Genomic DNA, 55521 nt, shown 5'->3' with positions numbered 1-55521 from the left:
ATCGGACAGGGATATCTTGTCATGCCGGAAGGCGCGTGGATTGGTATGATAGCTGAACGAACGTTTGGCGCTGTTCCCGGCCGCATCCGAGGCGGTGATGAACGGCTGGAAGTCCTTGACTGAGACGTCCCAGGGGTGGGCGAACAGGCAGTAGTAGAGGAACTTGCCGGGATGTCCGGGCTGGAGATGGGCCGGGAAGAACCGCTCGCCCACCTGGATGCCCGTGCTGGCCGCTTCTTCGCTCAGGGCGTAGACCATCAGCCCGGCCCCGCCTTGGTTCAGATTGTTGACCGGGGATTCCACATAGATTCGCGGCGGAGTCAGGTCCAAGGAGTAGGTCTTGGCCGCCTTGGTCGCGCCCGCCGCGCCGAAGGGATAGAGGGATGCGTCCTGGGCCGTGGCCTCAATGGAGAACTCGCCCTCGGCGAGGGGGGTGGCATCCAGGACGATGTCCTCCTGGACCTGCATGATGCCGCCGGGATAGGTCTTGGCGACCAGGGGGGTGCGTTTGCCGCCTTGGACGGCGTAGACCTCCAGGGACTTCAGACCGCTGCCGTCATCGTCCACCTTGACGGTCAAGACGGATCCCTTGCCCAGTTGGTCCGCGTCGGGCGAGATGGTCACCACCGGGGGCGTAGTGTCGCGGAAAATCATGAATACCCCGGCGCACAGGGCCAAGAGGATGATGATGGTGAGCAGTCCCCCCAGGGGGAGCTTGCCGCCGCTTTTCTTTTTATTCAGGCTGGTCTCGTTGTTCATGGTACTTCCTATGTGATTAAATCTAGACTATTTCTATAATACTCCCAGAGCGGACACAAGGAAAGAAGGACAAAAGCCCGCACCGAAAGCGCGACAGGGGAGTGTCAGGGGAAAAATCCAGGGCGTGGGGGCGGGCCGTTTTCGATGCTTTCGCGAAAAGGCGGATCCCGGCGGGACGGCGTCAGTCGTCCTGCTCCAGCCCCTCCATGAGGTTGATGGTCAGGCGCAGGAAGTCGGCTTCGGTGACGATGCCGACCAGACCGCCGCCTTCAACCACGGGCAGACAGCCGTATTTGTGGTTGAGCAGGAGCCGGGCGGCTTCCTTGAGGGACATGTCGGGCGTCACCGAGACGACGTCCGCGCGCATGATTTCGTGGATGGGGATGCCCGCGTCGATCTCCTTCTGGGTTTCGGGGTCAAGTTCCGCCAGCTTGGAGATGGTCGCGGACAGGATGTCCCGGTGGGTGATGAGCCCGGTGAAGACGTTGTCCACGGTGACGATGGGAATGTGCCGGATGCGCTGCAGGTCCATGAGCTCCCGCGCGCTATGCAGCGAGTCGTTTTCCCTGAGGGAAAAAACCGGCGACGACATGAGATCTCTTACCTTCAGCATAGGCCCTCCTGAATCTATCCTCAGTTTCCGCCAATGCGGGAAATGTGTCAAGATTTCTGCTCCCTTTCCGGGTATTCTTTAGCCCCCGAGTTGACTTGGCGGGTAAAATCTGTTCAGCATCCCGCAGGTGTTTTCGTTCATGGAACGCCGTATTCCCAGGAGAGACGATGGTTGATCCGGTAAGGCTCAGGGAGCGCATGGTGCGCGACCAGATTCAGGCACGCGGCGTGACGGACGAGCGCGTGCTTGCGGCCATGCGCGAACTGCCGCGCCATTTGTTCGTGGAAGAGGCCCTGGCCTACAAGGCCTACAGCGACGGGCCGTTGCCCATCGGCGAAGGGCAGACCATCTCCCAGCCCTACATAGTGGCGCTCATGTCGGAGCTTCTGCAGGTGGAGCCGGGCATGAAGGTGCTCGAAATCGGCACCGGGTCCGGCTACCAGGCGGCGGTTTTGGCCCAGATGGGGGCCGAGGTCTACACCGTGGAGCGCATCAAGAAGCTTTTTCACGCCGCGCGCAAGCGGTTCATGGATATGCGCATGTTTTCGGTCAAGCTCAAGCTGGACGACGGGACCATGGGCTGGCCCGGCGAAGCGCCCTTCGACCGGATCATCGTCACGGCGGGCGGTCCCGAAGTGCCCGCTCCGCTGGTGGACCAACTGGCCGATCCCGGCCGTATGCTCATTCCGGTGGGTGCGTCCCGGCGCAACCAGAGTCTGATCCTGGTGGAGAAGAAGGACGGCCGGGTTACTCGCGAGGACAGGGGCGGCGTGGCCTTTGTCGATCTGGTGGGCAGCCATGGCTGGTAGGGCGGATGGAGACGGACGGATGACCTTCCGGGCGGCCTTCATGGCCAGCCCCGGGCCGCGCACCCCGCGCGAGGCCGCACTGCTCTGGCTCAAGGGACTGTGCATGGGCGGGGCGGACATCATCCCCGGCGTATCCGGCGGGACCATCGCCTTCATCACCGGCATCTATGCCCAATTGGTGGATGCCATCCGATCCTTCGACGTGCTGTTCGTACGCCGGCTGTTGCGCCTGGACCTGACCGGTGCGCTGGCCGAGGTGCATTTGCGCTTTCTGGCCTGTCTGCTCTTCGGCATCCTCACCGCCGTGGTGACCATGGCCGGGGTCATGAACTACATGCTCAACAACCGCCCGGTGGAGATCTGGTCCCTGTTTTTCGGGCTCGTCACGGCTTCCATCTTTGTGGTTGGGCGGGAAATCAAACCCCTGAACGCGATCAACCTGGGCTTCGTCCTGCTGGGGGCGGCGGGCAGCTATCTGCTGGTGGGCATGATTCCCGTGTCCACGCCGGAAACCTCGGCTTTCATCTTTCTGTGCGGGGCCATCGCCATCTGCGCCATGATCCTGCCGGGCATCAGCGGGGCCTTCCTGCTGCTCATGCTCGGTAAGTATGAATACGTGACCCGGACCCTCAAGAATCCGTTCCTGTGGGACAACTTTGTGGTCATTTCGACTTTCGCGGCGGGAGCGGTGGTGGGCATCGTCTTTTTTTCCAGGGTGTTGCATTTTCTGCTCGCCCGGTGGCACGCCGCCACGGTGAGCGTGTTGACCGGGTTCATGATCGGGGCGTTGCGAAAAGTCTGGCCCTGGAAAGAAGTCTTGGAATCCACGGTCATTCGTGGGAAGATGCACGTGCTGCGCGCGCAGAACGTCTTCCCCGACGGATTCAGTTGGGACGTTGTCCTGGCCCTGGGGTTGTTCGCGGCGGGCGTGCTCGCCGTGTGTGTTTTGGAGCGGTTGTCCGACCGCACGCAATGAAATAGGGTCTCCTTTGCGGGAGAAAGCGATAAAGCGAGAAGAAGATATGAGTGAGTGCAGTTCGGGTTCCTGCGGCGGCGGGGGCGACGGCAAGGCAAGCGCCAAGATGAAAATCCAGGATGAGATGATCAAGTCCACCCTGGAAAAGATCAAGTACAAGCTGTTCATCATGAGCGGCAAGGGCGGGGTCGGCAAAAGCTCGGTTTCGGTCAACGTGGCCGCGGCCCTGGCCGCCAAGGGCTACAAGGTCGGCCTGCTGGACGTGGACATCCACGGCCCCTCGGTCCCGACCCTGCTGGGCATCTCCGGCACCCTGGACATCGACCGGGGGTCCCTGATCCTTCCCAAGGAATACAACGAGAATCTCCACGTGGTTTCCATGGAGTCCCTGCTCAAGGATCCGGATCAGGCCGTGCTCTGGCGCGGTCCCATGAAAACCTCGGCCATCCGCCAGTTCATCTCCGACGTGCAGTGGGGCGAACTGGATTTTCTGGTGGTCGACTCCCCTCCGGGCACCGGCGATGAGCCCATGACCGTGCTCAAGACCATCCCGGATGCTCTGTCCGTGGTGGTGACCACGCCTCAGGAGGTTTCTCTGTCCGACGTGCGCAAGTCCATCAATTTCCTTCAGTACGCCAAGGCCCCGATCCTCGGCGTGGTGGAGAACATGAGCGGACTGATCTGCCCGCACTGCCACCAGTCCATCGACCTGTTCAAAAAGGGCGGAGGCAAAGCCCTGGCCGAGAAGTACGGCCTGGACTTCCTCGGCGCCATCCCGCTGGACCCGGCCACAGTGGTGGCGGGGGACCTGGGTACTCCGGTGGTCCTTCTGGAAGACGAATCCTTCGCCAAACGCGCATTCATCGAACTGGCGGACACGATCGCGGCGGCTGCCCAGAATAGCCTAGAGGCGGCCTCGACAACAAATACCTAAGGCGGGAACGATGAATAGAAAAAAAGTCTTCAATCTTCCCAACTGTCTGACCATGGCCCGGATCCTGGCGGCGCCTTTCATCGTGCTGCTGCTCTACTTCGAGATGTGGTTCGGCTTCAAATTTGGTTCCTACTTCGCCTTCGGCCTGTATTTCCTGGCCTGCGTCACGGACTATTTCGACGGCAAGATCGCCCGGGGTCAGAACGCCATCACCAACTTGGGCAAGTTCCTCGACCCCCTGGCCGACAAGCTGCTCATCGGCTCGGCCCTGATCATGCTGGTCAGGCTCGGGCCGGGGTGGGGCGTGCCCGCCTGGGTGGTGATCATCATCATCTGCCGCGAGTTGGCGGTGACGGGCATGCGCGCCGTGGCTGCGGAGCAGGGCGAGGTCATCGCCGCGGACAGGCTGGGCAAGGCCAAGACCCTGAGTCAGGCCCTGGCCGTGGGCATGCTGATCTTCCATTATCCCTTCTTTGGTTGGGATCCCCGGCCCACGGGAATTGTGCTGTTGTACGTCGCGCTCATCCTGACCGTGGTTTCCGGCGGCCACTACCTGTACAATTTCTACAGGAAGTGGATCGGGACTCCGGAAGAGGGCTGACCGGGAAGGCCGGGCCGGTCGCGTCGAAAGGCGGGCCCGATCGGTCGCGCCGGACTAGTCTAGAAAAAATCGAGAACCGCCTGGACCGCATTGCGGTTTGCCTTGCAACATCTCGTTCGGATTAAGGAAATTCAGGGATGACAGGGGGGGGGTAACATGCTAGTTTTGCTATGGCATAACTGTACAAGATCTCGAAAAAAAGGTTACAAGGCGAAGAGAGACAAACATTTCTGAGAGATGCCTATGTCGGATTCCAGCTCGGTCAAACATCTTGTCCGCATAACCAACTGCCTCCAGACCATTCTCGATCTCGAGTCCCAGCTGGAGCAATTGGAAAACGGCCACTCCCTCCTGGACGAATTCGTCGTGCTCAAGTCGTTCCTCGAACGGATCGACGAGGTTGAGTTGAGCGAGTCGGATGTGGAGCGCATCGAGACGGCAACGTCGAATTTCCTCAGGGAGTTGCAGGGACCGCTCTCGCGCCGTAAGCCCCGTGCCAGGGCAGAGCGTCGGCTACAGTAACCATGCGCGGCAAAATGATATTCGCGGTGCTGCTGGTCTGCATCAACCTTTTTCTGTTGACTCGGTTGATCTGGAGCGACCAGGGGGTGTTCGCCTACCTGGAATTGAAGAACCGGTATGAGGTTCTGCGACAGAAGATCGACGCGGTGGACACCCGGAGTCTGGACCTGAGCCAGGAGATTCGCAAGCTCAAGTCGGACAAGGCCTACCAGGAGAAGGTCATTCGAGAGAGAATGAATTTCGTAAAGAAGGACGAGCTGTTATATATATTCCCGGATGAGAAGGGCCAACCTCGCGGAGACGCCGTCGATGTGCAAGAAAATTGAATGGTATCAGGAAGTTCTCTCCCTGGAACCCGGTTCCCGGGTCTTTTTCCCTCTCGCCAAGCTCTTCGTGGAGAACGGACAGCCGGAGGACGCGGTCAAGACGTTGCGTCAGGGGCTGGACAGACACCCCGACTACCTTGAGGCGCGCATGCTCCTGGTGGAGCTGTTGACCGAACTCGACCGCGAGGCCGAGGTCCACGAGCAGTTGGAGCGGGTCATCAACCCGTTGCGGGACTATCCCGCCTTCTGGCGCGGCTGGGCTCGGAGCTTGCCCCCGGAACAGCGCGACCTGGCCGTCTTCCTGATGCTGGTCGCCTCCAACCTTTCCGGCGATGTCATCAAGTGGACCGACGTGGTCTTTGAAGGCATCGGCACCTTGGCCGATCGACTGGTGGGCGCGCCCCTGCCGCCCCCGGTGGACTGCCCGCCGCCCTTCAGGCTGCCAGAGGTAGACCGGCGTTACGATGACGACGACGGCGAGCGCCGCGACTTCCGGCCCGGCACGGGATCTTTCCGGACCAAGACCATGGCCGACCTGCTCGCATCTCAGGGCGATGTGGAAGGGGCACTTGAAATCTATCGGGATTTGTTGCAATCAACCGTGTCCGACGAGCGGCGCGCCGAACTGCGCGACCGAATCGTCCAGTTGGAGCACCGCCGGGACGGCAACGGGCCGGGCGAGGAAGCGGACGCCTTCAGCGTTCATGCCAAGAACCGGCTGATCAGCACCCTCGAAACCCTGGCTTCCAGATTCGAAGCCCGAGTCCAAGGTTAGGCAAACCAGCAATGGACGTCCGCGCCGAGGTGCGGAGCGGTCATGCACGAAAGCGGGAATATGCGATATTTATTTTTGACGATTCTGGCCGTCGCGACATTGCTCGGCGGTTGCGGTATGTGGGATTCCACCGCCGAATACACCAAGGAAACCTGGCAGACCACGCGAGACTTCGTGGATCCGCCGCCGACCATTGATACCGACAGCTATCAATTCACCAATCCCAACCAGGAGAAGCTGGCCAAGCTTATCTCCCCGGTTGACGGTCCGCTGACTTCGCTGATCCGTTTCGTGGACGACACGGACACCATGCCCGGCGTCGACTGGCTCGACCTGCTCATGGCCCGCTTCCCGTGGGTGGATCGGGTTTTGGTCACGGATGAAGAGGGGACCATCATTTTCATGCAGCCCGAATTGCCGGTGAAGCGCATCAGCAAGCCGTTGGTCTTCGAGGGCGTCTGGCGCGAGGTCAGCCTGTTGACCGTGGTGGACTATTCCGACCTCGGCCCGGAGATGTACATCGGGCGGCCCTATTTCGAGGACATCAAGTTCGGCGGCCTGATCGGTGTGGGCTTCGACCCCCGTTCGCTCCTGCGCCTGTGCCCGGATCCCACGGCCCTGATCGTCATCCATCCGGGCCACAACGTCTGGACCCTGGGTGCGGACGTGGACAAGAAGGCCATGCTGGCCGTGGATTGGGAAGACATCCTCAAGAGCGAGGTCCACGGGCAGGTCCAGGTGGGCAACCGATATTACACCTGGCTGACACGGTATGTGGGCAAGGACCAGTATGTGTACGCCACAGAGAGCGTGGACCCCAAAGCTGAGGGAAGCTGGTGGCCGTTTTGAGCGCGCATAACAACCGAGAGGGTAAACAGATGCCGCAGCAGGTAACCGTCACCGAGCACATCCTCCTGCACCAGAAGATGGTGCCGGGAGCAACCGGCCAATTTACGCGGCTTTTCAACGAACTCGTCCTGTCCGCCAAGATCATCGGCCGCGCCGTGAACAAGGCGGGGCTGGTGGACATCCTCGGCTTCACGGGCGACATCAACGTCCAGGGCGAGGAAGTCAAGAAGCTCGACGAATACGCCAATCGCATCCTGATCCATCGGCTGGCCCGGTCGGGCGTGCTCTGCGCCATGGCCAGCGAGGAGAACGCGGACATCATCGAGGTGCCCGAGTCCCTGCCGCGCGGCGAATACATCATCATCTTCGACCCCCTGGACGGCTCTTCGAATATTGACGTCAACGTCAATATCGGGACCATTTTTTCCATTTTCAAACGCAAGAGCGACCCGGCCGCCGCGCTCATGTCCAGCGACGTGCTCCAGAAGGGCTGCGAACAGGTAGCCGCCGGCTATGTGCTCTACGGCTCCTCGACCATGCTGGTCTTCACCTGCGGCGACGGCGTGCATGGCTTCACCCTGGATCCGAGCGTGGGCGAGTTTTTGCTTTCGCATCCCAACATCCGCATCCCGGAACAGGGCAAGATATACTCTGTCAACGAGGGATACGAGCGGTACTGGGACCGCCATACCAAGCAGGTCCTGGCCTATTTCAAATCGCCTCAGAACGCCCTGCGCAAGCCATACTCGGGCCGGTACATCGGTTCTCTGGTGGCCGATTTCCACCGTAATCTCCTCTACGGCGGCATCTTCCTGTATCCCGCCGACCTGCGTGATCCCAAGAAGCCTTCGGGCAAGCTGCGGCTGCTCTGCGAGTGCAACCCCATGGCCTTTCTCGTGGAGCAGGCGGGCGGCCTGGCCATCGACGGCCATAACCGGGTCTTGGACATCGAGCCCGACCATCTGCACCAGCGCATTCCCTTTTTCTGCGGCTCGCGCAACGACGTCCGGGTCGTCCAGGAAATCTATGAATCCGAATCGCGGAGAAAAAAGAACCGCTGATGCGCATCCTCGGCATCGAGACCTCCTGTGACGAAACCGCCGTGGCGCTGGTGGAGGACGGCCGTTTGCTGGGCGAACGGCTGGCCACCCAGGTGGACACCCACGCCCTGTTTGGCGGCGTGGTTCCGGAAATCGCCTCCCGGGAGCATCTGCGGGTTCTGCCCCGGCTCTATCGTCAGCTTATGGACGCGACCGGCCTGCGCGCCGAGGACCTGGACGGCGTGGCGGTGGCGCGTGGCCCGGGGCTGCTCGGCAGTCTGCTGGTGGGCGTGAGCTTCGCCAAGGGGCTTTGCCTGGCCTCCGGAACGGACCTGATCGGGGTCAATCATCTCTGGGCGCACTTGCTCGCGCCGGGGCTGGAAGGGGAGCTTCGTTTCCCGGCCCTGGGGCTGCTTGTTTCGGGCGGGCACACCCATACCTACCTGATCCAGTCGCCGACGGAGTTCGAACTGCTCGGCCGGACGCTGGACGACGCCGCCGGGGAGGCCTTTGACAAGACCGCCAAGATGCTGAATTTTCCCTATCCCGGCGGACGATTTATCGACGATCTGGCACGGGAGGCAGAGCCGGATACGGGCCTGTTCCCCCGGCCCTACATCGACAATCCCACTTTGGATTTCAGTTTCAGCGGACTCAAGACCGCCGTGGCCAATCATGTGGCCGACCATCCTGAGCTGGTTTTTGAAACCATGGCCGATCCGCAGGCCGTGGCCGATCTGCCGGGAGAACGGCGGGCCGCCCTGGCCCGGGTTTGCGCCTCGTTCAACTGGGCCGTGGCCGACACGCTGCGCATCAAGGTGGAACGCGCATTGAAGCGGGTAGGGGCGGTCCGGAGTCTGATCGTGGCTGGAGGGGTGGCCGCCAATACGGGCGTCCGCGAGGCCATGCGCACCGTGGCCGACGGGCATGGGTTGGCATTGACCCTGCCGAGCCTGTCCCTGTGCACGGACAACGGGGCCATGATCGCCCATGCGGGCTGGCTGCTCGCCAAGGCGGGGTGCCGACATGGACTCGATCTTGAGGCCATACCCCGGGGGCGTATCGTTCCGCTGGACTGGGAACGGGCGGCCCCAAAGGGGTGACGGGACATGAAAATTCCGGGCACTCCTTGACAGTAGGGTACATGCGGACCTATTTTAAATAAATTGCGAAAACAATTGCGGCGTGGCGCCGCCCCGGCCTTGCCGGACCATGAGAATACGCTGGCCTCCGGCCGAGCAAAAAAAGGAGAATTTCATGGCGAATCAGATTACCGACGGTACTTTTGAGCAGGACGTTCTGCAGAGCGACATCCCGGTCCTTATCGACTTCTGGGCGCCTTGGTGCGGTCCCTGCCGCGCCATGGGGCCCGTTATCGATGAACTGGCCGAGGAATTCGAGGGTCAGATCAAGATCGTCAAGATGAACGTTGACGAAAACTCCGCTACGCCGGGCAAGTATGGCATTCGCGCCATCCCCACCTTGATCCTGTTCAAGGACGGCGAAGTGCTTGATCAGTCCACCGGTGCGGTTTCCAAGAGCAGCATTAAGGAAATGATCAAGAAAAAGGCGCTGTAATTCATGGAAACTTATGACGCCGTAGTCATAGGGGGCGGCCCGGCAGGAATGACGGCTGCCCTTTATCTTTTACGGGCCGGAGTGAAAACCGCCATGGTCGAGAAACTGTCCCCCGGCGGGCAGGTTCTGATGACCTCGGAGATCGAGAATTATCCCGGTTTTCCCAAGGGGCTCCAGGGGTGGGAATTGGCGGACAAATTCGCCGACCACCTTGAGGATTACGATCTGCACCGGATCAACGACGAGGTCCGCTCCATCAAGGTCGGTGCGCCCTGGCACACCGTCACGGTGGGCGACCAGGAGATTCGGGGCAAGGCCGTGGTTCTGGCCACCGGCTCCCGCTACCGCAAGCTCGGCGTGCCCGGCGAGGACCGCCTGATCGGGCGGGGCGTCTCCTATTGCGCCCTGTGTGACGGCAACTTTTTTCGAGGCCGGAATGTGGCCGTCGTCGGCGGCGGCAACTCCGCCCTCGAAGAGGCCCTGTACCTGTCCCGCCTAGTGAACAAGGTCTATCTGATTCACCGGCGGCAGGACTTCCGTGGCCAGGTCTGCTATCAGGATAAGTGCTTCACCAACCAGAAGATCGAGATCATCCGCAATACCGTGGTGGAGGAGATCCTGGGTGAGAGCGACGTGGAGTCCCTGGCCCTGCGTAATGTCGAGAGCGGCGAACAGTCCAGGCTCGAACTCGACGGCGTCTTCATCTTCATCGGGTTCGAGCCGATCATCGACTTCGTACCCGGGGATATCGAGATGGAGCGCAACGGCGTGATCACCGATGTCGAGATGCGCACCAACGTGCCGGGCATCTTCGCCGCCGGCGACATCCGGGCGAAGATGTGCCGTCAGGTGGCTTCCGCCGTGGGCGACGGGGCGACCGCCGCCACCGCCGCCTTTTCCTATCTTGAGCAACTGGACTAGGAGTCCCCATGCGTCGAATATTGGCCCCCGTCCTTATGGTCGTCCTCTTGTCCCTTTCGGGGTGCATCTGGATCGACAGCTATTTTCTGCCTCCGCCCGAGGATACGGCCCAGGAGCTGTACGAGGCGGGCATGGCGGCCATGGACGAGAAGGACTACGGGGACGCCCAGGAATACTTCTCGAAACTCAAGGATCGTTTCCCGTTCAGCCCGTTCTCTCTCAAGGGCGAGCTGGCGTTGGGCGATGCCTATTTCCTTGACGAGGATTACGTGCACGCCCTGGATGCATACAAGGAGTTCGAGGCGCTGCATCCGAGCAACGAGAACATCCCCTACGTCCTTTACCAGATCGCCAACACGGATGTGTCCATGTTCCGGACCATCGACCGGCGGCAGGAAAACATCAAAGAAGGCCTGGAGTACCTCTACCGGCTGGTGGAAACCTACCCCAAGTCCCAGTACGCCGAAGCGGGCAAGAAGATGATTCTCAAGAGCCGCCGCATTCTGGCGGAGCACGAGATCTTCGTGGCCGACTTCTTTTGGCGCACGGACCAGTTCGGTCCGGCGTGGCACCGCTATCAGTATGTGGTGGAGAATTTTTCGGACATTCCCGACTTGCGCGACTACGCCATAAAACGGGCCGAATATTCCTATTTCGAATACCAGAAGACCCTGTCCGAGGACGAGCGGGCGCGTATCCAGGGGAGTTGGAAGCGCTGGCTCAAGCAGTGGCTCTAGATGCCGCTCAACCCTTCATCCGTCGGCCTGTCCCATGCGTGAATCGGAACTGTCTCTTCCCGATCTGATTGGCGAGTCCCTGGTGGACGATGCCTTGTTCGCGGACGCCTACGGGATTTCCACGGACGGGGAGCGCGCCCTGATGAAGACCTGCATCGCCCGGCTGTACGACTGGTATGGCCCGCGCAAGGACGCGGCCCGCGAAGTTGCGACGCGCTGGCGGGGCGGGTTCGATTCGGTCAGCCGGTTCGCTCCCGTGGATTTCGCCTTGGTCCTGTTTGACGGGACCCTGACTTCCCCGGCCCGGTTGCTGGCCTCCCTGGTGCCCGCCGTGGCCTGCGGCGTGCGACGGATCCTGGCGGTCCGCCTGGACGTCGAAGAGGCGTGGGCGCCTGGCCTGCTTACGGCCATGGAATTGGCCGGACAGGAATTGGTGGCCGATCTTGACCGCAACGGGCTGGCCGAGTTGCTGGATCGCCTGGCCGAGGCTGGTGCGAGTGGGGCGGTAATCGACCTGACCGCCGACCCGGCGGCCTGTCCCGAACGGGCCGGGCTGGCCGTGTACCGGCCGGTCTTCGGGCGTAACGCCGTCCTGTTTCTGGACGATGACGCGACCTTCGACCTCGACGCTCTGGCCTTTATCCATCCCGACACCGCATTCACCGTGTTCGGGGCGGACGTGCCCCTGCCCGACGGCTTCACGCGCGGCGGGGATTCTTTTTCGGCTTTTCTGGATGCGGTTCGCGACGTGGCCTACGCCCCGGCCGACCGTGTCGGCGAGACCCTCGACCGTGCCCGGCTGGTTCTGGGACCCGGCCAGGAAGGGTGTTGGGTCTGGCCCGAACTGCAATCCGATTTTTTCCTTTTCCATCGCACCGCCTGGACCATCGGAGACTGATCGTGAGCAAGAGCAACGCCCCTTCGGCGAAGGTTCTCGGCAACCTCCGCAATATCGGCATCATCGCGCACATTGATGCCGGAAAGACCACATTGACCGAGAGAATTCTTTATTATTCCGGGAAAATACATCGTATCGGGGAGGTCCATGAAGGCACGGCCACCATGGACTATATGCCCGAGGAACAGGAGCGCGGCATCACCATCACCTCGGCCGTGACCTCCTGTCAGTGGGACCCGTGCATGATCAATATCATCGACACGCCGGGCCATGTGGATTTCACCATCGAGGTGGAGCGATCCCTGCGTGTGCTCGACGGAGCCGTGGGCGTGTTCTGCGGGGTCAGCGGCGTGGAGCCTCAGTCCGAAACGGTCTGGCGGCAGTCCGAGTCCTATCATGTGCCCAAACTCGCCTTCGTCAACAAGATGGATCGGCTGGGCGCGGACTTCACGAGGGTACTCGATTCCATGGTCCAAAAATTGCGGACCAACCCCGTGGCTATCCAGTTTCCGGACGGCGAGGGGCAGGAATTTTCCGGCGTGTTCGATCTCGTGACCATGGAACGGCTTCAGTTCGACCAGGCGTCCAGCGGGGCCGAGTATTCGCGGCGGCCCGTGACCGGGGAGGAAGGCGAACGGCTTTCCCCCTGGCGCGAAAAACTCCTTGAGGCCGCGGCCGAGGAGGACGAGGAGATTCTCGACCTCTATCTGTCCGGGGAAGAGGTGCCCGCGGATCGGATTCACGCGGCCCTGCGTAAAGGAACCTTGGCCCGCCGGTTCGTGCCCGTGCTGGTTGGTTCGGCGCTCAAAAACGTCGGCGTGCAGCCGGTCCTGGACGCGGTCTGTCGTTACCTGCCGAGCCCGTTCGACGTGCCGCCCGCCACCGGCGTGGACCCGGCCACGCACCAGAAGAAGCATTTCGAGGTCTCCGCCAAGGAGCCCCTGTCCGCCCTGGTCTTCAAGGTGGCCATGGATTCCGGCCGCAAACTGGCCATGATGCGCATCTATTCGGGCCGCATCGAGGCGGGTGGGACCGTGTATAACGTTACCCAGGACCAGGATGAACGCGTGGCCCGGCTGTTCCGGCTGCATGCGGGCCGCAAGGAGAAGATCGACGCAGCGTTTGCTGGTGACATGGTGGCCGCCGCAGGCATGAGATACGCCCGTACGGGCGACACTCTGTGCGACCGGTCCTCGCCGGTTATCCTTGAGCAGATCGCGGACTACAAGCCGGTCATCTCCCTGGCCATCGAGCCGCGCAACACCGAGGAGGGCGAGAAGCTCGACGAAGCGCTCGAAAAATATCTCCTGGAAGACCCGACCCTGGACCTCAAGCGCGACGAGGACACGGGGCAGATCATTTTATCCGGCATGGGCGAGCTGCACCTGGAAGTCATCCTGGAACGGCTCAAGCGCGAGTACAAGCTCGAGCCCCGGGCGGGCAGACCGCAAGTCGTCTACCAGGAGACCGTCGGAGGCAAGGGAACGGGCAAGGGCCTGTTCAGCCGCGAATTGGGCGAGGTCATGCATTTCGGCGCGGTGGAGCTTTCGGTGGAGCCGCTGGATCGGGATAAGGAGCGGACCATTTCCTTCGAGGTGGACACCGAGGCCTGGCCGGCCGCATGGCTGGAGGCCGTGGAGGACGGCATTACCGATGGGTTGCAGAGCGGCGTGATCCGCGGCTACCCGGTGCAGAACGTCCGCGTTCGGGTGCTCGGGCTGGAGCGCCGGGAAGGTGAATCAAGCCCGGTGGGCTACCGCATGGCTTCGGCCATGGCCCTGAAGGAGGCCTTGGCCCAGGCCGATCCCAAGCTTCTGGAACCGATCATGTGGGTAGAGATTTCCGTGCCAGAAGAGTTCGTTGGCGATGTGGTCGGCCTGCTCGGTGCCAAGGGGGCCAAGATCGAGAACATGATCGACCGGGCCGGGCTCAAGATCGTCCAGGGGCTGGCTCCGCTGGCCAGTTTGTTCGGTTTTTCCACGGACCTGCGTTCGGCCACTCAGGGCCGCGCCGGGTTCATGATGAAGTTTTCACGCTTTGACGTCCTGGAGTAGGTCTTGACCCAGAGAATTACTCACCGGACGCCCCCGGAAAAGCCGCCCAGGCGGTCTGTCCGGGAATGGTGGCCGGGCACCAAGCGGTGGATGCGGTACTGGTACCTGCGTCTCATGCGCCAGAATTCGTCGCCCAAGAACCTGGCCGCGGCCTGCGCCTTGGGCATGTTCATCGGCGCGTTGCCCATCATTCCATTTCAGTCCGTGGTGGTCATCGCCCTGGCCTTTGTCCTGCGGGTCAACAAGCTGGCCGCCTGGCTGGTCACCTGCTATTCCAACGCGGCCACCATGGTCCCGTTCTATTATTTCCTCTTTCAGGTGGGCCAGGTGGTCACGCCTTTTCACAACCTGACCTTCGACCCGGACAAGCTCCGTATGGTGGACATGATCCATGCGGGTTGGCAGGTCTTCGGGGTTATGTTCGCGGGCGGGCTGGCCTTCGGCATCCCGGCCACCATTGCGACCTACTTCCTTTCCCTGTTCGCCATCCGGCGGTATCGCCGGCGGCGGGCCGTGCGTATTCTGCGCAAGCGGGAAGAATAGCCGACGGCGCTCCACGCGCCTGAACTTCATCAGTTTTCACCAATAATTGCCAATAGCCTGAAGAAGGGGTAGTGGTGGGCCGGAATATGTTTTTCCGTTCGCCACCCATAGCCTTGCACGGAGCCGGATGAATGCAGCTACGTCCCATGGGAAAAATGGTTTTGTCTGGAGTGGGCCTGTGCGGCCTGTTCGCCGTCGCCTTTGCCTTCGGGGGATGGCTATATTACGGATTGGCGGCCGGTTGCGCCCTGCTTGTCTGTATGGTTGCGGGCATCGGGCTGAAGCGTACCGAAGCCCGACTCCATGCGGCCCTGGACCGGCTGGTTCGAGGCGACGAGCCCCTTGCCGGGGAAGAAAATCTGCTTGGCGGGGCCATGGGGCCGCTGTCCGAGGCGTTGTCCGCCCAACGCGAGGCGGCGGATTTTTGCGCACGGGCGTTCCGGGCCTTGGCCGGTCCGGCATTGTTGAGCGACGCCGAAGGGCATATCCGCCAGGCCTCCCGGCCTCTGCTCGCGCTCCTGCACAAAACCGAGGATCAAGCGGTCGGCCAAACCGTCAGCCGGGCCTTTTATGACCGGGATGGCGTTTCGGTGACCGAGAAGGCCTTGCGGACCATGAAGCCCGTGGCCGAATCTCTGGACCTCAAGCTGTGGGACGGGCGGGTCGTCCCGGTACAGCTTTTCGTGGATTTTATTCGGGACGACGCGGGCGCAACCCTTGGCGCGGTGGCCTCCCTCCTCGATTTGTCGGAACAGGCGGCCCGCCAACGGGAGATCGAAACGCAACGCGAACGCCTGCGGGAAGCGGGCCAACACATCAGCGGCCTGGCCGAGCATGTGGCCTCGGCCACGGAATTGCTCTCGGCCTCGGCCGACGAGCAAGCCCAGGGCGCGCAGAAACAGCGCCGTCAGACCGCTTCGGTGGCCGCTTCCATGGAGGAGATGACCGGCACGGTGCTGGAAGTGGCTCGCCATGCCACGGTGACCAGCGAGGCCGCCACCGAGGCCAACACCTCGGCGGAGGAGGGCGCGGCCATGGTTGACGACGCGGTGGCGGCCATCAACCAGGTGGCCGAGTCGGCCCGCCAATTGGGCCTGGAGATCGTCGAACTGGACTCCCAGGCCGGAGCCATCGGGCAGATCATCAACGTCATCAACGACATCGCGGACCAAACCAATCTGTTGGCCCTTAATGCGGCCATCGAGGCGGCCCGAGCGGGCGACGCAGGCCGGGGGTTTGCCGTGGTGGCCGACGAGGTGCGCAAGCTGGCCGAAAAAACCATGGACGCCACCAAGGAGGTGGAGGAAGCCGTCGTCGCCATCCAGAAGCGCTCCAAAGATGCCACCAACTCCATGCAGGCCACGGCGGCCAAGGTGGGCGAGAGCACGGCCCTGTCCAACCGCGCGGGCGAATCATTGCAGCGGATCATGGACAATATTAGGGACATGGTACAACGGGTGGCCCAGATTGCCACCGCCGCCGAGGAGCAGTCTTCGGCTGTCGAAGGGATCATGCGCAGTGTGGGGGACATTGCCTCCATCGCCGAGGATGCGGACGAGGCCGCCGGACAGGCCGCCGGAGCGACCCGGGAGATGGCCGAACTGGCCAGGGAACTGCTTGACGTGTCCAGGGAATTCGGTGACGGCGAGACCGGGACGAGCGACAGGCTGCGCAGTTCCGATGGGCAAATGAGAGGCGTCCTGCCCAAGCTGGCTCAGGAATACGTGCGCAAGACTCATGGCCAGGCCCTCTACGAGGCCATGCAGCGGGAGTTGGGCAATCCGGTCTTCCTGCCCGCCGACAGCTATCCGGACCAGGTCTTGCGGCAGATGGCCGAATTCGCGGCCGACGGCGCGGGTATTTCCGTCAGGGAATTTTTCATCGGGCTGGGCCGGTATACGGTGGTCCGTTTCAACGAGCTTTATCCCGGTTATTTCAAGAAGGATTCGCTCAAGGATTTCTATCTGCGCATGAACGACGTCCATGCCCAGTTGACCAAGTCCCAGCCCGGCATCAAGCCGCCCAAATTCACCTATGAGGACAAGGGCGACGTTCTGTTCATGAATTATCGTTCGAGCCGGGGACTGTTCGATTACTTCGAGGGTATCCTGCTCGGCGCGGCGGACTTCAAAGGCGAACGGGTGGAGATCGCGGTGAAGCCCTTTGACGATCAGTCGGCCCGGGCCGAGATCAAATTTCTCGGGGCCAAGTGACCGCCTCTGTTTTGGAAAAGATTATAATAGTCTATTCCTCTAGTTCCAGTTGATATACTATCAGTACGCCGCATGTGGCCAACCCATCCCACACGCGTTCAAAACGGCGTGGGAATCTGACGTGAGGAGAGTGGCGGAATGTCAGGAGACGACCTGAACAGACAGATATTCAAAGAAGAAGCCTACGACCTCCTGATCGAGCTTGAGGGCGCTTTGCTCGAACTTGAGGAAGCGCCCGACGATATGGATCTGGTCAACCAGATATTCCGGGCCCTGCATACCATCAAGGGGTCGGGAGCCATGTTTGGCTTCGAGGAAATCGCCGCCTTCACCCATGAGGTGGAGACGGTTTTCGACATGGTGCGCAATGGCGACGTGCAGGCTACCCCGGTCCTGTGCAGCCTGGCCCTGCGTTCTCGCGACCAGATTCGGGCCATGCTCGAGGCCGAGGACGACGAGCCCGTCGCCCCGGAGATCATGCAGGACATTCTTGACGGTTTGCAGTCTTTTGTCGAAGGGACCAACGCGACGGCTGCCGGCAATGTGTCCGAGCCCGCCGCAGAGGCCGAGTCCGCACCGGAAGAGGTCCCTCCCGCCGGGAACGAGGCGGAATCCGCCCCGCAGGACGAGTCCGGCGCACCCATGCACTGCTATCGCATCACCCTCCGTCCCTTGGGCGGCGAGGTGAACGCGGACGCCGTGGAGGCCTTTTTCGAAGAGTTGGAACGGTTGGGAACCCTCAAGGTCGAGTCCGGTCATCGGGAGACTGGAAGCGGCTGGGAACTCTTGCTGGAGACCGAGGCCGCCCAGAACGACGTCCAGGATGTGTTCTTCTTTTTGGATGCGGATCTCAAAGTCGAAGTCAAGGCCTTGGACGGGGAGCCCGAACCTGCTCCGGAAACGGTTTCGTCCGAGCCCGCTCCGCCCCGGGAGCGGAAGGCCGTCACCCCGGTATCCAGTTTTGTGGAAGAGGACGAGGATGACTCCGTGCGCATCCCCCGGATCGGCGAAATGCTCGTCGAAAGCGGCGACCTGACCTATGCGGACGTCGCTGAGGCGCTGACTTCGCAGAAGAGCGGGGTGGACAAGCCGTTGGGCCAGATCCTGACCGAGTCTGGCAAGGTCCCAGGGGAAAAGGTCAGCAAGGCGGTCAAGCGGCAGGGCGAGGTCCGCGAGAAGGCGGCCGGGAAGAAGCGCCAGGAGGCCCTGAGCAGCATCCGGGTAGCGGCGGACAAGCTTGATTATCTGGTGGATTTGGTAGGTGAATTGGTCATCGTTCAGGCGCAGATCACCCAGGTGGTCAGCGAGAAGCACGATGCCGCCCTGACCCTGCTGGCCGAGGAGCTGGAACGGTTGAGCGATGAACTGCGCGACTCCACGCTCGGTATCCGCATGCTGCCCATAGGTACATCGTTCAGCAAGTTTCGGCGGTTGGTGCGCGATCTTTCCGCTGATCTGGGCAAGCAGATTACCCTGGCCACCAGCGGCGCGGAGACCGAGTTGGACAAGACGGTCATCGAACGGCTGGGCGATCCCCTGGTCCACCTGCTGCGTAACTCCATCGACCATGGCATCGAGCAGCCCCAGGAACGCGTGGCCAAGGGCAAGGCCCCGCAGGGCACCATCCTGCTTTCCGCCGAGCACTCGGGCGGCGAGGTCCTTATCCGTATATCCGACGACGGCAAGGGCATGAGCAGCGAGATGATCCGCGAGAAGGGCATCGAGCGCGGGCTGATTTCCAAGGATGCCGAACTGACCGAAAAGGAATTGCTCAAGCTCATTTTCGAGCCCGGCTTCTCCACGGCCAAGGTGGTGACCAACGTGTCCGGCCGGGGCGTGGGCATGGACGTGGTCAAACGGGCCATAGATTCCCTGCGCGGGACTATCGACATCGACTCCAAGCCGAACACGGGCACAACCATCACCATCCGGCTCCCTCTGACGCTGGCCATCATCGACGGACTTCAGGTCCGGGTGGAGAACGAATACTACGTCATTCCCCTGTCCTTGGTGGAAGAGTGCGTGGAACTGTCCCGCAGCGAAGTGGAGGAGGCCGGGTCCGAGCAACGCATTCTGCACTTGCGCGGCGAGATCGTGCCGTACATCCATATTCGCGAATGGTTCAACATTGAGGGCGAGAATCCGCCCATCGAGCAGATCGTTATCACCGGCGTGGAGGGAAGCCGCGTCGGTATTGTCGTGGACACGGTCATAGGCGAGCACCAGACGGTCATCAAGAGCCTGGGTCGGGTGTATAAGGATGTGGAGGGCATCTCCGGGGCCACTATCAAGGGTGACGGGTCCATTGCGCTCATCCTGGACGTGCCCGGCCTTATCCGCCGCATCGTTGCAGAATCCAGATAGTCCTCAAGAGGTTGTTCATGCGTAAGATTCGAGTTCTTATTGTCGATGATTCCGCCGTTGTTCGGCAAACGCTCGAAGATATTCTGTCTTCCGACCCGCAGATTGAAGTCATGGGTACGGCGGTGGACCCCTATGTGGCCGCAGAGCGGCTTAAGAAGGAAATCCCGGACGTCATCACTCTGGATATCGAGATGCCCCGCATGGACGGCCTGACCTTCCTGCGCAAGATCATGAAGCAGCGTCCCATTCCGGTGGTCATCTGCTCGTCCGTGGCCGGAGAGGGCACCACTACCGCGCTCAAGGCGCTGGAATACGGGGCCGTGGAGATCATTACCAAACCCAAGGTGGGGACCAAGAAGTTTCTCGAAGAGTCGCGAATTCGGCTCATCGACAAGGTCAAGGCGGCGGCCCTGGCCGGGACGAGGCCTGTCCGCGTGGCGGCCCCGCCGATCCAGGTCAAGCCCAAGCTCAGTGCGGACGCGGTCATTCCCAAGGGCAGGCCCATGACCATGTCCCCCACGGAGAAAGTCTGCCTGGTGGGCGCGTCCACGGGCGGCACCGAGGCGCTGCGCGTTTTTCTTGAGGCCCAGCCCGAGAATTGTCCGCCCATCGCCATTGTCCAGCATATGCCCGAGCACTTCACGGCGGCGTTCGCCAACCGGCTCAACGGCCTCTGCCGGATCACCGTCAAGGAGGCTGTGGACGGCGACGTCATGATGCGCGGTTTGGCCCTGATCGCCCCGGGCGACAAACATCTATTGCTCAAGCGCACCGGCAGCAAATATTACGTGGAGGTCAAGGACGGCCCCCTGGTTTCCCGGCACCGCCCCTCGGTGGACGTCCTGTTCCGTTCGGGCGCGCGGTATGGCGGCTCGAACGTCGTGGCCGCCATCATGACCGGCATGGGCGACGATGGGGCCAAGGGCATGAAGGAGCTCAAGGACGCCGGGGCGTATACCATCGCCCAGGACGAGGCGAATTGCGTGGTTTTCGGCATGCCCCAGGAGGCCATCAAGCAGGGCGGCGTGGACAAGGTCCTGTCCCTGGAGAAGATAGCGCCGGAGATTGTTCGGGCCTGCGGCTGAGGCCATTGGGAAGGAATAGTGCGGATGCGCCCCTGCGGGATCGTTCCCGCAGGGGCGTTTTCATTTAGCTGTGGCGGTAGGCAATGACGTCCACGGGTTCGCGGGTGACCATGCCCTCCTTAAGCATGCCGTCGAGCCGGGCGAGCAAGGGATCCAGTTTCTCCGGGTGATCGACGATCTCCACGACCACGGGCAGGTCCTCGGACAGCCGGAGAATCTTGCTGGTGTGGATGAGGGAGTTGGCTCCGAAGCCCATGAGGCCTCGGTAGACCGTGGCCCCTGCAAGGCCCATCCGGCGAGCTTCGCGGACAATGGCGTCGGCCAGGGGCTGGCCGTCGGACTTGTCGTCTTCGCCGATGTAGATTCTGATGCGTTCCGCCTTTTCGAGCAGTTTCATGGCGTTCTCCGGAATGGTTGGTTAGAGCAGGCGGCCCAGGGCGATGCCGGTCAGGACCAAGGCCAGCCCGGCCACGGACTGGCCCACTACGTTGACCAGGGCCATGGCTATCTGCGCGGACTTGACCAAGCTGGCGGTCTCGAACATGTAGGTGGAGAAGGTGGTGAAGGCGCCCATGAATCCAGTCAGGACCAGCAGCCTGATCTCGCTGCCGGGGAGCAGGCGGTTTTCAAAGAATCCCCAGACCGCGCCGAAAAGCAGGCAGCCCGCCATATTCACGGCGAAGGTGCCCGCCGGGAAGCTTCCCCCCGTCATGCGCTGGGCCACGCCGGACAAAAAATAACGCGACAGGGTCCCGCAGGTCCCGCCTAAAGAAAGGTAAAGAATTTTAGTCAGCATTTCGATATCCCTGGTCAATGTATAGCAACACAAGGAGAGAAAGCCAATGGCGTTGGAGTGCGAATTGAAATATCCGGGGGTGGACTTGGCCGATCTGGCAGGCCGGTTGGGCCGGGCCGGGGCCGGGACTTCGGGTCGCTACTTCGAAAGCAATACGGTTTTCGATCGGCCCGACCGGTCGCTGAAGGCGGAGGGCGTTCTGCTCCGGCTGCGGGAGCGGCAGGGGCGGGGCCTGCTCACGGTCAAGCGTCCGCCCGACAACCAGAGGCCGTCGGCCCTCAAGATATTCGAGGAGATCGAGACCGGGGTGGATGACCTCGCGGCCATGGACGAGGCCTTGCGGGCCGTGGGCTTCTTTCCGGCCTTTCGCTATGAGAAGGTCCGCGAGAAGTGGCGTTACATGGGCTGCGTGGTCTGCCTGGACCATCTGCCTTTCGGGGATTTTGTTGAGATCGAGGGAGTGGAGGCTGCGGTCCTGGCGTGTGCCGCCGATCTCGGCCTGGACCCGAACCGGACCAGCAAGGCCACCTATCACGGATTGAATCTTGAATACCGATTGGCGAAGGGACTGGAGCCGAATGAAAATTTCGTGTTCGCTCCCGGGGAACGCGCGGCCCTGCTGGATGAAATCGAGAATCTTTGACCGGCGGCCCTCGACAGGCGGGTAAAAGGAATTTATATTGGGAGCTAGGAAATACAAAGGATTGGTGGAGTCGAACCGCTATGAGTGACCCTTTTACCGGGGACCGATTCGATTCGGAGATCCTTGGGCAACATGAAGCCAAGGAACCGAAGAAGTATAAGGTCCTGTTGCATAATGACGATTATACGACCATGGATTTCGTGGTCGAGATTCTGGTGCGCGTCTTCCGTCGGACTGAGGCGCAGGCGACGGCCATCATGCTCTCCGTGCATAACCAGGGGTACGGGGTGTGCGGCGTGTATACCGCCGAGGTGGCCGAAACCAAGGTGGACCTGGTGCACCGGCTGGCCAAGAGCGCGGGTTTCCCGCTCAAGTGCAGCATGGAAGGTGAATAGTCTATGACGATGTTGAGTAAGGAACTGGAAAGCGCGTTGACCTCCGCGGTCAACGAGGTAAAGCGTCGGAACCACGAGTTCCTGACGCTCGAACACCTGTTGTACGCCATCTCCACCGAGGAGCAGGGCGAGGAGATCCTCGAAGCCTGCGGCGCGGAGATGGAACGGCTCAGGGACCAGCTCGGGCGATTTTTCGTGGAGAATATGGAGTCCCTGCCCGAGGGCACCGAATCCGAGGTCATCCAGACGCTCGGCGTGCGGCGCGTGCTGCAGCGCGCCGTGTGGCAGAAAAAGGCCTCGGGCAAGACCACCGTGGAGGTGGGCGATGTCCTGGCGGCCATGTTCGACGAGGAGGATTCCTACGCGGTCTACTTCCTGCGTACCCACGACGTCTCCCGGCTCGACATCCTGGAGTTCATTTCCCACGGCATGTCCATGGGCGACGAGTGGAACGACCTGGGCGACGACCAGCCGTCCAGGGGCGACTCCCTGGATGACCGTCCCGGCGAGAAGAAGAGCCCGCTCAAGGAATTCACGGTCAATCTGACCGACCGGGCCGCCCACGGGCTCATCGACCCGCTTATCGGCCGGGCCGGGGAACTTGAACGGACCATCCAGGTCCTGTCCCGACGGCGCAAGAACAATCCCATTTTCGTGGGTGATCCCGGCGTGGGCAAGACCGCCATGGCCGAGGGCCTGGCCCTGATGATCGTCGAAGGCAACGTGCCCAAGGATTTTCTCAATGCCGAGGTCTACAGCCTGGACATGGGCTCGCTGCTGGCGGGCACCAAGTACCGGGGCGATTTCGAGGCGCGGCTGAAGGGCGTCCTGACGGAACTGAAGCAGAACCGCGACGCGATCCTGTTTGTGGACGAGATCCATACCATCGTGGGCGCGGGGTCGGTCTCGGGCGGCTCCATGGACGCTTCCAACATCCTCAAGCCCCTGCTGCAGTCGGGCGAGATCCGCTGCATCGGCTCGACCACCTTCGAAGAGTACAAAAACCATTTTGAAAAGGACCGCGCCCTGTCGCGCCGGTTCCAGAAGATCGAGATAGCCGAACCCACCGTGGAGGAGACCATCGCCATCCTCAAGGGGTTGCAGTCCCACTATGAGGAGTTCCACGGGGTTAACTATACCCACTTCGCTCTCAAGGCGGCGGCCGAATTGTCCGAGCGGCATATTACCGACCGCTATCTGCCGGACAAGGCCATCGACGTCATGGACGAAGTCGGCGCGCTGTACAAGCTGTCCGGCCGTCCGCGCAAGGGCGACCGTATCAAGGTGGCCGACGTGGAGAAGGTCGTGGCCCGCATGGCCCGCATTCCGGCTCGCAGGCTGACCACGTCCGACCGTGAGCGCCTGAAGAGCCTGGAGGACGACCTCAAGGCCGTGGTTTTCGGTCAGGACGAAGCCGTGGCGGCCTTGGCCAAGTCCATCAAGCGTTCCCGTGCGGGCATGCGCCAGGCGGGGCGCCCCGTGGGCAGCTTCCTGCTGACTGGCCCCACCGGCGTGGGCAAGACCGAGCTGGCCCGCCAGTTGGCCCAGGTGCTCGGCATCGGCTTTTTGCGCTTCGACATGTCCGAGTACATGGAAAAGCACGCCGTGGCCCGGCTCATAGGCGCGCCTCCGGGCTATGTGGGCTTCGATCAGGGTGGGTTGCTGACCGAGGGCGTGCGCAAGAAGCCGCACTGCGTGGTCCTGTTCGACGAGATCGAAAAGGCCCACCCCGACGTCTTCAATATCCTGCTCCAGGTCATGGACTACGCCACCCTGACCGATAACAACGGGCGCAAGGCGGACTTCAGGCACGTCATCCTGCTGATGACCTCCAACGCGGGGGCCCGGGAGATGGCCAAGGGGGCCATCGGCTTCAAGCGCGACGGGAATTCCGATCGCCAGGGCGAGGCCATGAAGGCCCTGGAACGACTCTTCAGTCCCGAGTTCCGTAACCGGCTGGACTCCATCGTCACCTTTCATTCCCTGGAACAGCCGGTCATGGAGCGGATCGTGGACAAGTTCATCAAGGAACTCAACGACCAGTTGCAGGACCGTCGCGTGGTGGTCGCCTTGACCGACAAGGCCCGGGCACGGCTGGCCGAACTCGGCCACGACGCTTCCATGGGTGCGCGGCCCATGGGCCGGGTCATTCAGACCGAGATCAAGGACGTCATCGCGGACGAACTGCTCTTCGGCTCCCTGGCCAAGGGCGGCGTGGTTACCGTGGACGTGGCCGCGGCCCGGAAACGGTCCGGCAAGAAGCCCGCCAGCGGCGAATCCGGGGAATTCACATTCTCCTTCGATGCCGTCGGGACCAAGCAATAGCGAATATCGGGGCGGCTTCGGCCGCCCCTTTCTTGCCGCCATGACCATCTACCGCCTGTTTGAAGAACCCATATTTCCCGACCCGGAAGAGGCCGATCCGGACGGACTGCTCGCCGTGGGCGGTGATCTCTCCCCTCAGCGGTTGCTCGCGGCCTATGCCAACGGCATCTTTCCCTGGTACGCTGAGAACTCTCCCATCCTGTGGTGGTCCACCAATCCGAGGCTGGCGCTCCTTCCCGAGGAGTTGCACGTGCCGCGCAGTCTGCGTCGCGTGCTCAACAAGGGCATTTTCACCTTTACCTTGGATACCCATTTTGAAGCGGTCATCCGGCGGTGCGCCTGCTGTTCGCGTCCGGAGCAGGAGGGCACCTGGATTGTGGACGACATGATCGAGGCGTACATCCTGTTGCATCGGCTGGGCTACGCGCACAGTGTGGAGGCGTGGCAGGAGGGCGACTTGGTGGGCGGACTATACGGCGTATCACTGGGCTCGATTTTTTACGGCGAGTCCATGTTCCACAACGTGCCGGACGCCTCCAAGGCGGCCTTTGCCGTGTTCGTGCGGCAATTGCGGAAGTGGGGGTTCACCCTCATCGACTGCCAGCAGACTACCCGCCATCTCCTGCGCTTCGGCGCGCGGGAGTTCCAGCGGTTCCGCTTCATGACCATGCTCCGCGAGGGCCTGGACGCGCCCACCCGCGAGGGAGTGTGGCGTTTTGCCGACCAACCGTGAGCCGGCTCAGTTTTCGTCGGCCAGGGGAAGGTGCCGGTTCAGGTCGAAATATCCCTTGAGGGGGAAGTCCAGGGGATAACTCGGGATTTTTTCGAACTCGACGAACCCGGCGTCCTTGCCCGGTTGGATCTCGGTAAACCCTGCCAGTCCGGTCGGAACCGGGAAGGCCAGAGGGTTGGACCGGATGGCTGTAAGCCTTGTGGAGTACTGTTGTTTCAGGTAATTGACGATGAGATCGCGTTCGTCCGCCGTGAAGGACTCCAGGACGACCGCCCGGCTTTCCGGGGAATCGCTCCCCGAGGCGGAGTCGTGCTCCAGCAGGCCGGTGAAGTCCGCCGATTCCTCTTCGCGGGGCCAGCGGGCGCGGAACAGGTGGACCTCGACGTCACGCCTCCCCCTGAAGCTCCTGATGATCATGGACAGGGAGTAGGCCCGCTCAAAGGGCAGGGGACAGGTGGGAGTATTGATGGTGATATCCATAGCTCTGACTCCGAATCTCGGTTGCAGGGTATATCTTGATATGTACGTGTTTTAACGGGCCGATTCAAGCCTGGGTGTAAAAAAGAATGCCGGATTTCGAACTCGTCAGCGAATATACGCTCAAGGGCGACCAGCCCCGGGCCGTGGCCGAACTCATCGCCGGGCTGAACGGCGGCGTGCGCGATCAGGTCCTGCTCGGCGCCACGGGCACAGGCAAGACCTTCACCATGGCCAACGTGGTGGCCCAACTCAACCGCCCGGCCCTGATCCTGGCCCCGAACAAGACTCTGGCCGCTCAGCTCTATACCGAGTTCCGGGGGCTGTTCCCGCACAATGCCGTGGAGTATTTCGTTAGTTATTACGATTACTACCAGCCGGAAGCCTACATGCCGCACTCGGATGTGTACATCGAGAAGGATTCGTCCATCAACGATGACATCGACAAGATGCGCCATTCGGCCACCCACGCGCTGCTGACGCGTCGGGACGTGCTCCTGGTGGCCTCGGTGTCGTGTATCTACGGATTGGGATCGCCCGATTTCTACGCCAAGATGGTCATTCCCGTGGAGGAAGGCCAGACCATGGCCATGGAGTCCCTGCTCGGGAGGCTGGTGGAAATCCATTATGAGCGCAATGACTACGATTTCCACCGCAGCAGTTTTCGAGTGCGCGGCGACGTGGTCGAGATCATTCCGGCCTACAGCCGGGAGAAGGCGTTGCGCATCGAGTTTTTCGGCGACGAGATCGACTCCATTACCGAGACCGACCCGCTGACCGGCGAAGTCAAGGATCGGCTGCGCAAGACGGTTATCTATCCCGGTTCGCACTTCGTGTCCGATCGCGACAACGTGGACCGGGCCATCAACGACATCCGCAACGAGTTGCAGTCCCGGCTGGCCTATTTCAAACGAGCGGGCAAGCTGGTCGAGGCGCAACGCCTGGAGCAACGTACCCAGTACGATCTCGAAACCATCGAGGAGTTGGGCTATTGTAACGGCATCGAGAATTACTCGCGCCACCTGGACGGCCGGGTGGAAGGCCAGCCTCCCTCGACCCTGCTTGACTATTTTCCGGACGACTTCATCCTGTTTGTGGACGAGTCGCACATTGCCCTGCCCCAGGTGGGCGGCATGTACCGGGGCGACCGTTCACGCAAGACCACCTTGGCGGATTTCGGCTTCCGCCTGCCTTCGGCCCTGGACAACCGGCCGCTCAATTACGAGGAATTCCAGGAGCGTATCCATCAGGCGGTCTACGTCTCGGCCACGCCCGGCCCGCTGGAACTGGATTTGGCTCAAGGCGTGGTGGTGGAACAGATTATTCGGCCCACGGGGCTTCTCGATCCGCAGATCGAGGTGCGGAAGACCCAGGGACAGATTGACGATCTGCTGGCGGAATGTAAGAAAAGACAGTCGAAGAACGAACGGGTTTTGGTGACCACGCTGACCAAGCGCATGGCCGAGGACCTGAATGACTATCTGAATCAGATGGGCGTGCAGTCCAGGTATTTGCACTCCGACATCGACACCCTGGAGCGCATGGCCATCATCAAGGCGCTCCGGGAAGGCGAGTTCTTCGTCCTGGTGGGCATTAACCTCCTGCGCGAGGGGTTGGATATCCCCGAGGTCTCTCTGGTGGCCATCCTGGACGGCGACAAGGAGGGTTTTCTCCGTTCCGCACGCTCGCTCATTCAGACCTTCGGGCGGGCCGCCCGCAACGTGGAAGGGCGGGTCATCCTCTATGCGGACAAGATTACCGACTCCATGGCCGCGGCCATGGGCGAGACCGAGCGCCGACGGGAGAAGCAGGAGGCCTACAACCTGGAGCACGGCATTACGCCGACCACCATCCGCAAGAAGATGGACAACTTTTTCGAGGAACTCGGGGGGCACGGAGGGCGCGACGACCACGGAGGGACCGTGGCCATGGCCGCCGAGGACGGGGTGGACTACGGCGCTGATCAGAAAACCCTGAACCGGACCGTCAAACAGCTGGAACGTGAGATGCGTGAGGCTGCCAAGGAACTGGAATTCGAACGGGCGGCGAAACTCAGGGATCGCATCGCCCGCATCCGCGAGCGCATGCTGGAATTGGGGTAAGGGATGAGAGGTGATTTCCATCGACGGATGTTGCGGTTGCGCGCCCGGTTGGGCTCCTTCTGGAGCATCCTGCTCGGCGTGACCTACCTTTGCGTCATCTTTCTGCTCGGCATCGGCTTCTACATGATCTACGAGCATTGGGACCTGGCCAGTGCTTTTTACATGGTGGTTATTACCCTCTCCACCGTGGGCTTCATGGAGGTCAACCAGCTCTCCCCGGAAGGGCGGGTTTTCACAGCCTTCCTGATCATGCTCGGCGTGGGCGGTTTCGTTTACATCGCGGGCGCCTTTGCCCAGGTGCTCATTGACGGGCGACTGCAAATCTTGTGGGGTAAGCATAGGATGATGAAGATGATCAGCAAGTTGAGAAACCATTTCATTGTCTGCGGCCATGGCCGCATCGGCAGCATCGTGGTCCAGGAGATCATGGCCGACGGCCATGATGTGGTGGTCATTGAGAACGATCCGGCCCTCATCGACAAGATGGAGCAGGAGGGCATCCTGTGCATCGAGGGCGACGCCACCAGCGACGCCGTGCTCATCAGCGCGGGGCTGCCCTATGCCAAGTCCCTCATCTCGGCCGTGACCAGCGAGGCGGCCAACGTCTACGTCACCTTGACCGCCCGCCAGCTCAACCCCACGATTACCATCGTGGCCCGGGCCGGGGACAAGTCCCACATCTCCCGCCTGGAATTGGCCGGGGCGGACCGTGTGGTCCTGCCGCATTTCATCGGCGGCCTGCGCATGGCCCAAAGCGTCCTCAGGCCCACGGTGACCAACTTTGTAGAATTGGCCGTGCGCGGCAGTCTCGACCTCCAGATGGAGGAACTGGACGTGTCGCCCGGGTCTGAACTGGTCAACAAGGACCTCATTGAATCCAAAATCAGGGCCAACTACAATTTGATCATCATCGCCATCAAAAAAGAATCCGGGCAGATGGTCTTCAACCCCGGCCCCAAGGAAGTCATCCAGGCCAACGACACCTTGTTGGCCGTCGGCAAGAAGACCGATCTGACTGAAATCAAAGAAATTCTGTAATTATATCCAGGTGGAAAAATTCATGGTTCCTGAGAGCGTTGCCGAGCGCGCTGCATTTCTGCGCGAAAAAATCGACTACCACAATCACCGTTATTACGTCCTGGACGATCCCGAGATCTCGGACCAGGAGTTCGACACCCTGTTCCGCGAACTGGCTGCACTGGAGGCCGCGTACCCGGAGCTGGACGACCCCAACTCGCCCACCCGGCGAGTAGGCGGCGAACCGGCAGAGGGGTTCACTCCATACGAGCACGCGCTACGCCTTTATTCCCTGGACAACGCCATGGACCTGGACGCCTGGTACGCCTTTCACGAGCGCGTGGCCAAGGGCGTGGGGCGGCCCGATGTGGCTTATTGGGCCGATCCCAAGATGGATGGCCTGGCCCTGGAAGTCATTTACGAGAACGGGCGGTACGTGCGCGCGGCCACGCGCGGCGACGGTTTGGTGGGCGAGGACGTGACCGCCAACATGCGCACGGTCATGAACCTGCCCCTGACCTTGCGCGGCGATGACGTGCCCGAACTTCTCGAAGTCCGCGGCGAAGTGGTCATGGCCAACAAGGATTTCGCGGCCCTCAACGCCCGTCAGGAGGAGAAGGGCGAAAAAATATTCGCCAACCCGCGCAACGCGGCCGCCGGAACCATCCGCCAGCTCGATCCCAAAGTGGCGGCCTTGCGGCCTTTGCGCTTCATGGCCTATGGCGTGGGCCGGGTGCAGTGGGCGGGAAGGAGCGCTGACTGGGCCACCCAGCAGGAGCTCATGGAAGGGCTGCACGATCTCGGCTTTGCCATTCCGCCCGACGTCAAGCTGTGTACCTCGGCCAAGGAAGTGGCCGACTATTTCCAGAAGCTGGGGGATATCCGGGCCACGCTGCCCTTCGAGATCGACGGCATGGTCGCCAAGGTCAATGACCGCGAGATGCAGGAGGCGCTGGGATATACTGCCCGCGCCCCGCGCTGGGCCCTGGCCCTCAAGTTCCCCGCTCATCAGACCAAGACCCGGCTCAACGCCATCCGCATTCAGGTGGGCCGCACCGGCGTGCTCACTCCGGTGGCCGAGCTCGAACCCGTGGAGCTGGCCGGGGTGGTCGTGTCCAACGCCACCCTGCACAACAAGGGATACATCGCGGAGCGCGACCTGCGCGTCGGGGACACGGTGCTCATCCAGCGGGCGGGCGACGTCATTCCGCAGGTCCTGTCCGCCGACCTGGAACAGCGCCCGGAAAATGCCGTTTCCTTCGTCTTTCCCATGGTCTGTCCGGTCTGCGAGAGCACGGCCGTGGAGGATGGAGAACGGGTGGTCTGCACCAATCCCGCCTGTCCGGCCAAGACCGTGCAGCGGCTTGTCCATTTCGTGTCCAAGGCGGGCATGGACATGGAGGGCGTGGGCAAGATGTGGGTCCGCAAGCTGGCCGAGGACGGTGTCTTGAATACCGCCGCCGACCTCTTCACCTTGAAGAAGACCGACCTGCTCAAATATGGGGGCATGGGCGACAAATCGGCGGAAAATTTTCTCAAGGCCATCGAGAAGGCCAAGGACGGGGCCCCGCTCTGGCGGCTCATCGCCGGATTGGGCATCCGCCATATCGGCGAGCAGGCCGCCCGCACCCTGGCCGCCCGGTTCAAGGACCTCGACGAACTCTTCGGGGCCTCCCTGGACGACCTCATTGAATTGGAGGGCGTGGGCGAGAAGATGGCCGAGTCCATCCTGGATTTCCGGGTGGACGCCGCCAATCGCGAGATGATCGACCGCTTCCGTGATCTGGGCGTCTGGCCCGAGGGCGGCACGCCGGTCGAGGAGCCGTCCGAGGAGTTCCCTTTGGCGGGGAAGGTGTTCATTTTCACCGGGACCTTGCCCGTCTCCCGCGACGAGGCCCAGGCCATGGTCGAGGCGCGTGGCGGTGTATCGGTCAAGTCCATCTCCAAGAAGGTGGACTACGTGGTGGCGGGCGAAAAGGCCGGGTCCAAGGTAGGCAAGGCCGAGGCCTTGGGCCTGGAAGTCATTGACTTCGATGCCTTCAAGGCATTACTCGGAGGCAAGACCGCAAAAAGGCCAAAGTCCCTTCTGGACTTTTAACCATACGAACTTTTTTATCGAAAGGAGCGTCTTTATGACTGTGGACATCGTTATCCTGGGGGCCAAGGGCCGCATGGGCAACATGTTGGTCAATCAGACTCTGGCCGACGGGGAATTGAATTTGGTGGGTGCGTGCGAACGCAAGGGCAATACGGACGGCATGCGGTATGAGGACTGTGAGGTTGCCGACTGCCTGGAGGATCTGCTGCCCAAGGTCCCGGGCGCGGTGATCATCGACTTTACGGCTCCGGAGTCGTCCGTGGCCATGGCCAAAACCGCCGCCAAACACGGTAACCCCGCCGTCATCGGCACCACCGGGTTGAGCCCCGAGCAACAGGCCGAACTGGCCGAGTCCGCCAAGCAGGTTCCGCTTTTCTGGGCGCCGAATATGTCCGTGGGCATCAACGTCCTGCTCAAGATCATGCCTTTGCTCGTCCAGGCCCTGGGTGAGAGCTACGATATCGAGCTCGTCGAGACCCATCACAAGATGAAAAAGGATTCCCCCAGCGGCACTGCCCTCAAACTGGCTCAGGTTTTGGCCGAGGCGCGTGGCTGGAACTACGACGACGTCAAGAAGCATTGCCGCGACGGCATCATCGGCGAGCGCCCCAAGAAGGAAATCGGCGTCCAGACCCTGCGCGGCGGCGACGTGGTCGGCGAACATACCATGTTCTTCTTCGGCCCCGGCGAGCGCATTGAAGTCACCCACCGTGCCCATTCCCGCGAGACCTTCGCCGCCGGTGCCCTGCGTGCCGCCAAATGGCTGGTCGGCCAGAAGCCCGGCAAGCTTTATTCCATGGCCGACATCTTCTAGGCCGAACGGCATCGAGGCAAGCAAAGGGAGTCCCGTTCAGGGCTCCCTTTTTTTATGGGCCTGTTTTTTGAAAGGAAAGATCGGATGCGGAAAGCCGCTTTGCGGCGGAGCTCGGATGAATCCTTCTCCGGCGGGCCTTCCTTTCCCCCTACAAAATGGGCGAGAGGAGGCGGGCGAAGCGAATGATGGTCTGGTGAAGAATGTTTTTCTTGTCGTATTCGTCGAGTCCGGTTTCAACGCAATGGTGGAAGTCGTCGAGGAACATCGCCTCGATGCTCTTGCAGAAGTCCTGGTCCTCGATGAGCATGGTGATTTCGAAATTGAGCCGGAAGGAGCGGTTGTCGAGGTTGGCCGTGCCTACCCCGGCCAGGGTGTCGTCCGCCAGGAAGACCTTTTGGTGCAGAAATCCGTCATCGTAGCGGAAGACTCGTATGCCGGGCCGGGACAACTCCTTGAGGCAGGCGAACCCGGCCAGGTAGACGAGCATGTGGTCGGGCTTGCGCGGGAGCATGATGCGCACGTCCACCCCGCGCATGGAGGCCATCTGAAGGGCCTTCATGACCGAGGTGTCGGGCACGAAATAGGGGCTGGCGATCCAGAACCGTTTCTTGGCCGAGGCAATGGCCTGGATGAACATGATCGAGCAGTTCTCCAGGGTGTCCACCGGGCCCGTGGGCAGGGCCAGGACCTCGGCCGTGCCCCGCTTGGCGGGCATGGTCAGGTCGAGGTCCGGGATCTCGCTGGTGGCCCAGTACCAGTCCTTGCCGAAGCAGACCTGGATGGGCAGTACGGCCGGACCGCTGATCCGGGCATGGGTGTCGCGCCAGCCGCCATAGCCGTTGTCCTTGCCGCCAAGATACTCGGTGCCCACGTTGTGCCCGCCGATGAAAGCGGTGTGGCCGTCGACGACTACAATCTTGCGGTGGTTGCGGAAGTTGAGCTGGAAGCGGTTGCCCGGGCCGCGCGTGGTGTGGAAGGGAAAGGCTTCGATGCCCGCGGCGCGCAGGGTCTCCCAATAAGCGGCCGGGGTCGAGTAGCTGCCGAGTTCGTCGTAGAGGAAACGGATGCTGACGCCCTGGCGGACCTTGCGCAGGAGCAGTTCCCCGAGCTCCTTGCCCAGGTCGTCGTCGCGGACGATGTAGAACTGGATGAGCACGTAGCGCTCGGCCTGCTCGATGGCGGCGAAGATGGCCTTGAAGGTGGCCGGGCCGTTGACCAGCAGTTCCATGTCGTTGCCGCCGAGAAACGGTGATTCGGCCAGGGTCTCGAAGACCGTGTGCGGCGAGTGGGGGGAAAGACGCTCGGACAGCGGGGTGACGGGCGGCACGTGGTGGTGCTTGTCGATGCGCCGCTGGAATTCGGCCCGGCCGGTGCGCATGGCGTCCACGTAGCCGTGGAATTTGGACCGGCCGAATATCCAATAGAGCGGCAGAGAGAAGATCGGGAAGGTGACCAGGGAGATGGCCCAGGCTACGGCGCCCTGCGGGGTGCGGGTTTCGCGTACGGCGATGATGGCCGTGATGATGCCCGTGATCTCCATGACTGTATAGAACAGGCTGGCCAGCCCGAGAAGAAAAGACATTTCCATGGATTCCATAGCAATCAGTACTATCAAAAAGCGATGGGAAGGGAAAGCATTGCTTGTATTTGTTCGGCGGATGTGTTCTGGGTTTCCGGTCAGGAGAATACGTGGTGCAGGACAACCCGACAGAACCGAAGCGACATCCTTTTCTGGACCGGCCCAATCGGACGCTTTTCCGTATGGCCGTGCCCGTGCTCTTTTCTTTGGTGGCCGAGCCGTTGACCGGGTTGGCCGACACGGCCTTTGTGGCCCGGTTGCCCGGTTCCGAGCCCGTGGCCGCGCTGGGGGTGGGCACCATGGCCTTTTCGGCCATCTTCTGGGCCTTCACGTTTCTGGGCGTCGCCACCCAGACCGAGGTGGCGCACGGCGTGGGCCGGGGCGACGACGAACGGGCGGTCAAAGTGGTTTCCCTGGCCTGTCTGCTGGCGGGCGGGATCGGGCTGGTTTTGCTGGCCGCGTCCATTTGGTTCCTGCCGTTCATCGCGGCCGTGTTCGGGGCCGAGGGAGTGGTCAACGACTTTGCCTGCGAATACATGTTGTATCGCCTGCTGGGCGCGCCCGCCGTGCTGGTCACCCTGGCCTGTTTCGGCGGGCTGCGCGGCGCTCAGGACATGCACACGCCGCTCTACGTCGCCGTGGGCATCAATCTGGTCAACGTGGTCCTGGACTGGCTGCTTATCTTCGGGCACGGCTCGTTCCCGGCCATGGGCGTGGCCGGCGCGGCTATCGCCAGCACGGTCAGCCAGTGGATCGGGGCGTTCTGGTGTCTGATCGCGGTAGCCCGCACCCTGGGACTGACCTGGCACATGCGCGGCGCGGGGCTGGCCCGCCTCATGCGCGTGGGCGGCGACCTGTTTCTGCGCACCGGGGCGGTGCTGGTCTTTCTTGCTCTGTGCACCCGTGTGGCCAACCGATTCGGCGCTGACCAGGGCGCGGCCTTCCAGGCCATCCGGCAGTTCTTCCTCTTTTCGGCCTTGTTTCTCGACGCCTTCGCCATAACCGGCCAGAGCCTGGTGGGCTATTTCCTGGGGGCGAGCGACCGGCCCCAGGCGCGTTCGGTGGCCCGATTGGTCTGTTGGTGGAGCTTCGGCACGGGTATGTTCCTATGCCTGGCCATGCTGCTCGGTACCGACTTCGTGGCCTGGCTGCTGGTGCCTTCGGCAGCCCATGCGGCCTTCGGGCCTGCCTGGCTTGTGGTCGCCCTGTCCCAGCCCGTCGGCTCCTTGTCCTTCGCCACGGACGGCATCCACTGGGGTACGGGGGATTTCGCCTATCTGCGCAACAGCATGCTGGCGGCCTCGGCCGTAGGCGTGGCGTGCGTTCTGGGCGTGGAAATGTTCCGGCTGCAACCCGTGTTGGTCTATATCTGGCTGGCCACGGCCCTGTGGGCGTTTATCCGGGCCGGGTTCGGTCTGGTGCGCATCTGGCCCGGCGTGGGCGAGGCGCCGCTGAAGGGATAGAGCGGGCGGCGGACGCAAAAAAAGCCCGCCGGTCATGCCGACGGGCCCGGAAACGGCGCGTTCGGACCGAGTTATTGTTCGGCCAGGTAATTGAACATGAATTTGTAGGCCTGGCGCATCTCTTCTTCGAGCTGGTCCATGAGGGCCATGGCCGAGTTCAAGTCTCCAGACTTGCAGGCGTTCTCCAGTTGCAGGCAACATTCGCGCACCCGTTCCACGCCGATGGTGGCCGCACCGCCTTTGAGGGAGTGGGCCAGATGGCGCAGCATCTCCACGTCCCCTGAGATCAGCGCGTCTTTGATGTGCTGGATCCTTTTGGGTTCCTGGGAGATGAACACGGTGAACATCCGCTTCATGAACGGACGACGATCCGCCATGGATTCCAGAAACTTGCTGTCTACTATTTCCTTTTCCACCCTATGCACCGCCTTGAAAGAATCCCGATTTTGCCTATCGGGTTCTACTCATATACTTCGGCGGGTCGCTTTCGGCAATACCTTTGCAAAGGAAATGAGGTCGTCGGTCCGCCCGAGGGGGCGGGCGGGTTGGGGGGGGGGCGGCTGCCATGGCCATGAAAAACGGGGTATGGTCGGAGAATGGATGGTATTGCCGCGCATAGTGACGATATTTTTATCGAGAAAACCGAGAAGATACGTTTTATGAAGGAATTCGCCTCTGACGGATCGGTACGTTCGACCGACCGCACGGATGTGGGGTGAGGGGCCCTCGGAAAAGGGGAAGGCGCCCCTGGGCGACCGCTGGCGGTTCCGGTCCCAGGGGCTGGCTGTCCGTTTCCGGAAAAAATCAGGGCGGATACTGTGGATACGTGTTGTCGCCGGATTGGCGTTGCCCAGGCGGGCCTGCCGGGGAAAGGCCTTTCACCTTGGTTTGGGGTTGTTTTTCACAGCCTCTGCCTCAGGATGTTCTTTTTTGTGCAACCTGTGGATAATGTGTGGAGAGAGCAGAAATTCCTCTCAGTTCCGGTTTATTCGCATGCTCCTTTGGGATAATGATTTTTATTCACAGAGCATGCCGAGTCGTTCGGCGAGGGAGGTTCGGTTGTTCGCAGTGATCCATAGGCTGCTTTGGGTAACGGTTTTTTCGTTGGTTCTGGCCATGGCGTTCCAGGTGCGCTCGGCTCTGGCCCGCGACGCCGTCACCTTCGCTCTGTTCACCAGGGGGTGGCCCCCCTTCGAGATGGTCGTCAACGGGGAGCCCAAGGGGGCGGCCCTGGACATCTTCCGGGTCTCCATGCCCGAAGGCGTCGGGACGCTCGTGCAGATGGTCCCGGCTTCGCGAAGCGTCTTGCGGGTATCGGGGAGCGGGGTTTACACCCGTCTGGAGTGCCGGGAATGGATGGAGGACGCCGATCTCTATCTGTGGAGCGAGCCCGTGCTGACCTTGCAGACCGTGCTGCTGTCCCGGCGGAACCGGGTGGTGGAGTACAACAGTCCGGCCGACTTGCACGGTCTGGTCATCGGCTGCATCAAATTCTACAGATACCCCGAGGTCGAACCGTTGTTCAGGAGCGGCGAGGCGGTTCGCTATGACGTGAACAGTGATATGGTCCTGTTGCGCATGCTCAAGGCGGGCCGGGTGGACGTGGCCCTGTTCGACCAATTTACGGTGCGTTGGATCATCAACAAATCCTCGGAGCTGTCCATGAAAGACTTTCATTTCGCCTCCAGGCCGCTCGGCCGCACGGAGCTGCGCTTCGCCTTCAACCGCCATCCGGGCTGGGAGGCCCGCCTGCCCGAGGTCAACGAGCGCATTCGGGCCAACCAGGAGCGCGGCGTCTACAAGCGGATCATGGAACGCTATTGATCCTCCCTGGTCTGGACCGAAAAAAGGGTGGAGGCGTCATGCCTTCACCCTTTTTTTCGCTTGGTTGCGGAAGCGCTACATGGTGTAGAGCTTGTCGCCGGGGATGATGTTGATGTTGTTCTTGCGAAGCAGCTCGATGCCCTGGTCCGTGCGGTCGAAGCGGAAGATGAGAATGGCCGAGTCGCCGGACTGCTGGACGAAGGCGTACATGTACTCCACGTTGATGCCCGCCTCTTGAAGCATGCTCAGGATGGCGTTCAGGCCGCCCGGCTGGTCGTTGACCTCCACGGCCACCACCGAGGTGCGGCCTACGGTGAAGCCCGCTTCCTTCAGTTTGGTTTTGGCCTTCTCGAAGTCGGACACGATCAGGCGCAGGATGCCGAAGTCCGAGGTGTCGGCCAGGGACAAGGCGCGGATATTCACCCCCGCCTCGGACAGGATGCGGGTGACTTCGGCCAGACGTCCGGCCCGGTTTTCCAGAAATATGGAGAGTTGATCGACTTTCATGGTGTTCTCCTTGGCTTAGGGGCTAATCCTTGTGACGGTTGTCGATGATGCGTTTGGCCTTGCCCAGAGACCGTTCGATGCTCTTGGGTTCGACCAGTTTGACCTTGGCGGTGACGCCGAGGAATTCCTTAATGTTCTTCATTACCTTCGATTCCACACGCTGTAAACTCTTGATCTCGTCGGAGAACAGGGACTCGTTGACCTCCACCCGGACTTCCAGGGTGTCGAGGTTGCCCTGGCGCTCAACGATCAACTGGTAGTGCGGCGTCAGCCCCTCGGTGTCGATGAGGATGGATTCGATCTGGGACGGGAAGACGTTGACGCCCCGGATGATGAGCATGTCGTCGGACCGGCCGGTCACGCGCTTCATGCGGGCGGTGGTGCGGCCGCACTTGCACGGCGTGTAGTTCAGGGTGGTCAGGTCGCGGGTGCGGTAGCGGATGAGCGGGATGCCTTCCTTGGTCAGCGTGGTGAAGACCAACTCGCCTTCCTCGCCCGGGCCGACAGGGTCGCCGGTGACCGGGTCGATGGTCTCGGCCAGGAAGTGATCCTCCTGAATGTGCAGGCCGTCCTGGGCGGCGGCGCATTCGATGGCCACGCCGGGGCCCATGACCTCGGACAGGCCATAGATGTCGATGGCCGTGATGCCGAGCTTCTTTTCGATCTCTGCGCGCATCTCGTTGGTCCACGGCTCGGCTCCGAAGATGCCGATGCGCAGGGGCAGGTCCCGGATGTCGATGCCCATCTCCAGGCCGGTTTCGGCCAGGAACAGGGCGTATGAGGGCGTGCAGCAGATGACGTCCGGGGCGAAATCCTTGAGCAGGGTGACCTGCCTGCGGGTGGAGCCGCCGGACATGGGAACCACGGTGGCGCCCAAGGCCTCGGCCCCGTAGTGCGCGCCCAGGCCGCCCGTGAACAGGCCGTAGCCATAGGCGTTGTGGACCGTGTCGGCGGCGGATGCGCCCGCGGCCATCATGCAGCGGGCCACGAGCTCTCCCCAATTGTCGATGTCGCGCTTGGTGTAGCCGACCACGGTGGCCGTACCGGTGGTGCCGGAGGAGGAGTGGATGCGGACGATCTGATCCTTGGGCACGGCGAACATGCCGAAGGGGTATTGGTCACGGAGATCCTGCTTGACGGTGAAGGGCAGCAGGGTGACGTCCTTCAGGGTTTTGATATCTTGGGGTTTGACCCCCTTTTCATCAAATTTTTTCTTGTAGAACGGGACGTTGGCGTAGACCCGTTCGCACAGCGACTTAAGTCTGCGCAGTTGGAGCGCTTCCATTTCGTCCCTGGGCAGGGTCTCGTTCTTCACGTCGTAGATCATCCCTTCATCCTCCTTGGGCGGCCTGTTATCGGCCATGGTGTACATATAAAAAACCACGGGTCCTGAGAGCCCGTGGTCCGCTTTAGCGCCTTCCTTGCGCCACTCCAAAAGCCACGAGCCTCCTACAAGGAGCCCGTAAACCAGAAAAAGCGCGCAAATAGGAATTGTTGCATAGACCGAACAGTGCCCCATGTCCCGCGTTGCGTCAAGGGATTTGTGCCCCGGGGGGCGGTCCGCGCCCGGTTGCCGCCGGGGTCGCCGTTGTTGCGGACCCGTCCAAAGTGCATTACACAATCGGAGGTTAACAATAGACATTGGAGTGACTATGACATTCAAGGAATTGATGGAGCGCAACCGGTCGCGGCGCAAGTTCGACGAATCCCGCCCGGTGAGCGCGGCGGATTTGGCGGAGCTGGTGGACCTGGTCCGGTTCATGCCCTCGGGGAGGAACCTGCAGCCGCTCAAGTATATCGTTACCGCCGATCCGGCGCAGTGCGCGGAAATCTTTCCGCTCCTGGGTTGGGCCGGCTACCTCAAGGACTGGAAGGGCCCGGCCGAGGGCGAGCGGCCCACCGGATACGTCATCATGCTGCTGGACAAGACACTGGCGGATTCCCCTGGCTGCGACCATGGCATCGCCTGCCAGAGCCTCATGCTCGGGGCCGTGGACAAGGGATACGGCGGCTGCATTATCGCCACGGTCAACCGCACCCGGCTGGCCGAGATTTTCGACTTGCCGGATCGCTATGAGATCCTCATGGTCCTGGCCTTGGGCGTTCCGGCCCAGGAAGTTGTCGTAGAACCGCTTCCCTCGGACGGCAGTATCAAGTATTGGACCGGCGAGGACGGTAAGCACCACGTGCCCAAGCGGGGGCTCGACGAGATCCTGGTGGGCCGGTTCCCCGAGGATTGATGCCGTATCACGGCAAACACAAGGATAGACATTGCTTAATAAAGAGAAGAAATTCGCTGAAATGGCGAGCGTCGAAAAGGCCCGTAACGTGGCCCGATGGCTCGACGACAAGCAGGGTGAACGGATTACCATCATCGACGTGTCGGGCCTGAGCTCGGTCACGGACATGATCCTGGTGGTCTCGGCGCGCGGCGTGAAGCACGCCCAGGCCCTGGCCAATCACATCCTGGACAAGGCCGCCGAGGAGAATCTGGAATTCCTGAGCATGGAGGGCCAGAAGACCGGGGAGTGGGTCCTGATCGACCTGAACGACGTCCTGGTCCATGTGTTCCTGGACGAACTCAGGGAATTCTACAACATCGAAGGCATGTGGACCGAGGCTCCCCGCGTGGAGTTTGAGGCATAAGGACATGGCCGAACCCAAGAAGACTCTGTTGTTGATACTGGACGGATGGGGCATCGCCCCGGCGGGCGCGGGCAATTGCGTGCGCAACGCCGCCACGCCGAACCTGGACCGGTTCCTGGCCGACTATCCCTCCACTCGCCTGACCTGTTCCGGCCGCGCCGTGGGGCTGCCCGACGGCTTTATGGGCAACTCCGAGGTGGGGCACATGAACATCGGCGGCGGGCGCGTCATCTACCAGGACATGACCCGAATCGACATGGCCGTGGAGGACGGTTCCTTTTTCAGAAATCCTGCCCTCAATACGCTCATGGACAAGACCAAGGCCGGTTCCGGGCGGCTGCACCTCATGGGATTGCTCTCGGACGGCGGGGTCCACTCGCATCTGCGCCATCTGTTCGCCCTGCTGGACATGGCCAAGGCGGAAGGGGTGCCCGAGGTCTACGTCCACGTCTTCATGGATGGCCGTGACACGGCCCAGAAGGGCGGGTTGGCCTACATGCGCACCCTTCAGGCCAAGCTCGCCGACCTCGGTCTGGGCAAGGTGGCCACCCTGTCCGGCCGATTTTGGGCCATGGACCGCGACAAGCGGTTCGAGCGTGTGGAAAAGGCCTATCGGGCCCTGGTGGATGGGCAGGGCATCGTCATCGACGACCCGATCAAGGCCATCGAGACGCGTTATGCCGAAGGCGAGTTCGACGAGTTCGTCAAGCCGAGCGTGGTCGCGGGGGTGGACGGACGCATTCAGGACGGCGACGGCCTGTTCTTCTTCAACTTCCGCGCGGATCGCGCCCGGGAGATCAGTCGAGCCATCTTCGACAAGGATTTTGATGAATTTGAACGTCCTCACGTACCTGTCCCGGCCGACTTCGCGACCATGACCCGGTACGAGTCGACCTTCCCCATGGACACGGCCTTTCCGCCCGAGGACTACGTGGGCACCCTGGGCGAGTTCGCATCAAGCCACGGCATGAAGCAACTGCGCATCGCCGAGACCGAGAAGTACGCCCACGTGACCTATTTCCTCAATTGCGGGCGAGAGGAACCGTTCCCCGGCGAAGACCGGATCATGATTCCATCTCCGCGCGAGGTGGCCACTTACGACCTCAAGCCGCAGATGAGCGCCGACGAGGTCGCCGACACCCTGATCGCCAAGTGGGGCGAGTATGATCTGTGCGTCTGCAACCTGGCCAATCTGGACATGGTCGGCCACACGGGCATCATGGAGGCCGCCGAAAAGGCGTGCGTGGCCGTGGACGGCTGCGTGGGCCGCATCGTGGACGCGGTGCTCGGAAGCGGCGGCCGTGTGCTCATGACCGCCGATCACGGCAACGCCGAACGGATGCTCGATGACGACGGTGCACCGCACACGGCTCATTCCACTAACCCGGTGCCCCTGGTCCTCATCGAGAACGGCCGCGAGGGCGCGGTCCTCGACGAGGGTATTCTCGGCGACATCGCCCCGACCATCATCGGTTTGTGGGGTATGGAACCGCCCGCCGGAATGACCGGCAAAAATCTGGTACGAGAGGGATAATCATGGCCGACAGCAAGAAACCACAGGACCCGGTCAAGCCCGCGGCCATGGAGATGATCTTCATTTACCCCTGCCCGCACTGCGGTCGGGAGGTTCCGCTCATCGCGCCGTCCCGGCCCGCCATGGCCCAGTGCGACGCCTGCCGCGAGAACTTTCCCATCGTGCCCGTGGACGACCGGACCATTCGTTACTTCAAGCTCATATTGGCCGGGGGCAAGGCGGGCATCGACCCGGACTTCCTTTAGTCCGGGCGTACCGACCGTCGGGCCTGCGGGCCGCAATCGCGGTTGACGGGATGACGGAATCCCCTACGATCATCTCGTCGTAGGGGATTTTTTCTTTCAGGAAGTTGGAGCAAAGGTTTCCGTTTTTTTATACACACCCAAGGCAAAGGACGCCGGCCTTGCAGGCGTCGGAGGATGAAAGGATGCATGATAGGTTCTTGAGCGTATTGCGGCGGATTTCGGATGACGAGACTGTTTGCCGTCAACTCGAAGCGCATCGGTCTCAAAGGGGAGCCGGGCGCATAGCCCGGGGCGTTGCATGGGCGTTGCTGGTTCTTGTCGCAGTTCTCGCCGCCGGTCCTGTCACGGCGGCCCCGGAAGGCTGTCCGGAAGCGGCGGAAACCGAGGTTTACCAGGATGCGGCGAACTCCTTCACCATAGCATTCCCCTCCGACTTTACCGTCACCACCGACCCGAACGCCTTGGCTCCCATGCGTTATTTCCCCCTGGACGACGGCGAGATGCGGCTTGGCGGCTGCTATTCCGGCCAGGAGTTTGAAGGCACCAATTTCGGCAGCGCATGCATTGTGGTCGGGAGCAGACCGGCCGAGACGCGGGAGGCGGATTGCGCCCGTTTCGACGGAGATCTGTTGTGTGGAACGGAGCAGGGAGTCCGCGACGTGGTCGTCAACGGTCTTCGCTTCAAGAGCGCAACCTTGTCGGACGCCGCGGTCGGCCATCGGCTGGAGATGCGGGAATATTGGACCGTTCATCGCGGGCGGCGCTACGAGATCCGGCTCTCCGTGAGTTATACCGACATCGGGATGTATTCCCCCGGGGAAAAGCGGGAGTTCTCCCAAGAGGCGTGCTGGGCGAAGCTGACCGATATCCTGAATTCTTTCTCCTTCCGGTAGCGGGCCGTTTTCGGAACCCTCGCCTTCATGCCGCTTTGTGGCCCGTCTTTTGCTTCTCTTCGCCGTTGTCCCATTACGCTTCGCATCGGGGAAAAAGAGGAAGAATGCAGAAAAAAGGTATCTATTTGGCGGCATTGGCGGTTATTTCGTTTTCCTGTGGTCTCTTGGTTCCGTCCGGCCCGGCCCGGGCGGCGGGCGGCGAGGTGACAATTCTGTCAGGATTCTTGCCGGACTCGGCCTGGGGAACGGCTGTTTGGGTCCTGCTCATGGCGGTTGCCTGCGGGGTCGGCATCCTGCTGACATTAAAGGTGATTCATAAGAAATATAGCGTGTTGGAAAGGGCCTTGGCGCGCATCGCCGAGGGCGTTTTCCCGCTGGACGTGCCCGAGGGCAAGGGTGACAATTTTGGCAGAATGGCCGGGCAGTTGAAAAAGATTGTGAACTACATCGGCGAGTTGGCAGCCCGGGCCGAAAAGAGCGAAAATGTAGCCAAAGAGGCCGAGGCCCGCGTGCGGGAAGCCCTGGCCCAGGCGGCCCAGGCGCGCAAGCAGGGCGAAGCCGCCCGTTGCGAGGGGCTGTTGTCCGCCGCCGAAACCCTGGAACATTCGGTGCAGGCCATCCGCGACCATTCAGCCACCCTGGGCGTGGCCTCGGGCAAGGCCCGGGATGGCGCGGCCGAGCAACAGCGGCTGATCGCCGAAGCCGCCTCGGCCATGGAGGAGATAAACGCGGCCGTGCGTGAGACCGCGGCCGGCGCGTCGGCGGCCGCCTCGGACGCGGATACGGTCATGGAGCGGGCCGAATCCGGTTCCCGGGTCGTATCCCGGACCATAGACTCCATCGGGACGGTTTCGCAAAATTCCCAATCCCTGGTCGAGAACGTGGCCGGGCTCGGCTCCCAGGCCGAAGGGGTCGGCGCGATCATGGGCGTTATCTCCGATATTGCGGACCAGACCAATCTCCTGGCCCTCAACGCGGCCATCGAGGCGGCTCGGGCGGGCGAGGCCGGGCGGGGCTTCGCCGTGGTCGCCGACGAGGTGCGCAAGCTGGCCGAGAAGACCGTGGACGCCACCCGCGACGTGGGCGTGGCCATCAAGGGCATTCAGGCCCAGGTGTCCCGGACCATCGACGAGGTCAAGGGCATGGCCGGGTTGGCCGACGAAGCCGCCGGGCTGGCCCGGGAGTCCGGTTCCGCCCTGGAGGAGATCGTCACTCGCTCCGGGGCCAGTGCCGGGCGCATCGGGGCCATCGCCGCGGCCGCGAGCCAACAGTCGGTGGCCAGCGAGGAGGTCACCCGCACCATTTCTGCGGTCCATGGCATTTCGTCGGACACGGACCAGGGCATGGCCGAGGCCGCGGGGGCCGTAGGCGAGTTGTCCCTGCGTGTGGAGGACTTGGCCGTAATGACCGGCGTGTTTCGCCTGGTGGGCAGCGGCCGGGTCCAGGAGATCATCGAGGCCATGGCCGTATCCGAAGCCGTCCGGTCCGGGCGGCGCGAACAGAAGGAACGGGCCATGCGCGACGTCCTCAGGCGGAACGACTTCCTGGAACTCCTGTACATCACCGATGCCCACGGCAAGCAGACGGTCAGCAACATCGGCGGCAAGGTCTCCGGCTTCGCCGAGGACCCGTCGGCCTTTGGCTCGGACTGGAGCGAACGGCCCTGGTTCCGGGGGGTGGCCGAAACCCGGACCTTCCGGATTTCCGACGTCTATATCTCCTCGGCCTCGGGCCGGGAGTGCATTACCGTGTCCGGCCCCTATTTCGACCGGGACGGGAATGTGCTCGGCGTCATCGCGGCGGACGTCAGCGTTTCCGCCTAGCCCGGATTTCGGGGGCGGCGCATTCGGTCTGTCGCATTGCAAAAAAGGTGGAACTGTGGTCTGCATGTCAGCGCATTCACGTTCAATCAATTGCCGTAAAGAGGTACAATCATGATCACAACGAAGAGCGAACAAACTGATTATCTTACTGAATTTACTGACGGCGAACATGTGGGGCTGTGCGACGCCCCCGCGGGCAAAGGTGGTCGGGACGCAGGGTTTACGCCCTTTGCCCTGCTGGAGGCTTCCCTGGCCGGATGCCTGAACATTACCCTGCGTGTTTTCGCCCAGTCCCACGGCATCGAGCTGGATTCCGTGGAGACCTCGGTCACCCTTAAGCCGGGCGATGCCGGCTCGGTCTTCGAGTACAGTGTCGAACTGCCCGAGGGCTTGAGCGATCGGGACAGGAAGCGCCTGCTCGCAGCCCTCAAAGGCTGCCCCATCCACGGCCTGCTGGCCAAGCCCGTATCCTTTGAGCTGAAGGCGGAATAAGCCACATATGGTCCGCCCGGCATTTCCGGCGAGGGCGGGAAGAACGGCGACAGTGAACGGCACGCGATGTTTCGCGTGCCGTTTTCGTTTCGGGATGTATTTTGTTGCCTTTTCCCTGCCGAGGCTTCAAGCGCGTTTTTTCGGGGCGTATTGCATCAGGGCGTTGCCCGCGAGGATGAAGGCCAGGCCCGCCACGGTGGCGGGGTGGATGGTTTCGCCCACAAGGAAGTGGATGAAGACTAGGGAGAGGAAGGGGGAGAGAAAAATCAGGTTGGCTACCCGGGCGGTGCCGCCGCCGTCGGGTCCGGCCGCGTACTTCATGGCCGTGAGCCAGAGGGCGAAGGTTATGCCCATCTCGAAGAGCCCCACGTAGGCGGCGGCCAGGAGCGGGCCGATGGCCGGGGTCGGCAGTTCGGAAAAGAGCAGGGTGGCCGCCAGGATCAGCGGGAAGCCGGTCAGGAAGCTCAGGAGCAGTCCGGCCATGGGATTGGCCCGGCTCTTGGTGTTGAATATCCAGTACAGGGCCCAGATGACCGTGCTGGCCAGGGCCAAGGCCACGCCCGGCAGGCTGGAGAAGTGCATCCCGAGCAGGTCGCCCCGGGTGGATATGACCACCACGCCGAGGTAGCTGAGGAGGATGGCTCCCAGATCCTTGCGGGCCAGCTTCTGGCCGAGCAGGGGCACGGACAGCAACGACAGGGTCACGGCCCAGGTGTAGTTGATGGGCTGGGCCTCCTGAGCGGGCAAAAGGTCGTAGGCCTTGAACAGGATGGTGTAATAGAGGCACGGATTGAGCGCGCCGAGCAGGGCGCAGCGCACGGTCTCCCTTCGTCCCAGCCTCGTCAATTCGCCGAGTTTTCCCTGGACGAGCAGGATGCCGGTCAGGGCCGCGATGGAGACGGCGCAGGCGCAGAGCAGGAGTTGCAGTGGGGCCAGGTCGCGCAGAGCGATTTTGAAGGCCGAGGCCACGGTGGACCAGATGGACACCGTGGCCAGGCCGTAGAGCAGGGCTTTTTTGCTGTTGGTCACGTTGGCTAGACGATGACGTGTTTGCGGATGTGGCTGACCACCTCGTCCACGTCGTCGGTGACCATGAACAGGTCGAGATCTTCGGCCTTGCAGAAGCCGTTGGTGACCATCTGGGTGCGGAACCACTCGATGAGCCCGGCCCAGTATTCGGAGCCGAAGAGCACGATGGGGAACGGCTTGATGCGGTGGGTCTGGATGAGCACCAGGGCTTCGGACAGCTCGTCCAGGGTGCCGTAGCCGCCGGGCAGGGCTACGTAGGCCAGGGCGTACTTGATGAACATGAGCTTGCGGATGAAAAAGTAGCGGAATTCGCTCTTGATGTTCAGGTACTGGTTGTTCTTTTGTTCCATGGGCAAATGGATGTGCAGGCCGATGGATTCGCCGTCGTTTTCGAAGGCCCCCTTGTTGCCCGCTTCCATGAGGCCGGGGCCGCCGCCCGTGATGACCGAAAATCCGGCCTGGGACAAGGCCTTGGACAGTTGCTCGGTCTTCTGGTAGAGCGGTTCGCCCGGCTGGACCCGGGCCGAGCCGAACACGGATACGGCGGGGCCGATTTCGGACAGGTTTTCAAACCCGTCGACGATTTCGGACATGATCTTGAAGAGCCGCCAGGATTCGTGGATGGACAGATCGTCGATGAGATATTGCTTGGATCGATGTATCATTGGTTCTCCTGTGCTCCCATGGCAAAGGTTGCCTGAGCACGGTTTATGGGGCATGTAGTCGAAGCGGCGGATGCAGGATTCCGCTGGATGCTTCATTACACTGATTTTGTTCCGTTCGGAAGGGGATTTTAGCTTGCCTTCCGCCCGGAACGCCAATGCGAGGACAACGTATGAAAGTCACCTTCATGGGGGCGGCCCGCACCGTCACCGGTTCCTGTTACATTCTCGAATGCGACGGCAAGCGGTTCGCTGTGGACTGCGGCATGCACCAGGGCAACAGGGAGATCGAGAAACGCAACTGGAACATCGCCGCATACAATCCCAAGAAGCTGGATTTCATTCTGATCACCCACGCGCACATCGATCACACCGGGCTCTTGCCCGCCTTGGTGGCCAAGGGGTACCGCAACCCCATCTACTGCACCGCACCCACCCGCGACCTGCTTGAAATCATGCTCCTGGACTCGGCCCACATCCAAGAGATGGAGGCCGAGTGGGGCAACCGCAAGCAGCGGCGAACCGGCGGGGACATGATTCAGCCGCTGTACACCATCGCCGACGCCGAGCGGACCACACCCCTGTTCGCCACCGTCGAGTACTCCAAGACTTTCGAGCCCATGCCGGGCGTCAAGGTGACCTACAAGGACGCCGGGCACATTCTCGGCTCGGCCTTCATCGAGATCGAATACGAGGAGGACGGCAGGCTTACCAAGGCGGTGTTTTCCGGCGACCTCGGCAGGCCGGAACAGCTCATCGTCAACGACCCGTCCGACATGGAGTGCGCGGACTACCTGTTCATGGAATCCACCTACGGCAACCGCAACCACGTGGATGCCAAGGGCAGCCTGGACGAGTTGGCCGAGGCCATCGCCTATAGCTACGGCAACGGCGAAAAGGTGGTCATTCCGGCCTTTGCCGTGGAACGCTCCCAGCAGATCATCTACTCGCTGTTTTTGCTCAAGAAGCAGGGCAAGCTGCCCGACGACATGCCGGTCTATCTGGACAGCCCGCTGGCCATCCGCGCCACGGAGATATTCCGCAAGCACCCCGAGTATTTCGACGAGGAGACCCAGAAATACATCGCGGCCGGGGAGAATCCCCTGGACCTGCCCAACCTCCATTTCACCCAAACGCGGGAGCAGTCCCAGGCCATCAACGAATCCAAGGGCCCGGCCGTCATCATCTCGGCCAGCGGCATGGCCAACGCGGGCCGGATCAAGCATCACCTCAAGCACAACCTGTGGCGTCCGGGGGCCAGTGTAGTCTTCGTGGGGTGGCAGGGCGTGGGCACTCCGGGCCGAAAGATCGTCAACGGGGCCGACAGGATCACCATTTTCGGCGAAGAGGTTCTGGTCAAGGCCAAGGTCTTCACCATCAACGGCTTTTCGGGCCACGCCGGGCGTGACGAACTCCTGGCCTGGCTCGGCACCATGCAGGGCAAGCCCATCAAGATCCTGCTCGTGCACGGCGAGGCCGACGTCCAGAAGGAATTCGCCAAGCTCATTTCCGACCGTTTCGGGTTCGTGGTGCACATCCCCGAATACAGGGAGGTGCTGGAGCTTGAGCCGGGCAAGGAACTTCATCCCGTGGTGGACCTGGAAGTGGCCCGTCCGCACGTGGATTGGGAATTTCTGCTGGCCGACTCCGAAACCCTGTACCAGGAACTGCGCAACCGCGTTCGCGATGTGGAAAAGCGTCCCTGGGTGGATCAGGCCGAACTGCGCGACAAGCTGCTCGACATCAACCGCAGCATCGTGGAGCTCGTCTCCGAGATGTAGCCGTGCGCATCGTTGGAGGACAATACAAGGGGCGCCGGATATTGACCTGCGAGGGCCCCGGCTACCGACCCGCGACCATGAAGGTGCGCGAGTCCGTCTTTTCCATGCTCATGGCGCGCGGCGTGGACTTCGGTCGGGCGCGGGTCATCGACATGTTCGCCGGGTCCGGCTCTCTGGCGTTGGAATGCCTCAGCCGGGGCGCGCCCATGGCCTGGTTCGTGGAGAAGAGTCCCAAGGCCGCCGCGCTGATCCGTCGCAACCTGGCGGACCTCAAGGTGGACAAACAACATTTCAGGGTGGTCTGCAAGGACCTTTTCGGGGTATTGTCCAAGAGGCCGGACCTGCCTTTCGATCTGGTTTTCATTGACCCGCCCTATGGCCGGGATCTTCTTGTCCCGGCTCTTGAAGCGGCGCTCGAAAACGGTTGGATCGCCCCGGGGGCGCTGGTCCTGGCCGAGGTGGAACATGCCGTCGAAGCGCCGCAGGATGGCCCCGTGGGGGCCTTGGAGTTGCTAACCGACCGCGAATACGGTCAAACCAGGATTTTAATATGGCGAAATTGAACCCGAGGCTGGCCGTCTACCCCGGCACCTTCGACCCTCTGACCATGGGCCATGTGGGCCTGACCCGCCGGGGGCTGAACGTCTTCGACAACATCATCCTCGGCGTGGCTGAAAGCACGCCCAAAAAAACGCTGTTCACCGTGGGTGAGCGTGTGGCCCTGGCCCGGGATGTGTTCCGCGACGAGCCGAGGGTCACTGTGGAGTCCTTTGACTGCCTGCTCATTGATTATGTGGAGAGCCGGGGGGCGGGGTCCATCATGCGCGGCCTGCGTGCGGTTTCGGACTTTGAGTACGAGTTCCAGATGGCGTTGATGAACCGCAAGCTCAGGCACGAAATCGAGACCGTGTTCATGATGACCGATTTCAAGTGGATGTACTTGAGCTCCACCATAGTCAAGGAAGTGGCCCAATTCGGCGGCGACATCCGGGGCCTGGTCCCCGGCCCGGTGGCCACGGCTTTGTCCGTCAAGTACGGCGTCAAGCCCCAGGAGTGGGGACAAAACCACTACATATGAGCCGCCAGCCTCCCATCGTCTGCCTGCTCGGCCCCACGGGCACGGGCAAGACCGCGGCGGCCATCGCCGTGGCCGGGCGCCTTCCCGCAAGCGTCGTCAACTTCGATTCCCGCCAGGTCTATCGCGACTTCCCGGTCATTACGGCCCAGCCCGATGCGGATGAACGTGCGGCCTGCCCGCACCATCTTTACGGTTTCCTGCCCACGGAAGAAAAAATGACCGCCGCGCGGTTCGTGGAACTGGCCGTGGAAAGGATCGAGGCCGTGCGCGCGCTGGGTCGGCTGCCCATCCTCGTGGGCGGCACCGGGCTCTATCTCCGTTCGCTGTTGTCCGGCATTGCGCCCATCCCCGAGATCCCCGGGGATGTCCGCCGCAAGGTCCTGGCCCGTGTCGAGGCCGAAGGGCCGCAGGCCCTGCACGCCGAACTGTCGCGTACCGACCCGGACTACGCGGCCAAGATCCATCCCAACGACACCCAGCGCAATGCCCGGGCCACCGAGGTCTACCTGGCCACGGGCAGGACCATGACCTGGTGGCACACCGAGAGCGAGCATGCCCCGGCCCCTTACGAAGCGCTCAAGGTGGGCATGCGCATGGCCTTGAACGATCTGGAGCCGCACCTGGACCGGCGCATCGACGTCATGCTCGAGCGCGGGGCCTTGGACGAGGCGCGGGCCGCTTTCGCCCGTTGCCCGGATCCGGACGCGCCGGGCTGGACCGGCATCGGCTGCGCCGAACTGCTGGATTTCCTGCGCGGCCAAGCGACCATGGCCGAGGCGCGCGGGCGGTGGGCCAGGAATACTCGGGCCTACGCCAAGCGGCAGCTTACCTGGTTCAACAAGGAAACCGACATCCATTGGTTCGCGCCGGGCGACAACGAAGCCGTGGCCGATTTGGTGGAGAAGTGGATTGCGGAGCGGGACTGATCAGCTTTCGGCCAGAACGGCCAATTGCGTCGGAGTCAGGGCCCAGTTCAGGGTCCCGGCGGGTTTGCCGGGTTCCAGGTTGAGCTGCATGAGCCCGCCGTTTTCCACGCGCACCTCCACGGGGTGGCCCGGCGACAGGATGGCCGAGGCCAGCAAGCCGATGGAAGGCTGGTGTCCAGCGATGAGAATGGAGTCCAACCCGGTGTATTCGCGGATGAACTTGAGTGTTTCCGTTGTAGGGGCCATGGCCTTCACCGCATCCGTGACCACGATACGGTCCACAGGATAGCCGGCTTGCCGGGCCATGATCTCGGCGGTCTGGATGGAGCGGACCTTGGAGCTGGCCGCCACCAGTTCGAAGCGCAGGCCGAGAATGGCCGCCGCCCGGGCGGATTTTTCCACCTGCTCCCGGCCCACGGGGCTCAAAGGTTGGTTCGGGTTGACTTCTTGGGGCAGGCAGGCGCCGTGCTGCATGAGATGGATAAGCATGATTCGCTCCGTGTTGGGGTGCCGTCTTCGGGGATGCTAGCACCGCGTCTCCCCAGCGGCAAGCGGCTTGCGGAAAACCGGCAAGCGCGATACAGGGGGAATGCCTTGGCCATCCCGGCCGCGCGAGGCCTAGAACACTTCAGGACAGTTAATAGATGCCGTTTCGCATATTCGTTCCCATCATTTTGTCATTCCTTGTTTTTTCTTCGCCAGCCCTGGCCTTTGACGGGCTCGTGCAGTCTTTCGGGACTGGCGGGACCATCGCTTGGGGTACCGGCGAATTGATCATGGTCCGCCCGGTGGAGGGCGCGGTCGCGGATGAATCCGACGCTGCCCTGTCGCCTTTGGCCGTACGCAAGGCCGTGGTCCAGGCGCGCAAGGGACTTTTGGACATGGTCCTGTCCGTGCGCATCGACGGCCACCAGACCGTGGGGGCGTTCCTGTCGGGCGACAGCGATCTGGCCGCTCAGGTGCGCGGACTTGTTCAGAACTCCCTGTATCGGGGGCCGGGCCTGTTCGACGCGGCGGGGACGGTGCTTGTTTCCGAAAAGCTGCGCAGCCAACTGGCCGAGTTGATCCTGCCCAACACCATCCAATTCCAAAGCTCCATCCCGCCGAGGCTGTCCACGGCCACGGAGCAGGGCGTGGCGGATACGCCGGACAACGCGCCCGAGGAAGTCGGCAGCGGCACGCGCGGCTATACCGGCGTGGTTATCGACGCGCGCGGGGTCAAGCTCACTCCGGCTCTGGCGCCGGTCGTCTACGACCAGGACGGGGTCGGCGCCTACGGGTATTTCCTGGTCAGCCGGAATAACGTGGTGGACAAGGGCATGGTCGCCTACGCTGTGGACGACAATCCCAAGGTCCTGGCCGAGCGGGTCGGTGATCGGCCGCTCATGGTCCGGGCCCTCGGGGCTTACGGCTCCTGGCGGACGGATGTGATCATCGCCGCCTCGGATGCCCGTTTGGTGCGGGCCGTGGTCAAGGCCGGCCCCATTGCGGAGGGATGCCGGGTGGTCATTCTGGTGGATCGCCCCGAAAAGGAACCGGACAGCGGGGACGCGGCCCAGGCGGCCAAGGGAGCGGGCAATGCGTAGATATTCTTTTCTTTTTCTCATCATGACCTGCTGTCTGTTGACGGCTTGGCCCGCCGTTGCCGGACAGGTCCAGGTCTTCGAACCCTTGGCGGAAAACATGTCCCAGCGCGATTTGCGCGCCAAGGCGCAGGCCCAGGGATTTGCCCAAGCCGTGCTCGAAGAGGCAAAGGTCATGCTCGCGAACAAGCTTTCCGAGGAACGCAGCGCACTGCTCGGCGAATATCTTCTGGGTCATGCCGAGCCGTTCATTCAGGGCTATAAGGTCGTTTCCTCCCAGGACTTCCCCGAAGGGCTGAGCCTGACGCTCGACGTGCGCGTCGATCGCCGTTCCCTGCGCGACAGTTTGGGCGGCATGGGCCTTTTCGCCACCTTGTCGCAGCCCCAGCCCGCCACCGTGGTCTGGCCTGGCGACCTCTCCGACGAGGAGATCCAGGCATTGCAGCATCTCATTAAGCTGACCGGCATCGCGCCCGCGGAAGGGGCCTCGCCGGTTCTCACCCTGGAGCGAGGCAGCGACAAGAATACCTGGAAGTGCCGTTTGTCCTACGACGGGCAGGAATGGCTGGCCGTCAACACGGACATGGCCACTGCCTGGTTCACCCTGTGGCCGCGATTTTTCGACCGGCCCACGGCTCAGGCCGCGCGGACCGGCGGTGAGACCCTGACCGTGTCCGGCTGGTTCTCGCCCGATGGCGTTCTGGAGTTCGACCGCGTGCTTCACGGCTGGGATGCCGCCGTACAGAACGCCCAACTCGTGGATATGGACATGCAGCCCGCCGGGGCCGGGGCCACCTGGACCCTGTCCGTGGTCAATCGCGACCGGTTGGAAATGCTGCTCAACGCCTTTTTGCCTCAGCGCGGTCTGAGTTTTCACCTGACCGCGCCGGGCCAATAGATCGGGACGGAGAAGGGAGGAATCGTGTCGCGGGATGCCATCTGGACTGTTCCGAACATTCTGACCACCGTTCGCATCCTGCTGACGCCGCTTTTTGTCGTGGCCTACGTGGGCGAGAATTTCAACCTTGCCTGGATGCTCTTCGCCGTTGCCGGGTTGACCGACGCCTTTGACGGCTTCCTGGCCCGGGTCTGGGACCAGCGCACCCGGCTTGGGGCCGTGCTGGATCCCCTGGCCGACAAGGTCCTGTTGGTCACTTCGTTTATCTGCCTGGGGGGCAAGGGCTGGATTCCCTTCTGGTTCGTCGTGCTTGTGGTCACCCGCGACGTGATCATCGTCGGCGGCCTGGCTGTGCTCAGTTTTCTGGGGGTGGACGTAAAGAACCGCATCCGGCCCATCGGAATCAGCAAGTTCAACACCGCCGCTCAGATCGTGCTCGTGGTCTCGGTCATGATCCACCGAACCTTCGGGCTCGACTATGGCTACTTCCTCGGCATCCTGGTTACCGTCACCGCCCTGTCCACCATCCTCTCCGGCATCGCCTACGTTCGTCGGGGATTCGAGCTTTTTTCCGAGGAAGCCGAAGGCTAGGGCGGAGACCCCTTTCCTTGGGCTTCCCGGCCCTGCGCTTTTTCTCACGTCCGCGACAGTTGGTATGCCCACTCCGGGGATAGAGTCATCCTCTCCGGGAAAAGACATAGGGGGAATGAAAAGGAATAAATGCCGAAAAAAGCCCGGCTGCGCTGGGCAACCGGGCAAAAATCCTGTCGGAAAATGGGAGAGTGGTTAGCTGTCCTTTTTCTTTTCGTCGTCGGAGGGAGTGGATTTGGGGGTCACGTCGATTTCGTCAGGCTCGCTGGTGGCCTTCTTGAAATTGCTGATGGCCTTGCCGATGCCGCCGCCGATTTCCGGCAGTTTCTTCGCGCCGAAAATGACCAATACAATCACGAGAATGATCAAGAGTTCCCAAACACCGAATCCGCCAATCATAAACAGCCTCCAATTGGGTGAATGTCTTCACCATAATTTGTGTTAGTGGCTATACACCCGCCACCATGCCCAGTCAAGGACGGCTGATCATTTCCCTGGTTCGGTCCAGGCACGGTTTTCGCCCGGTTGGGGCGGGAAAAGGGCGGTTTGACTTTACAATTGAATGCTCGGGCCTTACATCATCCCCATCGGCACAGGATGACGGGTCGGCTTCGGCCGTCGACGTTTCCCAATGCATTGAACCAAGGGTAGGAATGGGCACCATTTCACGGTTGCCGGGCACGGAATGCCGGCACCACGTCAACGGCCGCTGTCTGTACGAAGAGTGGCTCAACCCCGGATACACGAAGTCATGGCGCTGCCAGGTTACGGCCCGGTGGGAGTCTTCCTTTGACGATTTTCTGCGCCGCGCCGAGTATTTCGGCGTGGAGGAGGATGCGGTTCCTGACCTCTGGGGGATGCAGTTCCAGCGTCTGGCCCGCGATACCTTCCACTGCGGGATGTACGCCTACCGCCCTGGAGCGGTTGCGCCGGGGTGCGGGCACCATCTGGACGGGGTTTGCGTCATGGGACTGCCCCGATGCGACGGACGGTGCCGCCATTTCGATCCGAACAGCGACGAATAGACCAAGGAGAAAGCGCATGCTGCTGGCATTTCCCTACATGCACCCCGAATTGTGGTCCGGCGACGACCTTGAGGGGCTGACCTTTTTCGATCCCGGCCTGACCGACGAGCCGGATCCCCACGCTTTCCGGCCCGAGGAACTCCCACTTGATCCCAAGACGGCCCAGGCGTTGATCAACGACTCCGTCAGATTTGGCGAACAATTCAAGGACCCCGGCGAGATGGCCTATTTCGGGGCCGTCACCGCCGACGATTTCTACGAGGGCTCTTCCATGTCCATCCAGGCCCAACTGTCGCGTCAGTTCGACGACGGGCAGGGCACCAAACAGGCCCGCGAAGCCCGCGAGGCCCGATCCAAGGCCCAGTTTGTGCTGCTTCTGGCCTGGTTCTTTGAGGAGCGCATCCTGGAACTGGCCGGGCTGGAAGGGGGTATCCGCGACGGATGGGAGGCCATGGACCAGTCCATCGGCGTGGACGAAGAGGACAGCCTGGGCGAACGGGAGACCGTTCTGGGCGACACTTTGAGCCATACCGGAGGTACCTCCGACGGTCAGGAGGTTCGGTTGCCCTGGCAGCGGGTGGTCGAATCCCTGCCTGCGTTTCTGCCTGCGGACACGGAGCTGGTCTGCGCCGACCCCGAGATATTCGAGGTCTGGGAGGAGTTCGGCCTTGTGTTTGAGGACGGTGAGGACGGCCTGTCCAGGGCAACGGCTCCCGCCTGGAAGTTCGGTTGCCGCCGCAGGGCCCCCGAGGGCATGCCCGCCGCGTTGAAGGACCTGACCGTCGCAATCCTCAAATAGCTTTCGGAGAAGACGCATGGCGACAGCCAATCCGTTGATGAACCCCCGCCTTGTCGAGGGGGTCAAGACCGTTGTTTTTGACAACGACGGCGTGCTGATTGATTCCTTTGAAGCCAACATGGTTTACTACGGCACCATCCGCAAGG

General features: G+C 62.1%; 60 protein-coding genes (2 of these 60 running past the window's edge). 46 read left to right on the top strand and 14 right to left on the bottom strand.

Going from position 1 to position 55521, the window contains the following annotated elements; all coding sequences use genetic code 11:
* Both J0909_RS09380 and J0909_RS09375 read right to left on the bottom strand, forming a co-directional pair.
* Window positions 1–759, bottom strand: the 5' portion of a protein-coding gene (locus tag J0909_RS09380) for a M23 family metallopeptidase (protein ID WP_207262302.1). Its footprint begins 594 nt before the window's first position; only the first 759 of its 1353 coding nucleotides appear in the window; its start codon is at window positions 757–759; the stop codon falls past the left edge of the window.
* A 181-nt stretch (window positions 760–940) separates the two neighbouring features.
* Entirely contained in the window at window positions 941–1372 is a 432-nt protein-coding gene (locus tag J0909_RS09375) for a CBS domain-containing protein (RefSeq protein ID WP_207262300.1), read from the bottom strand.
* A 167-nt stretch (window positions 1373–1539) separates the two neighbouring features.
* Here J0909_RS09375 and J0909_RS09370 point away from each other — a divergent pair, with 167 nt between their 5' ends.
* From J0909_RS09370 to J0909_RS09280, 19 genes are all read left to right on the top strand, one after another.
* Window positions 1540–2181 carry a protein-L-isoaspartate(D-aspartate) O-methyltransferase gene (locus J0909_RS09370; RefSeq protein WP_207262298.1) on the top strand — a complete coding sequence of 214 codons (642 nt, stop codon included), beginning with the start codon at window positions 1540–1542 and terminating at the stop codon, window positions 2179–2181.
* The gene (locus tag J0909_RS09365) at window positions 2171–3157 is read left to right on the top strand and encodes a DUF368 domain-containing protein (protein ID WP_207262296.1); all 987 of its coding nucleotides are present in this window, start codon (window positions 2171–2173) and stop codon (window positions 3155–3157) included. Before J0909_RS09370 ends, J0909_RS09365 begins: the two co-directional genes overlap by 11 nt.
* Window positions 3158–3203: 46 nt before the next feature.
* On the top strand, window positions 3204–4091 hold the full coding sequence (locus J0909_RS09360) for an Mrp/NBP35 family ATP-binding protein (RefSeq protein ID WP_207262294.1): 888 nt from the start codon (window positions 3204–3206) through the stop codon (window positions 4089–4091).
* A 10-nt stretch (window positions 4092–4101) separates the two neighbouring features.
* Window positions 4102–4692 carry a CDP-diacylglycerol--glycerol-3-phosphate 3-phosphatidyltransferase gene (gene pgsA, locus J0909_RS09355; RefSeq protein WP_207262292.1) on the top strand — a complete coding sequence of 197 codons (591 nt, stop codon included), beginning with the start codon at window positions 4102–4104 and terminating at the stop codon, window positions 4690–4692.
* A gap of 243 nt (window positions 4693–4935) precedes the next feature.
* Window positions 4936–5214, top strand: coding sequence for a hypothetical protein (locus J0909_RS09350; protein ID WP_207262291.1), 279 nt, complete (start codon window positions 4936–4938; stop codon window positions 5212–5214).
* A gap of 2 nt (window positions 5215–5216) precedes the next feature.
* Window positions 5217–5540 (top strand): FtsB family cell division protein, encoded by a 324-nt coding sequence (locus J0909_RS09345; RefSeq protein ID WP_207262290.1) that lies wholly within the window; start codon window positions 5217–5219, stop codon window positions 5538–5540.
* Entirely contained in the window at window positions 5524–6315 is a 792-nt protein-coding gene (locus J0909_RS09340) for a tetratricopeptide repeat protein (protein ID WP_207262289.1), read from the top strand. The genes J0909_RS09345 and J0909_RS09340 overlap by 17 nt, the downstream gene beginning before the upstream one ends.
* Before the next feature lie 60 nt (window positions 6316–6375).
* Window positions 6376–7164: a hypothetical protein gene (locus J0909_RS09335; protein WP_286181919.1), complete on the top strand. Its 789-nt coding sequence runs from the start codon at window positions 6376–6378 to the stop codon at window positions 7162–7164.
* A 29-nt stretch (window positions 7165–7193) separates the two neighbouring features.
* Entirely contained in the window at window positions 7194–8225 is a 1032-nt protein-coding gene (gene fbp / locus J0909_RS09330) for a class 1 fructose-bisphosphatase (protein ID WP_207262288.1), read from the top strand.
* Window positions 8225–9307, top strand: coding sequence for a tRNA (adenosine(37)-N6)-threonylcarbamoyltransferase complex transferase subunit TsaD (tsaD, locus tag J0909_RS09325; protein ID WP_207262287.1), 1083 nt, complete (start codon window positions 8225–8227; stop codon window positions 9305–9307). The genes fbp and tsaD overlap by 1 nt, the downstream gene beginning before the upstream one ends.
* A 154-nt stretch (window positions 9308–9461) precedes the next feature.
* The gene (gene trxA, locus J0909_RS09320) at window positions 9462–9782 is read left to right on the top strand and encodes a thioredoxin (protein WP_207262286.1); all 321 of its coding nucleotides are present in this window, start codon (window positions 9462–9464) and stop codon (window positions 9780–9782) included.
* A 3-nt stretch (window positions 9783–9785) separates the two neighbouring features.
* Entirely contained in the window at window positions 9786–10703 is a 918-nt protein-coding gene (gene trxB / locus J0909_RS09315; protein WP_207262284.1) for a thioredoxin-disulfide reductase, read from the top strand.
* 8 nt (window positions 10704–10711) lie between these two features.
* The gene (locus J0909_RS09310) at window positions 10712–11440 is read left to right on the top strand and encodes an outer membrane protein assembly factor BamD (protein WP_207262283.1); all 729 of its coding nucleotides are present in this window, start codon (window positions 10712–10714) and stop codon (window positions 11438–11440) included.
* 34 nt (window positions 11441–11474) lie between these two features.
* Window positions 11475–12338 (top strand): hypothetical protein, encoded by an 864-nt coding sequence (locus J0909_RS09305; RefSeq protein ID WP_207262281.1) that lies wholly within the window; start codon window positions 11475–11477, stop codon window positions 12336–12338.
* Window positions 12339–12340: 2 nt separating this feature from the next.
* Window positions 12341–14392, top strand: coding sequence for an elongation factor G (fusA, locus tag J0909_RS09300; RefSeq protein ID WP_207262280.1), 2052 nt, complete (start codon window positions 12341–12343; stop codon window positions 14390–14392).
* A gap of 3 nt (window positions 14393–14395) precedes the next feature.
* The gene (locus J0909_RS09295; RefSeq protein WP_207262279.1) at window positions 14396–14935 is read left to right on the top strand and encodes a DUF2062 domain-containing protein; all 540 of its coding nucleotides are present in this window, start codon (window positions 14396–14398) and stop codon (window positions 14933–14935) included.
* Window positions 14936–15066: 131 nt separating this feature from the next.
* Window positions 15067–17148: a methyl-accepting chemotaxis protein gene (locus tag J0909_RS09290; protein ID WP_207262278.1), complete on the top strand. Its 2082-nt coding sequence runs from the start codon at window positions 15067–15069 to the stop codon at window positions 17146–17148.
* A gap of 138 nt (window positions 17149–17286) precedes the next feature.
* A complete protein-coding gene (locus tag J0909_RS09285) occupies window positions 17287–19512 on the top strand; it encodes a chemotaxis protein CheA (RefSeq protein ID WP_207262277.1) in 2226 nt (741 codons plus the stop codon).
* A gap of 17 nt (window positions 19513–19529) precedes the next feature.
* Entirely contained in the window at window positions 19530–20597 is a 1068-nt protein-coding gene (locus J0909_RS09280) for a protein-glutamate methylesterase/protein-glutamine glutaminase (RefSeq protein WP_207262276.1), read from the top strand.
* 64 nt (window positions 20598–20661) lie between these two features.
* Here the strand turns inward: J0909_RS09280 and J0909_RS09275 are convergent, their stop codons facing one another.
* Window positions 20662–20994 (bottom strand): DUF190 domain-containing protein, encoded by a 333-nt coding sequence (locus J0909_RS09275; protein WP_207262275.1) that lies wholly within the window; start codon window positions 20992–20994, stop codon window positions 20662–20664.
* 21 nt (window positions 20995–21015) lie between these two features.
* Entirely contained in the window at window positions 21016–21393 is a 378-nt protein-coding gene (gene crcB / locus J0909_RS09270) for a fluoride efflux transporter CrcB (RefSeq protein WP_207262274.1), read from the bottom strand.
* A 46-nt stretch (window positions 21394–21439) separates the two neighbouring features.
* On the opposite strand from crcB, the gene J0909_RS09265 reads away from it, so the two are divergent.
* The 4 genes from J0909_RS09265 to aat all read left to right on the top strand — a co-directional run bounded on the left by J0909_RS09265 (window position 21440) and on the right by aat (window position 25489).
* A complete protein-coding gene (locus J0909_RS09265) occupies window positions 21440–22036 on the top strand; it encodes a class IV adenylate cyclase (RefSeq protein ID WP_207262273.1) in 597 nt (198 codons plus the stop codon).
* An 80-nt stretch (window positions 22037–22116) separates the two neighbouring features.
* Window positions 22117–22431 carry an ATP-dependent Clp protease adapter ClpS gene (gene clpS, locus J0909_RS09260; protein ID WP_207262271.1) on the top strand — a complete coding sequence of 105 codons (315 nt, stop codon included), beginning with the start codon at window positions 22117–22119 and terminating at the stop codon, window positions 22429–22431.
* A gap of 9 nt (window positions 22432–22440) precedes the next feature.
* Entirely contained in the window at window positions 22441–24756 is a 2316-nt protein-coding gene (clpA, locus tag J0909_RS09255) for an ATP-dependent Clp protease ATP-binding subunit ClpA (protein ID WP_286181928.1), read from the top strand.
* 40 nt (window positions 24757–24796) lie between these two features.
* A complete protein-coding gene (gene aat, locus J0909_RS09250; RefSeq protein WP_207262268.1) occupies window positions 24797–25489 on the top strand; it encodes a leucyl/phenylalanyl-tRNA--protein transferase in 693 nt (230 codons plus the stop codon).
* A gap of 6 nt (window positions 25490–25495) precedes the next feature.
* Here the strand turns inward: aat and J0909_RS09245 are convergent, their stop codons facing one another.
* The gene (locus tag J0909_RS09245; RefSeq protein WP_207262267.1) at window positions 25496–25969 is read right to left on the bottom strand and encodes a hypothetical protein; all 474 of its coding nucleotides are present in this window, start codon (window positions 25967–25969) and stop codon (window positions 25496–25498) included.
* A gap of 86 nt (window positions 25970–26055) precedes the next feature.
* Between J0909_RS09245 and uvrB the strand changes: the two genes are divergently transcribed.
* From uvrB to dapB, 4 genes are read left to right on the top strand one after another with little or no spacing between them, the layout of a single operon-like run.
* The gene (gene uvrB / locus J0909_RS09240; RefSeq protein ID WP_207262266.1) at window positions 26056–28068 is read left to right on the top strand and encodes an excinuclease ABC subunit UvrB; all 2013 of its coding nucleotides are present in this window, start codon (window positions 26056–26058) and stop codon (window positions 28066–28068) included.
* Window positions 28069–28095: 27 nt separating this feature from the next.
* Window positions 28096–29106, top strand: coding sequence for a potassium channel family protein (locus J0909_RS09235; protein ID WP_207262265.1), 1011 nt, complete (start codon window positions 28096–28098; stop codon window positions 29104–29106).
* 22 nt (window positions 29107–29128) lie between these two features.
* Window positions 29129–31183 carry an NAD-dependent DNA ligase LigA gene (ligA, locus tag J0909_RS09230; protein WP_207262264.1) on the top strand — a complete coding sequence of 685 codons (2055 nt, stop codon included), beginning with the start codon at window positions 29129–29131 and terminating at the stop codon, window positions 31181–31183.
* A 34-nt stretch (window positions 31184–31217) separates the two neighbouring features.
* A complete protein-coding gene (gene dapB, locus J0909_RS09225; RefSeq protein ID WP_207262263.1) occupies window positions 31218–31997 on the top strand; it encodes a 4-hydroxy-tetrahydrodipicolinate reductase in 780 nt (259 codons plus the stop codon).
* 148 nt (window positions 31998–32145) lie between these two features.
* Here dapB and cls read toward each other — a convergent pair whose 3' ends face one another.
* Window positions 32146–33579: a cardiolipin synthase gene (gene cls / locus J0909_RS09220; protein WP_286181918.1), complete on the bottom strand. Its 1434-nt coding sequence runs from the start codon at window positions 33577–33579 to the stop codon at window positions 32146–32148.
* A gap of 107 nt (window positions 33580–33686) precedes the next feature.
* On the opposite strand from cls, the gene J0909_RS09215 reads away from it, so the two are divergent.
* Window positions 33687–35039, top strand: a complete 1353-nt coding sequence (locus tag J0909_RS09215; RefSeq protein WP_353616753.1) for an MATE family efflux transporter — start codon at window positions 33687–33689, stop codon at window positions 35037–35039.
* A 71-nt stretch (window positions 35040–35110) separates the two neighbouring features.
* Here the strand turns inward: J0909_RS09215 and J0909_RS09210 are convergent, their stop codons facing one another.
* The gene (locus tag J0909_RS09210; protein WP_207262261.1) at window positions 35111–35455 is read right to left on the bottom strand and encodes an Hpt domain-containing protein; all 345 of its coding nucleotides are present in this window, start codon (window positions 35453–35455) and stop codon (window positions 35111–35113) included.
* Between the two features lie 643 nt (window positions 35456–36098).
* On the opposite strand from J0909_RS09210, the gene J0909_RS09205 reads away from it, so the two are divergent.
* Window positions 36099–36863 (top strand): substrate-binding periplasmic protein, encoded by a 765-nt coding sequence (locus tag J0909_RS09205; protein ID WP_207262259.1) that lies wholly within the window; start codon window positions 36099–36101, stop codon window positions 36861–36863.
* A 75-nt stretch (window positions 36864–36938) separates the two neighbouring features.
* Here the strand turns inward: J0909_RS09205 and J0909_RS09200 are convergent, their stop codons facing one another.
* Window positions 36939–37370, bottom strand: coding sequence for an ACT domain-containing protein (locus J0909_RS09200; RefSeq protein ID WP_207262258.1), 432 nt, complete (start codon window positions 37368–37370; stop codon window positions 36939–36941).
* Window positions 37371–37392: 22 nt separating this feature from the next.
* Window positions 37393–38697, bottom strand: coding sequence for a phenylacetate--CoA ligase family protein (locus tag J0909_RS09195; protein WP_207262256.1), 1305 nt, complete (start codon window positions 38695–38697; stop codon window positions 37393–37395).
* A 325-nt stretch (window positions 38698–39022) separates the two neighbouring features.
* Here J0909_RS09195 and J0909_RS09190 point away from each other — a divergent pair, with 325 nt between their 5' ends.
* The 5 genes from J0909_RS09190 (at window position 39023) to J0909_RS09170 (ending at window position 42688) form a co-directional block, all read left to right on the top strand.
* Entirely contained in the window at window positions 39023–39610 is a 588-nt protein-coding gene (locus tag J0909_RS09190; protein WP_207262255.1) for a nitroreductase family protein, read from the top strand.
* Window positions 39611–39641: 31 nt separating this feature from the next.
* Window positions 39642–40016 carry a ribosome silencing factor gene (gene rsfS / locus J0909_RS09185; RefSeq protein ID WP_207262254.1) on the top strand — a complete coding sequence of 125 codons (375 nt, stop codon included), beginning with the start codon at window positions 39642–39644 and terminating at the stop codon, window positions 40014–40016.
* Window positions 40017–40020: 4 nt separating this feature from the next.
* Window positions 40021–41550, top strand: coding sequence for a 2,3-bisphosphoglycerate-independent phosphoglycerate mutase (gpmI, locus tag J0909_RS09180; RefSeq protein ID WP_207262253.1), 1530 nt, complete (start codon window positions 40021–40023; stop codon window positions 41548–41550).
* A 2-nt stretch (window positions 41551–41552) separates the two neighbouring features.
* Window positions 41553–41795, top strand: coding sequence for a hypothetical protein (locus J0909_RS09175; RefSeq protein WP_207262252.1), 243 nt, complete (start codon window positions 41553–41555; stop codon window positions 41793–41795).
* Between the two features lie 197 nt (window positions 41796–41992).
* Window positions 41993–42688: a hypothetical protein gene (locus J0909_RS09170; RefSeq protein WP_207262251.1), complete on the top strand. Its 696-nt coding sequence runs from the start codon at window positions 41993–41995 to the stop codon at window positions 42686–42688.
* Between the two features lie 121 nt (window positions 42689–42809).
* Here the strand turns inward: J0909_RS09170 and J0909_RS18390 are convergent, their stop codons facing one another.
* Window positions 42810–42956, bottom strand: coding sequence for a hypothetical protein (locus J0909_RS18390; RefSeq protein ID WP_286181917.1), 147 nt, complete (start codon window positions 42954–42956; stop codon window positions 42810–42812).
* Window positions 42957–43032: 76 nt separating this feature from the next.
* Between J0909_RS18390 and J0909_RS09165 the strand changes: the two genes are divergently transcribed.
* A complete protein-coding gene (locus J0909_RS09165) occupies window positions 43033–44511 on the top strand; it encodes a methyl-accepting chemotaxis protein (protein WP_286181916.1) in 1479 nt (492 codons plus the stop codon).
* Window positions 44512–44622: 111 nt separating this feature from the next.
* A complete protein-coding gene (locus J0909_RS09160; RefSeq protein ID WP_207262248.1) occupies window positions 44623–45003 on the top strand; it encodes an OsmC family protein in 381 nt (126 codons plus the stop codon).
* A 126-nt stretch (window positions 45004–45129) separates the two neighbouring features.
* Here J0909_RS09160 and J0909_RS09155 read toward each other — a convergent pair whose 3' ends face one another.
* On the bottom strand, window positions 45130–46032 hold the full coding sequence (locus tag J0909_RS09155) for a DMT family transporter (RefSeq protein WP_207262246.1): 903 nt from the start codon (window positions 46030–46032) through the stop codon (window positions 45130–45132).
* Window positions 46033–46037: 5 nt separating this feature from the next.
* Window positions 46038–46697, bottom strand: a complete 660-nt coding sequence (locus J0909_RS09150; protein WP_207262245.1) for an LOG family protein — start codon at window positions 46695–46697, stop codon at window positions 46038–46040.
* Window positions 46698–46867: 170 nt separating this feature from the next.
* On the opposite strand from J0909_RS09150, the gene J0909_RS09145 reads away from it, so the two are divergent.
* Genes J0909_RS09145 through miaA form a run of 4 tightly spaced genes read left to right on the top strand, consistent with a single transcriptional unit; the run spans window position 46868 to window position 50479 of the window.
* Entirely contained in the window at window positions 46868–48475 is a 1608-nt protein-coding gene (locus J0909_RS09145; RefSeq protein ID WP_207262244.1) for an MBL fold metallo-hydrolase RNA specificity domain-containing protein, read from the top strand.
* A gap of 2 nt (window positions 48476–48477) precedes the next feature.
* The gene (rsmD, locus tag J0909_RS09140; RefSeq protein ID WP_207262243.1) at window positions 48478–49038 is read left to right on the top strand and encodes a 16S rRNA (guanine(966)-N(2))-methyltransferase RsmD; all 561 of its coding nucleotides are present in this window, start codon (window positions 48478–48480) and stop codon (window positions 49036–49038) included.
* Window positions 49026–49553 carry a pantetheine-phosphate adenylyltransferase gene (gene coaD / locus J0909_RS09135; RefSeq protein WP_207262242.1) on the top strand — a complete coding sequence of 176 codons (528 nt, stop codon included), beginning with the start codon at window positions 49026–49028 and terminating at the stop codon, window positions 49551–49553. The genes rsmD and coaD overlap by 13 nt, the downstream gene beginning before the upstream one ends.
* Entirely contained in the window at window positions 49550–50479 is a 930-nt protein-coding gene (gene miaA, locus J0909_RS09130) for a tRNA (adenosine(37)-N6)-dimethylallyltransferase MiaA (RefSeq protein WP_207262241.1), read from the top strand. The genes coaD and miaA overlap by 4 nt, the downstream gene beginning before the upstream one ends.
* On the opposite strand, the gene J0909_RS09125 is transcribed toward miaA, so the two are convergent.
* Entirely contained in the window at window positions 50480–50968 is a 489-nt protein-coding gene (locus J0909_RS09125; RefSeq protein ID WP_207262240.1) for a SixA phosphatase family protein, read from the bottom strand. It abuts the gene before it with no gap.
* A gap of 155 nt (window positions 50969–51123) precedes the next feature.
* Between J0909_RS09125 and J0909_RS09120 the strand changes: the two genes are divergently transcribed.
* Genes J0909_RS09120 through J0909_RS09110 form a run of 3 tightly spaced genes read left to right on the top strand, consistent with a single transcriptional unit; the run spans window position 51124 to window position 53551 of the window.
* The gene (locus tag J0909_RS09120; RefSeq protein ID WP_207262239.1) at window positions 51124–52065 is read left to right on the top strand and encodes a TP0624 family protein; all 942 of its coding nucleotides are present in this window, start codon (window positions 51124–51126) and stop codon (window positions 52063–52065) included.
* Window positions 52058–52960, top strand: coding sequence for a hypothetical protein (locus tag J0909_RS09115; protein ID WP_207262237.1), 903 nt, complete (start codon window positions 52058–52060; stop codon window positions 52958–52960). The genes J0909_RS09120 and J0909_RS09115 overlap by 8 nt, the downstream gene beginning before the upstream one ends.
* Before the next feature lie 24 nt (window positions 52961–52984).
* On the top strand, window positions 52985–53551 hold the full coding sequence (locus tag J0909_RS09110; protein ID WP_207262236.1) for a CDP-alcohol phosphatidyltransferase family protein: 567 nt from the start codon (window positions 52985–52987) through the stop codon (window positions 53549–53551).
* A gap of 195 nt (window positions 53552–53746) precedes the next feature.
* Here the strand turns inward: J0909_RS09110 and J0909_RS09105 are convergent, their stop codons facing one another.
* A complete protein-coding gene (locus J0909_RS09105) occupies window positions 53747–53950 on the bottom strand; it encodes a twin-arginine translocase TatA/TatE family subunit (RefSeq protein ID WP_207262235.1) in 204 nt (67 codons plus the stop codon).
* Window positions 53951–54204: 254 nt separating this feature from the next.
* Here J0909_RS09105 and J0909_RS09100 point away from each other — a divergent pair, with 254 nt between their 5' ends.
* The 3 genes in view from J0909_RS09100 to J0909_RS09090 are tightly spaced (at most 16 nt apart) and all read left to right on the top strand, a layout consistent with a single transcriptional unit that may run on beyond the window.
* Window positions 54205–54576: a hypothetical protein gene (locus J0909_RS09100; RefSeq protein ID WP_207262234.1), complete on the top strand. Its 372-nt coding sequence runs from the start codon at window positions 54205–54207 to the stop codon at window positions 54574–54576.
* 16 nt (window positions 54577–54592) lie between these two features.
* Window positions 54593–55375 carry a hypothetical protein gene (locus J0909_RS09095; RefSeq protein WP_207262233.1) on the top strand — a complete coding sequence of 261 codons (783 nt, stop codon included), beginning with the start codon at window positions 54593–54595 and terminating at the stop codon, window positions 55373–55375.
* 16 nt (window positions 55376–55391) lie between these two features.
* Window positions 55392–55521, top strand: the 5' portion of a protein-coding gene (locus tag J0909_RS09090) for an HAD family hydrolase (protein ID WP_207262232.1). It continues 551 nt past the right edge of the window; only the first 130 of its 681 coding nucleotides appear in the window; its start codon is at window positions 55392–55394; its stop codon lies off the right edge, out of view.

Source organism: Desulfovibrio sp. Huiquan2017, from assembly GCF_017351175.1.
Lineage (GTDB): Bacteria > Desulfobacterota > Desulfovibrionia > Desulfovibrionales > Desulfovibrionaceae > Pseudodesulfovibrio.
The sequence above is the reverse complement of the archived record's forward strand: the minus strand, read 5'-3'. Positions and strand labels throughout refer to the sequence as shown.

Excerpts from the sequence above, each read along its gene's own strand:
- J0909_RS09375 (WP_207262300.1), bottom strand. The coding sequence starts at position 1,372 with ATGCTGAAGGTAAGAGATCTCATGTCGTCGCCGGTTTTTTCCCTCAGG.
- J0909_RS09370 (WP_207262298.1), top strand. The coding sequence starts at position 1,540 with ATGGTTGATCCGGTAAGGCTCAGGGAGCGCATGGTGCGCGACCAGATT.
- J0909_RS09365 (WP_207262296.1), top strand. The coding sequence starts at position 2,171 with ATGGCTGGTAGGGCGGATGGAGACGGACGGATGACCTTCCGGGCGGCC.
- J0909_RS09360 (WP_207262294.1), top strand. The coding sequence starts at position 3,204 with ATGAGTGAGTGCAGTTCGGGTTCCTGCGGCGGCGGGGGCGACGGCAAG.
- pgsA (WP_207262292.1), top strand. The coding sequence starts at position 4,102 with ATGAATAGAAAAAAAGTCTTCAATCTTCCCAACTGTCTGACCATGGCC.
- J0909_RS09350 (WP_207262291.1), top strand. The coding sequence starts at position 4,936 with ATGTCGGATTCCAGCTCGGTCAAACATCTTGTCCGCATAACCAACTGC.
- J0909_RS09345 (WP_207262290.1), top strand. The coding sequence starts at position 5,217 with ATGCGCGGCAAAATGATATTCGCGGTGCTGCTGGTCTGCATCAACCTT.
- J0909_RS09340 (WP_207262289.1), top strand. The coding sequence starts at position 5,524 with ATGTGCAAGAAAATTGAATGGTATCAGGAAGTTCTCTCCCTGGAACCC.
- J0909_RS09335 (WP_286181919.1), top strand. The coding sequence starts at position 6,376 with ATGCGATATTTATTTTTGACGATTCTGGCCGTCGCGACATTGCTCGGC.
- fbp (WP_207262288.1), top strand. The coding sequence starts at position 7,194 with ATGCCGCAGCAGGTAACCGTCACCGAGCACATCCTCCTGCACCAGAAG.
- tsaD (WP_207262287.1), top strand. The coding sequence starts at position 8,225 with ATGCGCATCCTCGGCATCGAGACCTCCTGTGACGAAACCGCCGTGGCG.
- trxA (WP_207262286.1), top strand. The coding sequence starts at position 9,462 with ATGGCGAATCAGATTACCGACGGTACTTTTGAGCAGGACGTTCTGCAG.
- trxB (WP_207262284.1), top strand. The coding sequence starts at position 9,786 with ATGGAAACTTATGACGCCGTAGTCATAGGGGGCGGCCCGGCAGGAATG.
- J0909_RS09310 (WP_207262283.1), top strand. The coding sequence starts at position 10,712 with ATGCGTCGAATATTGGCCCCCGTCCTTATGGTCGTCCTCTTGTCCCTT.
- J0909_RS09305 (WP_207262281.1), top strand. The coding sequence starts at position 11,475 with ATGCGTGAATCGGAACTGTCTCTTCCCGATCTGATTGGCGAGTCCCTG.
- J0909_RS09290 (WP_207262278.1), top strand. The coding sequence starts at position 15,067 with ATGCAGCTACGTCCCATGGGAAAAATGGTTTTGTCTGGAGTGGGCCTG.
- J0909_RS09285 (WP_207262277.1), top strand. The coding sequence starts at position 17,287 with ATGTCAGGAGACGACCTGAACAGACAGATATTCAAAGAAGAAGCCTAC.
- J0909_RS09280 (WP_207262276.1), top strand. The coding sequence starts at position 19,530 with ATGCGTAAGATTCGAGTTCTTATTGTCGATGATTCCGCCGTTGTTCGG.
- J0909_RS09275 (WP_207262275.1), bottom strand. The coding sequence starts at position 20,994 with ATGAAACTGCTCGAAAAGGCGGAACGCATCAGAATCTACATCGGCGAA.
- crcB (WP_207262274.1), bottom strand. The coding sequence starts at position 21,393 with ATGCTGACTAAAATTCTTTACCTTTCTTTAGGCGGGACCTGCGGGACC.
- J0909_RS09265 (WP_207262273.1), top strand. The coding sequence starts at position 21,440 with ATGGCGTTGGAGTGCGAATTGAAATATCCGGGGGTGGACTTGGCCGAT.
- clpS (WP_207262271.1), top strand. The coding sequence starts at position 22,117 with ATGAGTGACCCTTTTACCGGGGACCGATTCGATTCGGAGATCCTTGGG.
- clpA (WP_286181928.1), top strand. The coding sequence starts at position 22,441 with ATGTTGAGTAAGGAACTGGAAAGCGCGTTGACCTCCGCGGTCAACGAG.
- aat (WP_207262268.1), top strand. The coding sequence starts at position 24,797 with ATGACCATCTACCGCCTGTTTGAAGAACCCATATTTCCCGACCCGGAA.
- J0909_RS09245 (WP_207262267.1), bottom strand. The coding sequence starts at position 25,969 with ATGGATATCACCATCAATACTCCCACCTGTCCCCTGCCCTTTGAGCGG.
- uvrB (WP_207262266.1), top strand. The coding sequence starts at position 26,056 with ATGCCGGATTTCGAACTCGTCAGCGAATATACGCTCAAGGGCGACCAG.
- J0909_RS09235 (WP_207262265.1), top strand. The coding sequence starts at position 28,096 with ATGTTGCGGTTGCGCGCCCGGTTGGGCTCCTTCTGGAGCATCCTGCTC.
- ligA (WP_207262264.1), top strand. The coding sequence starts at position 29,129 with ATGGTTCCTGAGAGCGTTGCCGAGCGCGCTGCATTTCTGCGCGAAAAA.
- dapB (WP_207262263.1), top strand. The coding sequence starts at position 31,218 with ATGACTGTGGACATCGTTATCCTGGGGGCCAAGGGCCGCATGGGCAAC.
- cls (WP_286181918.1), bottom strand. The coding sequence starts at position 33,579 with ATGTCTTTTCTTCTCGGGCTGGCCAGCCTGTTCTATACAGTCATGGAG.
- J0909_RS09200 (WP_207262258.1), bottom strand. The coding sequence starts at position 37,370 with ATGAAAGTCGATCAACTCTCCATATTTCTGGAAAACCGGGCCGGACGT.
- J0909_RS09195 (WP_207262256.1), bottom strand. The coding sequence starts at position 38,697 with ATGATCTACGACGTGAAGAACGAGACCCTGCCCAGGGACGAAATGGAA.
- J0909_RS09190 (WP_207262255.1), top strand. The coding sequence starts at position 39,023 with ATGACATTCAAGGAATTGATGGAGCGCAACCGGTCGCGGCGCAAGTTC.
- gpmI (WP_207262253.1), top strand. The coding sequence starts at position 40,021 with ATGGCCGAACCCAAGAAGACTCTGTTGTTGATACTGGACGGATGGGGC.
- J0909_RS09175 (WP_207262252.1), top strand. The coding sequence starts at position 41,553 with ATGGCCGACAGCAAGAAACCACAGGACCCGGTCAAGCCCGCGGCCATG.
- J0909_RS18390 (WP_286181917.1), bottom strand. The coding sequence starts at position 42,956 with ATGAGCAGGACCCAAACAGCCGTTCCCCAGGCCGAGTCCGGCAAGAAT.
- J0909_RS09160 (WP_207262248.1), top strand. The coding sequence starts at position 44,623 with ATGATCACAACGAAGAGCGAACAAACTGATTATCTTACTGAATTTACT.
- J0909_RS09150 (WP_207262245.1), bottom strand. The coding sequence starts at position 46,697 with ATGATACATCGATCCAAGCAATATCTCATCGACGATCTGTCCATCCAC.
- J0909_RS09145 (WP_207262244.1), top strand. The coding sequence starts at position 46,868 with ATGAAAGTCACCTTCATGGGGGCGGCCCGCACCGTCACCGGTTCCTGT.
- coaD (WP_207262242.1), top strand. The coding sequence starts at position 49,026 with ATGGCGAAATTGAACCCGAGGCTGGCCGTCTACCCCGGCACCTTCGAC.
- miaA (WP_207262241.1), top strand. The coding sequence starts at position 49,550 with ATGAGCCGCCAGCCTCCCATCGTCTGCCTGCTCGGCCCCACGGGCACG.
- J0909_RS09125 (WP_207262240.1), bottom strand. The coding sequence starts at position 50,968 with ATGCTTATCCATCTCATGCAGCACGGCGCCTGCCTGCCCCAAGAAGTC.
- J0909_RS09120 (WP_207262239.1), top strand. The coding sequence starts at position 51,124 with ATGCCGTTTCGCATATTCGTTCCCATCATTTTGTCATTCCTTGTTTTT.
- J0909_RS09115 (WP_207262237.1), top strand. The coding sequence starts at position 52,058 with ATGCGTAGATATTCTTTTCTTTTTCTCATCATGACCTGCTGTCTGTTG.
- J0909_RS09105 (WP_207262235.1), bottom strand. The coding sequence starts at position 53,950 with ATGATTGGCGGATTCGGTGTTTGGGAACTCTTGATCATTCTCGTGATT.
- J0909_RS09100 (WP_207262234.1), top strand. The coding sequence starts at position 54,205 with ATGGGCACCATTTCACGGTTGCCGGGCACGGAATGCCGGCACCACGTC.
- J0909_RS09095 (WP_207262233.1), top strand. The coding sequence starts at position 54,593 with ATGCTGCTGGCATTTCCCTACATGCACCCCGAATTGTGGTCCGGCGAC.